At 49.0% G+C, this 57,671-nt stretch carries 56 protein-coding genes, 2 tRNA genes and 2 pseudogenes (1 of these 60 running past the window's edge); 40 read left to right on the forward strand and 20 right to left on the reverse strand.

From position 1 onward, the window contains the following. Window positions 1-149: 149 nt before the first annotated feature. From O3682_RS08875 to cyaY, 3 genes are all read right to left on the reverse strand, one after another. Window positions 150-1,493, reverse strand: a complete 1,344-nt coding sequence (locus O3682_RS08875; protein ID WP_371509672.1) for a hypothetical protein — start codon at window positions 1,491-1,493, stop codon at window positions 150-152. Between the two features lie 154 nt (window positions 1,494-1,647). After that, a complete protein-coding gene (luxS, locus tag O3682_RS08880) occupies window positions 1,648-2,154 on the reverse strand; it encodes an S-ribosylhomocysteine lyase (protein WP_004518928.1) in 507 nt (168 codons plus the stop codon). A gap of 54 nt (window positions 2,155-2,208) precedes the next feature. Continuing rightward, the gene (gene cyaY / locus O3682_RS08885; RefSeq protein ID WP_070585221.1) at window positions 2,209-2,532 is read right to left on the reverse strand and encodes an iron donor protein CyaY; all 324 of its coding nucleotides are present in this window, start codon (window positions 2,530-2,532) and stop codon (window positions 2,209-2,211) included. Window positions 2,533-2,582: 50 nt separating this feature from the next. On the opposite strand from cyaY, the gene lptM reads away from it, so the two are divergent. Next, entirely contained in the window at window positions 2,583-2,774 is a 192-nt protein-coding gene (gene lptM, locus O3682_RS08890; protein WP_003684659.1) for an LPS translocon maturation chaperone LptM, read from the forward strand. Window positions 2,775-2,790: 16 nt separating this feature from the next. Then, window positions 2,791-4,011, forward strand: coding sequence for a diaminopimelate decarboxylase (lysA, locus tag O3682_RS08895; protein WP_371509674.1), 1,221 nt, complete (start codon window positions 2,791-2,793; stop codon window positions 4,009-4,011). A 102-nt stretch (window positions 4,012-4,113) separates the two neighbouring features. On the opposite strand, the gene O3682_RS08900 is transcribed toward lysA, so the two are convergent. Both O3682_RS08900 and O3682_RS08905 read right to left on the reverse strand, forming a co-directional pair. After that, window positions 4,114-4,341 carry a SlyX family protein gene (locus O3682_RS08900; RefSeq protein WP_004518924.1) on the reverse strand — a complete coding sequence of 76 codons (228 nt, stop codon included), beginning with the start codon at window positions 4,339-4,341 and terminating at the stop codon, window positions 4,114-4,116. A 2-nt stretch (window positions 4,342-4,343) separates the two neighbouring features. Further along, window positions 4,344-5,717, reverse strand: coding sequence for a Na+/H+ antiporter family protein (locus tag O3682_RS08905; RefSeq protein ID WP_371509676.1), 1,374 nt, complete (start codon window positions 5,715-5,717; stop codon window positions 4,344-4,346). A gap of 350 nt (window positions 5,718-6,067) precedes the next feature. On the opposite strand from O3682_RS08905, the gene O3682_RS08910 reads away from it, so the two are divergent. The 4 genes from O3682_RS08910 (at window position 6,068) to O3682_RS11745 (ending at window position 11,037) form a co-directional block, all read left to right on the forward strand. Next, a complete protein-coding gene (locus tag O3682_RS08910; RefSeq protein ID WP_371509678.1) occupies window positions 6,068-7,387 on the forward strand; it encodes an MFS transporter in 1,320 nt (439 codons plus the stop codon). Window positions 7,388-7,705: 318 nt separating this feature from the next. Continuing rightward, entirely contained in the window at window positions 7,706-10,321 is a 2,616-nt protein-coding gene (gene adhE / locus O3682_RS08915) for a bifunctional acetaldehyde-CoA/alcohol dehydrogenase (RefSeq protein ID WP_371509680.1), read from the forward strand. A gap of 125 nt (window positions 10,322-10,446) precedes the next feature. Beyond that, a complete protein-coding gene (locus tag O3682_RS08920; protein WP_371509681.1) occupies window positions 10,447-10,878 on the forward strand; it encodes a helix-turn-helix domain-containing protein in 432 nt (143 codons plus the stop codon). Beyond that, window positions 10,879-11,037 (forward strand): PDDEXK family nuclease, encoded by a 159-nt coding sequence (locus tag O3682_RS11745; RefSeq protein ID WP_526023252.1) that lies wholly within the window; start codon window positions 10,879-10,881, stop codon window positions 11,035-11,037. It begins immediately after the preceding gene. 28 nt (window positions 11,038-11,065) lie between these two features. Here the strand turns inward: O3682_RS11745 and O3682_RS08925 are convergent. The 3 genes and pseudogenes from O3682_RS08925 to leuS all read right to left on the reverse strand — a co-directional run. After that, window positions 11,066-11,155, reverse strand: a pseudogene (locus tag O3682_RS08925) (DNA adenine methylase); the annotation flags it as partial. Further along, window positions 11,128-11,918, reverse strand: a pseudogene (locus O3682_RS08930) (DpnI domain-containing protein). The pseudogenes O3682_RS08925 and O3682_RS08930, both read right to left, overlap by 28 nt. A 139-nt stretch (window positions 11,919-12,057) precedes the next feature. Then, window positions 12,058-14,688, reverse strand: a complete 2,631-nt coding sequence (gene leuS, locus O3682_RS08935; protein ID WP_371509683.1) for a leucine--tRNA ligase — start codon at window positions 14,686-14,688, stop codon at window positions 12,058-12,060. 210 nt (window positions 14,689-14,898) lie between these two features. On the opposite strand from leuS, the gene dnaJ reads away from it, so the two are divergent. The 3 genes from dnaJ to O3682_RS08950 all read left to right on the forward strand — a co-directional run bounded on the left by dnaJ (window position 14,899) and on the right by O3682_RS08950 (window position 17,572). Then, on the forward strand, window positions 14,899-16,050 hold the full coding sequence (dnaJ, locus tag O3682_RS08940; RefSeq protein ID WP_371509684.1) for a molecular chaperone DnaJ: 1,152 nt from the start codon (window positions 14,899-14,901) through the stop codon (window positions 16,048-16,050). Window positions 16,051-16,341: 291 nt separating this feature from the next. Next, complete coding sequence (locus O3682_RS08945; protein ID WP_314765814.1) at window positions 16,342-16,920, forward strand: TMEM165/GDT1 family protein; 579 nt, start codon at window positions 16,342-16,344, stop codon at window positions 16,918-16,920. A gap of 1 nt (window position 16,921) precedes the next feature. Next, window positions 16,922-17,572: a TIGR01621 family pseudouridine synthase gene (locus tag O3682_RS08950; protein ID WP_371509685.1), complete on the forward strand. Its 651-nt coding sequence runs from the start codon at window positions 16,922-16,924 to the stop codon at window positions 17,570-17,572. A gap of 75 nt (window positions 17,573-17,647) precedes the next feature. On the opposite strand, the gene O3682_RS08955 is transcribed toward O3682_RS08950, so the two are convergent. Continuing rightward, entirely contained in the window at window positions 17,648-18,574 is a 927-nt protein-coding gene (locus tag O3682_RS08955; protein WP_003748251.1) for a LysR family transcriptional regulator, read from the reverse strand. Between the two features lie 175 nt (window positions 18,575-18,749). On the opposite strand from O3682_RS08955, the gene O3682_RS08960 reads away from it, so the two are divergent. From O3682_RS08960 to O3682_RS08985, 6 genes are all read left to right on the forward strand, one after another. Further along, window positions 18,750-19,499, forward strand: coding sequence for a Nif3-like dinuclear metal center hexameric protein (locus O3682_RS08960; protein WP_371509687.1), 750 nt, complete (start codon window positions 18,750-18,752; stop codon window positions 19,497-19,499). A 123-nt stretch (window positions 19,500-19,622) separates the two neighbouring features. Further along, window positions 19,623-20,204 carry a ubiquinol-cytochrome c reductase iron-sulfur subunit gene (gene petA / locus O3682_RS08965; protein ID WP_070459589.1) on the forward strand — a complete coding sequence of 194 codons (582 nt, stop codon included), beginning with the start codon at window positions 19,623-19,625 and terminating at the stop codon, window positions 20,202-20,204. An 18-nt stretch (window positions 20,205-20,222) separates the two neighbouring features. After that, the gene (locus tag O3682_RS08970; RefSeq protein WP_168162036.1) at window positions 20,223-21,746 is read left to right on the forward strand and encodes a cytochrome b; all 1,524 of its coding nucleotides are present in this window, start codon (window positions 20,223-20,225) and stop codon (window positions 21,744-21,746) included. A gap of 14 nt (window positions 21,747-21,760) precedes the next feature. Continuing rightward, a complete protein-coding gene (locus O3682_RS08975; RefSeq protein WP_003685846.1) occupies window positions 21,761-22,546 on the forward strand; it encodes a cytochrome c1 in 786 nt (261 codons plus the stop codon). Between the two features lie 213 nt (window positions 22,547-22,759). After that, a complete protein-coding gene (locus tag O3682_RS08980) occupies window positions 22,760-23,365 on the forward strand; it encodes a glutathione S-transferase N-terminal domain-containing protein (protein WP_039861850.1) in 606 nt (201 codons plus the stop codon). Window positions 23,366-23,376: 11 nt separating this feature from the next. Next, complete coding sequence (locus tag O3682_RS08985; RefSeq protein ID WP_371509689.1) at window positions 23,377-23,781, forward strand: ClpXP protease specificity-enhancing factor; 405 nt, start codon at window positions 23,377-23,379, stop codon at window positions 23,779-23,781. A gap of 140 nt (window positions 23,782-23,921) precedes the next feature. On the opposite strand, the gene O3682_RS08990 is transcribed toward O3682_RS08985, so the two are convergent. The 3 genes from O3682_RS08990 to O3682_RS09000 all read right to left on the reverse strand — a co-directional run bounded on the left by O3682_RS08990 (window position 23,922) and on the right by O3682_RS09000 (window position 25,338). Beyond that, window positions 23,922-23,997, reverse strand: a tRNA-Ala gene (locus tag O3682_RS08990). 6 nt (window positions 23,998-24,003) lie between these two features. Next, a tRNA-Met gene (locus O3682_RS08995) sits at window positions 24,004-24,080 on the reverse strand. A gap of 106 nt (window positions 24,081-24,186) precedes the next feature. Continuing rightward, window positions 24,187-25,338, reverse strand: a complete 1,152-nt coding sequence (locus O3682_RS09000; RefSeq protein ID WP_371509691.1) for a class I SAM-dependent methyltransferase — start codon at window positions 25,336-25,338, stop codon at window positions 24,187-24,189. A 401-nt stretch (window positions 25,339-25,739) separates the two neighbouring features. Here O3682_RS09000 and mraZ point away from each other — a divergent pair, with 401 nt between their 5' ends. From mraZ to ftsZ, 25 genes are all read left to right on the forward strand, one after another. Beyond that, complete coding sequence (gene mraZ / locus O3682_RS09005) at window positions 25,740-26,195, forward strand: division/cell wall cluster transcriptional repressor MraZ (RefSeq protein WP_371509693.1); 456 nt, start codon at window positions 25,740-25,742, stop codon at window positions 26,193-26,195. Then, on the forward strand, window positions 26,192-27,154 hold the full coding sequence (gene rsmH / locus O3682_RS09010) for a 16S rRNA (cytosine(1402)-N(4))-methyltransferase RsmH (protein WP_371509695.1): 963 nt from the start codon (window positions 26,192-26,194) through the stop codon (window positions 27,152-27,154). The genes mraZ and rsmH overlap by 4 nt, the downstream gene beginning before the upstream one ends. A gap of 63 nt (window positions 27,155-27,217) precedes the next feature. After that, a complete protein-coding gene (ftsL, locus tag O3682_RS09015) occupies window positions 27,218-27,481 on the forward strand; it encodes a cell division protein FtsL (protein WP_003681879.1) in 264 nt (87 codons plus the stop codon). A 78-nt stretch (window positions 27,482-27,559) separates the two neighbouring features. Continuing rightward, entirely contained in the window at window positions 27,560-29,308 is a 1,749-nt protein-coding gene (penA, locus tag O3682_RS09020) for a peptidoglycan D,D-transpeptidase PBP2 (RefSeq protein ID WP_004518895.1), read from the forward strand. A 26-nt stretch (window positions 29,309-29,334) separates the two neighbouring features. Continuing rightward, window positions 29,335-30,813: a UDP-N-acetylmuramoyl-L-alanyl-D-glutamate--2,6-diaminopimelate ligase gene (locus tag O3682_RS09025; protein WP_371509698.1), complete on the forward strand. Its 1,479-nt coding sequence runs from the start codon at window positions 29,335-29,337 to the stop codon at window positions 30,811-30,813. 180 nt (window positions 30,814-30,993) lie between these two features. Beyond that, window positions 30,994-31,515 (forward strand): M23 family metallopeptidase, encoded by a 522-nt coding sequence (locus O3682_RS09030; RefSeq protein ID WP_371509742.1) that lies wholly within the window; start codon window positions 30,994-30,996, stop codon window positions 31,513-31,515. A gap of 24 nt (window positions 31,516-31,539) precedes the next feature. Next, window positions 31,540-32,394, forward strand: a complete 855-nt coding sequence (locus O3682_RS09035) for a peptidase (RefSeq protein WP_371509700.1) — start codon at window positions 31,540-31,542, stop codon at window positions 32,392-32,394. 21 nt (window positions 32,395-32,415) lie between these two features. Continuing rightward, window positions 32,416-32,928, forward strand: a complete 513-nt coding sequence (locus O3682_RS09040; protein WP_371509701.1) for a hypothetical protein — start codon at window positions 32,416-32,418, stop codon at window positions 32,926-32,928. Continuing rightward, a complete protein-coding gene (locus O3682_RS09045; protein WP_371509703.1) occupies window positions 32,925-34,292 on the forward strand; it encodes a UDP-N-acetylmuramoyl-tripeptide--D-alanyl-D-alanine ligase in 1,368 nt (455 codons plus the stop codon). Before O3682_RS09040 ends, O3682_RS09045 begins: the two co-directional genes overlap by 4 nt. 2 nt (window positions 34,293-34,294) lie before the next feature. Beyond that, window positions 34,295-34,726, forward strand: coding sequence for a hypothetical protein (locus O3682_RS09050; protein ID WP_049331932.1), 432 nt, complete (start codon window positions 34,295-34,297; stop codon window positions 34,724-34,726). A gap of 16 nt (window positions 34,727-34,742) precedes the next feature. Beyond that, on the forward strand, window positions 34,743-34,892 hold the full coding sequence (locus O3682_RS09055) for a hypothetical protein (protein WP_049335337.1): 150 nt from the start codon (window positions 34,743-34,745) through the stop codon (window positions 34,890-34,892). A gap of 101 nt (window positions 34,893-34,993) precedes the next feature. Continuing rightward, window positions 34,994-36,076, forward strand: coding sequence for a phospho-N-acetylmuramoyl-pentapeptide-transferase (gene mraY / locus O3682_RS09060; RefSeq protein WP_371509705.1), 1,083 nt, complete (start codon window positions 34,994-34,996; stop codon window positions 36,074-36,076). Window positions 36,077-36,191: 115 nt separating this feature from the next. Further along, the gene (locus O3682_RS09065; protein WP_101756028.1) at window positions 36,192-36,680 is read left to right on the forward strand and encodes a group II truncated hemoglobin; all 489 of its coding nucleotides are present in this window, start codon (window positions 36,192-36,194) and stop codon (window positions 36,678-36,680) included. 52 nt (window positions 36,681-36,732) lie between these two features. Beyond that, window positions 36,733-37,638: an SEL1-like repeat protein gene (locus O3682_RS09070; RefSeq protein WP_371509706.1), complete on the forward strand. Its 906-nt coding sequence runs from the start codon at window positions 36,733-36,735 to the stop codon at window positions 37,636-37,638. 70 nt (window positions 37,639-37,708) lie between these two features. Next, a complete protein-coding gene (locus O3682_RS09075) occupies window positions 37,709-38,971 on the forward strand; it encodes a tetratricopeptide repeat protein (RefSeq protein WP_371509744.1) in 1,263 nt (420 codons plus the stop codon). Window positions 38,972-39,015: 44 nt separating this feature from the next. After that, on the forward strand, window positions 39,016-40,353 hold the full coding sequence (gene murD, locus O3682_RS09080) for a UDP-N-acetylmuramoyl-L-alanine--D-glutamate ligase (RefSeq protein WP_371509708.1): 1,338 nt from the start codon (window positions 39,016-39,018) through the stop codon (window positions 40,351-40,353). A gap of 13 nt (window positions 40,354-40,366) precedes the next feature. Continuing rightward, entirely contained in the window at window positions 40,367-40,927 is a 561-nt protein-coding gene (locus O3682_RS09085) for a L,D-transpeptidase family protein (protein WP_371509710.1), read from the forward strand. Between the two features lie 202 nt (window positions 40,928-41,129). Next, the gene (locus O3682_RS09090; protein ID WP_371509712.1) at window positions 41,130-42,626 is read left to right on the forward strand and encodes an amidase; all 1,497 of its coding nucleotides are present in this window, start codon (window positions 41,130-41,132) and stop codon (window positions 42,624-42,626) included. A 271-nt stretch (window positions 42,627-42,897) separates the two neighbouring features. Next, the gene (locus O3682_RS09095) at window positions 42,898-44,160 is read left to right on the forward strand and encodes an FtsW/RodA/SpoVE family cell cycle protein (protein WP_070712118.1); all 1,263 of its coding nucleotides are present in this window, start codon (window positions 42,898-42,900) and stop codon (window positions 44,158-44,160) included. A 4-nt stretch (window positions 44,161-44,164) separates the two neighbouring features. Beyond that, the gene (murG, locus tag O3682_RS09100) at window positions 44,165-45,232 is read left to right on the forward strand and encodes an undecaprenyldiphospho-muramoylpentapeptide beta-N-acetylglucosaminyltransferase (protein WP_070765628.1); all 1,068 of its coding nucleotides are present in this window, start codon (window positions 44,165-44,167) and stop codon (window positions 45,230-45,232) included. Window positions 45,233-45,398: 166 nt separating this feature from the next. Continuing rightward, a complete protein-coding gene (gene murC, locus O3682_RS09105) occupies window positions 45,399-46,808 on the forward strand; it encodes a UDP-N-acetylmuramate--L-alanine ligase (protein ID WP_371509714.1) in 1,410 nt (469 codons plus the stop codon). 87 nt (window positions 46,809-46,895) lie between these two features. Continuing rightward, window positions 46,896-47,810 carry a D-alanine--D-alanine ligase gene (locus O3682_RS09110; protein WP_371509715.1) on the forward strand — a complete coding sequence of 305 codons (915 nt, stop codon included), beginning with the start codon at window positions 46,896-46,898 and terminating at the stop codon, window positions 47,808-47,810. After that, on the forward strand, window positions 47,800-48,519 hold the full coding sequence (locus O3682_RS09115) for a cell division protein FtsQ/DivIB (RefSeq protein ID WP_371509717.1): 720 nt from the start codon (window positions 47,800-47,802) through the stop codon (window positions 48,517-48,519). The genes O3682_RS09110 and O3682_RS09115 overlap by 11 nt, the downstream gene beginning before the upstream one ends. 74 nt (window positions 48,520-48,593) lie before the next feature. After that, complete coding sequence (gene ftsA, locus O3682_RS09120; protein ID WP_003682483.1) at window positions 48,594-49,847, forward strand: cell division protein FtsA; 1,254 nt, start codon at window positions 48,594-48,596, stop codon at window positions 49,845-49,847. 252 nt (window positions 49,848-50,099) lie between these two features. Then, complete coding sequence (gene ftsZ, locus O3682_RS09125; RefSeq protein ID WP_003682480.1) at window positions 50,100-51,299, forward strand: cell division protein FtsZ; 1,200 nt, start codon at window positions 50,100-50,102, stop codon at window positions 51,297-51,299. A gap of 120 nt (window positions 51,300-51,419) precedes the next feature. Here ftsZ and ispH read toward each other — a convergent pair whose 3' ends face one another. From ispH to pilB, 8 genes are all read right to left on the reverse strand, one after another. Continuing rightward, entirely contained in the window at window positions 51,420-52,388 is a 969-nt protein-coding gene (ispH, locus tag O3682_RS09130) for a 4-hydroxy-3-methylbut-2-enyl diphosphate reductase (RefSeq protein ID WP_371509718.1), read from the reverse strand. A 13-nt stretch (window positions 52,389-52,401) separates the two neighbouring features. Beyond that, complete coding sequence (gene lspA / locus O3682_RS09135) at window positions 52,402-52,908, reverse strand: signal peptidase II (protein WP_371509720.1); 507 nt, start codon at window positions 52,906-52,908, stop codon at window positions 52,402-52,404. A 148-nt stretch (window positions 52,909-53,056) separates the two neighbouring features. Next, window positions 53,057-53,956, reverse strand: a complete 900-nt coding sequence (glyQ, locus tag O3682_RS09140) for a glycine--tRNA ligase subunit alpha (protein WP_003685919.1) — start codon at window positions 53,954-53,956, stop codon at window positions 53,057-53,059. 81 nt (window positions 53,957-54,037) lie between these two features. After that, window positions 54,038-54,220, reverse strand: coding sequence for a DNA gyrase inhibitor YacG (yacG, locus tag O3682_RS09145; RefSeq protein ID WP_371509721.1), 183 nt, complete (start codon window positions 54,218-54,220; stop codon window positions 54,038-54,040). Beyond that, a complete protein-coding gene (gene coaE / locus O3682_RS09150) occupies window positions 54,217-54,837 on the reverse strand; it encodes a dephospho-CoA kinase (RefSeq protein ID WP_371509722.1) in 621 nt (206 codons plus the stop codon). Before coaE ends, yacG begins: the two co-directional genes overlap by 4 nt. After that, window positions 54,837-55,724 carry a prepilin peptidase gene (locus O3682_RS09155; protein ID WP_371509724.1) on the reverse strand — a complete coding sequence of 296 codons (888 nt, stop codon included), beginning with the start codon at window positions 55,722-55,724 and terminating at the stop codon, window positions 54,837-54,839. Before O3682_RS09155 ends, coaE begins: the two co-directional genes overlap by 1 nt. Window position 55,725: 1 nt before the next feature. Further along, entirely contained in the window at window positions 55,726-56,967 is a 1,242-nt protein-coding gene (locus O3682_RS09160) for a type II secretion system F family protein (RefSeq protein WP_371509726.1), read from the reverse strand. A gap of 78 nt (window positions 56,968-57,045) precedes the next feature. Continuing rightward, window positions 57,046-57,671 carry the end of a type IV-A pilus assembly ATPase PilB gene (pilB, locus tag O3682_RS09165; protein WP_070824176.1) on the reverse strand. It continues 1,054 nt past the right edge of the window, so the window shows 626 of its 1,680 coding nt (coding positions 1,055-1,680); its start codon lies beyond the right edge, outside the window; the stop codon is at window positions 57,046-57,048.

Raw genomic sequence — 57,671 nt, forward strand, 5'->3', positions numbered from 1 at the left:
TTATCAGGTATCCAAGAGGGATTAAGGGGTATTTGAGTAGAATCAGGCTCAATTAGGGGCGAAAACAGCCGAAAATCTTTGTTTAGATTTTGGCTGTCGGGGGAAAAGGAATTTTGCAAAGGTCTCGGCCTTTTTGTATCAAACGCCAATCAACGAGACATCTCACCTTGAATAGCGCGGATATTCGCTTTGCGGTCGTTGATAGTACGGGTCAGCTGTTGGATTTTAATCTGGTCACCTTTTTGTTTGGCCGCATTCAGCTGGGTTTGAAGGCGGATGATAGCGGTCTGTTCGTTGCGAATTTCCCCTTGTAATACCTGTTTACGTGTTTCTTTAGGTTTGGGTTGTGGTGCAGCAATGGTTGCAGGAATGGTACGAATCGGTGCTTTGCGGCGGATGTCTTGCTGGCTATTTTGCTTGGCCTGGCGTTTCTGTATGCTGTTGCGTAGGAGGATATTCAGACGCGGATTAGCAGCTTCGGCAGTATTGGTAACGCCACCGATCGGACCATTTAGCAGAATTTTGATGTCGTTATCGACATCTTTATCGCTGAAGAGTGCATCAGTGGTTGGTCCATATGCTTTGGGCAATGGGGTTTTGGTAGGCTTCGTTGGAGTTGCTGCCGCTGGTATGGGTTCGGTCGGCTTGACCGAGTCTGTCAGTGCGAAAATCTCGGTTGTAGATCCTGTTAATATATTGGTTTTGTCGGACGATGCAGAAGAGTTTTCAGCATTAAGTGGTTTGGTTACTGTTTTTTTAATATTGGTTGTGCGGTTTATCGATGTTTTGGAAACAGTTTGTTCTGTGTGTGTAACTTCAGTTTTCGCCGGTTCTTCGGCTGTTGTACTTTTTGCTGTCTTGTTGTCCAATGGCTCCAAATCTAGAGAATGATTCAGGAATTGGGTGGTGGTAGCTTGGTCAGTGTGCACGTTCGGGGCGGCGAGAGTTTGGGTAGATATCTGCTCAGTATGAGGAGAGAAAAAGCTATCCGATCTATGACTTTCCTGAGGGGTAGTTTGTACCTGAGCGATAGGTGCAGAGGGGTATACTTGAACAACAGGTGTGGTATTGAATATGGCGAAAGTATTAACGGGATATTGCTTGGTTTCAACAGGAGCTATTGCCGTTTGTGTTTCTATAACAGGAACATAGTGATCCGCCGTTGATCTAGTAGTTTTTTGGTTTGTTACTCCTGTTTTATCGAAAATGTTCTGTGTTCCAACCAATTTCAGATCTGTTTGTTGCTCTGTAAGAGTCGAATTCAAATTTAGTTGCTCAGCGTTTGTTTGAAATACATTTGTTTCTACTGGACTGTACGAATCGGTAACGCGGCAGGTATTGTTGATCTGGTGTGAGGTATAAACGGTGATGCCTTCAACATTGCAAACATACTCGGCAGCATTAGCGGCGGCGGGGAGGGTCAGGCTGAGGGCAATGGCGGTTTTGCAGAAAAACGGTTTCATAAAGGCAATAGAATCAGGTTGTTTGTTCAAAGTGTAATTATACTATGTACACTGTCAGCATCCGCCAACTTATTTTTAGGCGGTGTAAAACTGTGGCTGAAAGGTTGAAAATTGGAATAAAAGGTTTTAGGCCGTCTGAAACTTGTTATATAGAGTTTCAGACGGCCTTTGCTGTTATAGCGTATTAAGCGTTCAACAGGCTTTCGTCCAATGTCAGCTCTTCGTTTTTATTGACGGCGACTTTGCGTGCCAAAACGTTTTGGGCGATTTCGTGTGCTTCGGCAAGCGAGTGCATCAGGTAAGTACCGCATTGGTATTCGTTCAGTTCGGGGATTTTGCTTTGGTCTTGAACGGTCAAAACATCCTGCATTGAAGCGAGCCATGCATCGGCCACTTTTTGCTCATCGGGCGTACCGATGAGGCTCATGTAGAAACCGGTACGACAGCCCATCGGAGAAATGTCGATAATTTCAACGCCGTTGCCGTTTAAGTGATCGCGCATAAAGCCTGCGAACAGGTGCTCCAGCGTGTGAATGCCTTTTTCAGGCAGGATTTCTTTGTTGGGAATGCAGAAACGCAGGTCAAACACGGTAATGGTGTCGCCTTTGGGCGTGGTCATGGTTTTTGCCACGCGTACGGCAGGGGCATGCATACGGGTGTGGTCGACTTTGAAACTGTCTAGTAGGGGCATTTGGGTGTCCTTTGAGGTAAATAGATTTTTAGCTAGGGATATTTGAACACTGAATCACAATTCCGCAATCTCAACTGCTTCGCCCGAAGCCGCGCTCAGTGCTTCGTTTAAAACGTCGTAGAAATCGCGGCTGTCGCGCGTTGCCAGCCATTTTCCGTTTTGCTCGGCAAAATGGTAGCCGCCGCTTTTAGCGGCAATCCACAATTCTTGGTTGGGCGTGTGGCGGTTGACGATGATTTGCGTGCCGTCTTCGGCTTCGATGGTCAGTACGTTTCCGGCAAACTGGCAGTCGAAATCCCAGCCGTTTTCGTCGATTTGGTCTTCGATGTGTTCGAACAATTCTTCGCTCATGCGGATGAATTCGCTTTCGGTCATCATGGCTTTTTGTGTGGTTTTTGTTTAAGATACCGAATCTTGCCACATTCGTAATGATGAAGAAAGTTTTACTGATGAAATACGGCGTATTTTTTGCAGCGGCAACGGCTCTGCTGCTCTCTGCCTGCGGCTACAAAGGCGATCTCTACCTGCCCAAAGAAGGCGACAAGGCGCGCTTCGGCGTGATTCAAACCGGCTTGAAATTCGATACGGCCAAAGAACCGACCACTCAAACCAACGATTAAAAAAGATTTCACAAACATGACGTTATTCTGCGAACAACTCCCTTATACACATCTTGCCGAAGAGTTTGGTACGCCGCTTTATGTGTACAGCAAATCTGCGCTGACCGAAGCGTTTGAAAACTACCAAACCGCATTTACCGCTTTAAATCCGCTTGTCTGCTATGCAGTTAAAGCGAATGGCAACCTGAGCATCATCAAGCACTTTGCTTCTTTGGGGAGCGGTTTTGACATTGTGTCCGGAGGTGAGTTGGCGCGTGTTTTGGCGGCAGGCGGCGATGCGGCGAAAACGATTTTTTCCGGTGTGGGCAAGAGTGAGGCAGAAATTGAATTTGCGCTGAATGCAGGCGTGAAATGCTTCAATATGGAAAGCATTCCTGAAATCGACCGCATTCAGAAAGTTGCCGCGCGCTTGGGTAAAGTCGCTCCGGTTTCCCTGCGCGTCAACCCCGATGTCGACGCCAAAACCCACCCTTATATCTCCACCGGTTTGAAAGCCAATAAATTCGGTATTGCCTATGCCGATGCGCTTGAGGCCTATCGTCATGCTTCCCGACAAAGCCATTTGAAAATCGTTGGTATCGACTGCCATATCGGCTCGCAACTGACCGACCTCAGCCCACTTGTCGAAGCCTGCGAACGTATCTTGGCCTTGGTCGACCAACTGGCAGACGAAGGCATTGTGTTGGAACACTTAGACTTGGGCGGCGGTGTCGGTATTGTTTACCAAGACGAAAATGTGCCTGATTTGGGCGCGTATGCCCAATCCGTTCAAAAACTGATGGGTACACGCCGTCTGAAATTGGTTCTCGAGCCAGGCCGCAGTTTGGTCGGCAATGCAGGTGCGTTGTTGACGCGCGTTGAATTTGTCAAACATGGCGAAGAGAAAAACTTTGTGATGGTCGATGCGGCGATGAACGATTTGATGCGTCCGGCGCTTTATGATGCCTATCATCACATCGAAGCGGTCGAAACCAAAGACATTGAGCCTCTGACGGCCAATATCGTCGGCCCGATTTGCGAAACCGGCGACTTTCTCGGCAAAGACCGCACCATCGCCTGCGAAGAAGGGGATTTGCTGCTTATCCGCAGCGCCGGTGCGTATGGCTCAAGCATGGCGAGTAACTACAACACGCGCAACCGTGCGGCGGAAGTGTTGGTTGATGGCAGTGAGTGCAAACTTATCCGTCAACGTGAAACCGTCGAGCAGCAAATGGCCAACGAATTGGCTTGTTTGTAAGGTTTGATTGTTTAAAAGGCCGTCTGAAAGCTTGATTGACTTTCAGACGGCCTTTGTTATGAAAGAAAAGGGCATGTATCAAACACGCCCTTTTTTAGGTTATCAATAATGCGGCGGAATTTCATCGCGCAGGCTGTACGGTTCGCGTTCGCCGTTTGCGCCTTTGTCCTGCATCCGTTGATACAGAAGCCGCAACTGGCCTTGTTGCAAATCCAAAGCCTGTTGCATCTTGGCGATGGTGTCGTTCAGGCTGCCGATTAAATCTTCCTGTAGGGCCGTCTGAATTTCCAGCTCCGTGACGCGGTGTTCCAATTCCTGAATATCGCTCATAATTACAGCACCATCGCGGCAATCCAGCCGGCAGCCATCAGCGGGATATTGTAGTGGATAAAAGTCGGGATAACCGAATCGCGGATGTGGTCGTGTTGACCGTCGGCGTTCAGACCCATGGTCGGGCCGAGTGTCGAGTCGGAAGCGGGGGAACCCGCATCGCCCAGCGCGCCTGCCGTGCCGACAATGGCCACGGTAGCCATTGGGGAGAAGCCCAAGCTGATGCACAAAGGCACATAAATCGCGGTAATAATCGGCAAGGTGGAGAAAGACGAGCCGATGCCCATGGTTACCAGCAGGCCGACAAATAGCATGGTAAAGGCGGCCATGCCTTTATTGCCGCCGAACAAAGCCATGCTGTGTTCGACCAAAGGCTGAATCTCGCCGGTTGCGTTCATTACAGCGGCGAAACCTTGTGCCGCAATCATAATAAAGCCGACCATCGCCATCATTTTAATGCCTTCGCCGAATACATCGCTGGCGGCGGAGCGGTTCATCACGCCCAACATCATAAACACGGCAAAGCCCAACATCGCGCCCAATACCAATGAGTTTTCATACATAAGCTGGATGGCAAAACACACGGCAATCGCCACGGCCGCTACCAAGCTGCGATAGGTTGAAGGCTCTTGTTGTTGAACTGCCGCACGGTTGTCTTCCGTGTCAGTAGTATTGTTTTGATAAATGCGTGGTTTGCGGTAGTGCAAAAAGGCCAGCAGCAAGCCGGAAACCATGCCCAAAGCCGGAATCGCCATTGCGTGCATCACATTGATGCCGCTGGTGTCCATGCCTGCCGAGCGGATATTGCCCAACATGATGTCGTTCAAGAAGATGGCGCCGAAACCGTAAGGCAGGAACATATAAGTCGTTACCAAGCCAAACGTAATCACGCAGGCCACCAAGCGGCGGTCGAGTTTCAAACGGTTGAACACCAACAGCAGCGGTGGAATAATCATCGGGATAAATGCAATATGAATCGGCACAACGTTTTGGCTCATCACGCCCATGCACAAAATAATCGCCAGCAGCAGCCATTTGACCGCGCCTTCGCCTTTCGCATTGCCTTCGCCGCCGTTTAGCTTGCGGATAATCACGCCGGCGAGCTGTTGCGGCAGGCCGGAATGCGTGATGGCCATGGCAAACGCGCCGAGCATGGCATAAGACAGCGCGATTTGCGCCCCGCCTTTCAGACCTTCATTAAAAACAGGAATAATCCCTTGCTGCACCACATCGCCGGCCGTGTTGGTTACATTCTCCAAAGGCATACCGGCCACCAAGCCACCGACAAACGCGCCGACAGCCAAGCTGAGCACCACATGCACGCGCGATAAAGACAGCACAAGCATGATGATGACCGCAATTACAACCGCATTCATATCGTTCTCCGTTGTTTCAGACGGCCTGTTATGTAAAAACAGGCAATCATCTGTTTACATATTACAAATAAACATCATAACCCAAGCATGAAGCCTTTGCAAAAGACGGCAGGCCGTCTGAAAAACAGACCATCGGTTTCAGACGGCCTGCCGTGAACCCTTATTTAGAGTTTTAATAGGGCGTGCGGTTCTGGCGATAAAAATATCTAAAAAAACACGCGCTTCCTATTCTTTGCATATGGTACCAATGTTAAAATCGACACAATGTCTCGGTTTCAGGTTTGTCACTGAAATTAAAGCATTTATTGCTAAAACCCAATTCAATCATACACAAACAAAGGAAAGAAGTGATGGATATTCTGACGCGGCTGCACAATCTGCCGCCTTCCCGTTTTCATTACAAACTTTTAGTGTTGGTCGGCATAGGTTGGCTGTTTGATGCCATGGATACAGGCTTGGTGTCGTTTGTATTGCCGGCTTTGGGCAAAGATTGGGCGCTGGCTCCGGCGCAGTTGGGCTGGATTGTCAGCATTGCCTTTGTCGGCATGGCTCTGGGCGCGGTATTCAGCGGCTGGCTGGCGGACAGGTTCGGACGGAAAACCGTTTTTGCCGGCACGATGGTGGTGTACAGCATTGCCACAGGTTTGTGTGCGTTTGCACCTAATTTGACGGTTTTGCTGGTGTGCCGCTTTTTTGTCGGCGTCGGTTTGGGCGGCCAACTGCCCGTTGCCGTGTCGCTGGTCAGCGAATATGCGCCGCCAAAAGTACGCGGCCGTTTTATTGTGTTGCTGGAAAGCTTTTGGGGCTTGGGCTGGCTCTCGGCCGCGCTGGTGTCTTATTTCTTTATTCCGCAAACCGGCTGGCACAGCGCGTTTTTATTCGGTGCCTTGCCCCTGTTTTATGTGCCGTTGGTGTTGAAGTTTGTTCCTGAATCCGTGCCTTACCTGCTTTCCCGCGGCAAAACCAACGAAGCGCACAGTTTGGTATCCGCGCTGGAAATTCAATCGGGCATCACGCCGCCGACACAAGCCGTTGCCGCCCCGGCCGCCCCGCGCGAACGCATCCGCTTCTTCCAGCTTTGGCAACATCCGTTTGCACGGCGTACGCTGATGCTGTGGCTGGTTTGGTTCGGCATCGTGTTTTCGTATTACGGCATTTTCACTTGGTTGCCCAAATTGCTGGTCGAGCAGGGCAATACCGTGGTCAAAACCTTTGAATATGTGCTGGTGATGATTGTTGCGCAACTGCCCGGCTATATAGCCGCCGCGGCTTTGGTGGAAAGAATCGGCCGCAAAGCAACGCTGGCAGGCTTTTTGGCCGCGTGCGCCGTGTGCGCATGGTTTTTCGGACAAAGCACCACTGCGGCCGAAGTCATGGTCTGGGGCAGCCTGATGTCCTTCTTCAACTTGGGCGCATGGGGCGTTTTGTACACCTACACCCCCGAGCTCTACCCCTTGCGCTTTCGTGCCTTCGCGTCCGGCTGGGCAGGCGCCATCGGCCGCGTCGGCGGCATACTCGCACCTATGGTAGTGGCGGCGATGGTGGGCAACAGCGGCGGTTTCGGCAATATCTTTATGATGTTTGCGCTGGTTATGCTGCTGATTGTGGCGGTAATCTTGGTATTGGGTGAGGAAACCAAAGGCCGTACGCTGGAAGACATCAGTCAATAAAAGGCATATATAAATAAAGGCCGTCTGAAAAATATTTTCAGACGGCCTTTTTCATTTATGTTTGTAATTTTAATACATTTATTTTCTGTTTTTATCTTAATTATCGAGGAAAGCGACGAAGAATAACCGTCTTTGTTTTTGTGTAGATAAAAATATTATACTTCAAAGAATTAAAATGAATAAACGATAAAATGGCCGTCTGAAAAGTTCAATCATGGTTTGTGATGTAGGTCAAAGCAAAATGTAACTAAATTACCTATAGTTATCGTAGTGAAAATTTATTGACCTTATTGCCACCTTTTATTAAGGAGATACACCATGAACGCATCAGCCGACAACGTCGTCAGCCCAGCCGTAGCCGAGGTAAACAGCCTGGTTGACAAGGGTTTACGGGCATTGGACGAGTTTCTTAAGCTCGATCAGGAGCAGATTGACTTTATTGTTGCCAAAGCCTCCATTGCCGCGCTGGACAAACATGGTGTGCTCGCCATGCACGCGGTGGAAGAAACGGGACGCGGCGTGTTTGAGGATAAGGCAACGAAAAACCTGTTTGCTTGCGAAAACGTCGTGCGCCGCCTGCGCGATCTGAAAACCGTGGGCGTCATCAGCGAAAACGATGTAACCGGCATTACTGAAATTGCCGATCCTGTCGGCGTGGTTTGCGGTATTGTGCCGACAACCAATCCGACTTCCACCACCATTTTCAAATCCCTCATTGCGCTGAAAACCCGCAATCCGATTATTTTCTCGTTCCACCCGTCCGCCCAGCAGTGTTCCGCCCATGCCGCGCGTATCGTGCGCGATGCAGCAATTGCGGCCGGTGCGCCGGAAAACTGTATCCAGTGGATTGAAAAGCCGTCTATGGAAGGCACTTCCGCGCTGATGAAGCATCCGGGCGTGGCAACGATTTTGGCGACCGGCGGCAATGCGATGGTGGAAGCCGCGTATTCTTGCGGCAAACCTGCGCTCGGCGTCGGGGCGGGCAACGTACCTGCTTATGTTGAAAAAACGGCGGACATCAAACAGGTGGCGCACGATATTGTGATGTCGAAATCTTTCGACAACGGTATGGTGTGCGCCAGCGAGCAAGCCGTCATTGCCGATAAAGAGATTTACAAAGAGTTGGCCGAAGAGTTCAAATCTTACGGCGTGTACTTTGCCAATAAAAAAGAAAAAGCCATGCTCGAAGAGTTTATCTTCGGCGTAACGGCGAATTGCGCCAGCTGCGGCGGGGCGAAACTTAATTCCGCCGTTGTGGGCAAACCGGCAACATGGATTGCCGAGCAGGCCGGGTTTAAAGTGCCTGAAAAAACCAACATCATCATCGCCGAATGCCGCGAAGTCGGCCCGAACGAGCCGCTGACCCGCGAGAAACTTTCGCCCGTTTTGGCCATGATTAAGGCGGATTCGACCGAACAAGGTTTGAAGTTCGCCGAAGAAATGGTTGCCTTTGACGGCTTGGGACACTCCGCCGCCATCCATACCGCCGACGAAGAATTGGTCAAAACGTTCGGATCCTGCGTCAAAGCCCTGCGCGTGATTTGGAATTCGCCTTCCACCTTCGGCGGCATCGGCGACGTGTACAACGCCTTCCTGCCTTCTCTGACCCTCGGTTGCGGCTCTTACGGTAAAAACGCCGTCGGCGGCAACGTCAGCGCAGTCAATCTGTTAAACATCAAAAAAGTAGGCCGTCGGAGAAACAACATGCAATGGTTCAAAGTGCCCGCCAAAATCTATTTTGAACGCGATTCCATCCAATATCTGCAAGACATGAAAGACTGCGAAAAAGTCATGATTGTGACCGACCGTTCGATGGTTGATCTGGGCTTTGTCGATAAAATCACCCACCAACTGCATCAACGCAAAAACAAAGTGACCATCCAGCTGTTTACTGATGTCGAAGCCGATCCGAGCGTCCAAACCGTCTATAAAGGCACCGATTTGATGCGCAGCTTTCAGCCCGACACCATCATCGCGCTGGGTGGCGGCTCGCCGATGGACGCGGCCAAAGCCATGTGGCTCTTCTACGAGCAGCCCCAAGTCGATTTTGAAGACTTGGTGCAAAAATTCATGGACATCCGCAAACGCGCGTTCCGCTTCCCTGAATTGGGCCGCAAAGCCAAATTTATCGGCATCCCCACCACATCAGGCACAGGCTCCGAAGTAACACCGTTTACCGTCATCAGCGACGGCGACAAAAAATATCCGATTGCCGACTACTCGCTGACACCGACCATTTCGATTGTCGATCCTGCGTTTACCATGACCGTTCCGGCAGGCGTAACCGCCGATACCGGTTTGGACGTACTGACCCACGCCGTAGAAGCATACGTTTCCGTACTGGCAAACGATTTTACAGACGGCCTCGCCCTGCAAGCCATCAAGCTCGTGTTCCAATACCTCGAACGCTCCTACAAACACGGTGCGGCCGATCCAGAAGCGCGCGAGCATATGCACAATGCCTCCACCATCGCAGGCATGGCGTTTGCCAATGCGTTCTTGGGCATCAACCACTCGATGGCACACAAAATCGGCGGCAAATATCACGTTCCGCACGGTCGTGCCAACGCCATCCTGCTGCCGCACGTCATCCGCTACAACGGCACGCGTCCGCAGAAAACCGCCACTTGGCCGAAGTACAACTACTACAAAGCCGACCTGAAATATCAGGAAATCGCCCGTACTTTAGGCCTGCCATGCAGCACACCGGCAGAAGGCGTCGAATCCTTCGCCCGCGCCTGCCATGAACTGGCGGTAAACGTCGGCATCAAAATGTCGTTGAAAGAGCAGGGCATCGATGAGAAAACCTTCCTCGACGGAAGAAAAGAGCTGGCCATGATGTCTTTTGAAGACCAATGCACCCCGGCCAACCCACGCCTCGCCATGGTGGCCGATATGGAAGAAATCCTGACCAAAGCCTACTACGGCGAATAAAATCGGGTAGATAAAAAGGCCGTCTGAAACCTGAATATAGGGTTTCAGACGGCCTTTTGTATTAGAACTAAAGTTGATACTTATTGTATGTGGAATTTAATTTGCAAACATTAAGAATAGTCATCATGAAATCAGAAATTTTAAAACAATTTGGCAAACATGTTCGTCATTTAAGACAACTCCAGGATTTAAGTCAGGAAGCATTGGCTGAAAAAGCGAATATGCACCGGACTTATATCGGAATGATAGAACATGGAGAGCGTAACCCCGCCCTATTAAATCTTATTCGTTTGGCTAGCGCATTAGATATTTCTTTACTTGAACTTTTAAGGACTCCGTTAATGACGGAAACTGTGATAATGAATCTAACTGATTCGTATGGTTTTTTTAGAGAAAATGCCGGAAGGATACTAGGAGATCTAAAACTTGAATATCAAACCAGATTTCCCAAGTTCACCTCTGAAATGAAGATAAATAAAGGCGGGGTAGGGCAGTTTATCGAGAAATTGATAGGACTTAAGAATACAAATTCTTTGACAGATTTTTCTGATGGCTAACTGAAAACCAATAAAGCAGATACAGATGGTGCGCCACTAGAGACTATGTTTATCTCGCAGATTTCCAGTAACTTTGATCAGTTAATCAGCGATCAGATAAGCTTTGAAGATAGTTGGATATACCAAAAAATAAAGAATTTGCTATATGTTCCTATGTAAAGTCGACAACAATCCTGACAAATGGTACAACCGTTTTCAGAATGGCAGAAGAATAAATATCCCTTGTGAATTCAGTATCATGATTTGAAATCAAAACGCCTTGGGAGTTAGGCGCAATTTATTGATTTTTTGTAAAGTTCGCGACCAATGAATTCGATCATATTTTGATCACGCAAAATTTGTAATTGTTGGCGGATTTTGTCTTTGATATGGTTGTTTTGGGGAAATTGGATGGATAGTTTGTTTTCAAATTCATACATTTGTGACAATGTGAATTCTTCGGGGAGTTGATCGATACATTTCATAATAGCCAAAAGCCAGCCTTTGCGTTCCGCATTTTGGTTGCGTAAAAATAGATTGGATTGCCATTTTTTCAGAACGATTTCGGGTTCGATAATGCGGGAATTGTCTATTAAGAATATTTTGCCGCTTTCAGGTAAAGGTACAAGATTAATGGAACACATGATGTGGTGCGGTCGGTTTTTAATACCTTTATTTCTAGGAATAATCATGTCCGGTGTTATGAAATGTTTAGGTACAAGCACCAATTGCTGTATGGAGTAATCCGCTTTTTTATATGCAAGAAAGAAAAAGTTGGGGTTGGTATCTGACTGGATGCGCTCCAACATGGTGTGATATGCACCGTCAGGCACACTGTTACCTATAGTTTTTTGATTTTTACTCTTTAATTCATATTGCTCGTGACAGTTTGGACAAAAGAGGTCTGCAACAGGTTTGTTATTGGTAAATCTCTGCATCGGCTTGCTTCCGCAACAGGGGCAGTAGCCGTTTTTTTCTAGCCAAGCCTCGCTCATTACGCGGATTTTGTGGGTTGCTTTATTTTGTTGCTTTCCCAATTCGGTATCGAAAAATAAATTCATGTTTTGGATTTTGAGATTTAAGTTATTTGAGGTCTGTAATGTAGACAACTCAATCTATCTTAAAAAGGTCGTCTGAAAACCCTGTTTCCAAGTTTTCAGACGACCTTTCCTAATTACAGCAATCAATGCCGAATCGGCTTTACACCACGATGTTCACCAGTCTGCCCGGTACGACGATGATTTTCTTCGCAGGCTTACCTTCCATGAATTTCACTGCGCCTTCGTTGGCAAGGGCGGCGGCTTCGAGGTCGGCTTTGGATGCGTCGGCGGCGACGGTGATTTTGCCGCGCAGTTTGCCGTTGACTTGAACCATCACTTCGATTTCGGATTTGACCAAGGCGGCTTCATCGACTGTCGGCCAGCCTGCTTCCCACAGTTTCGCGCCGTTCAATTCACTCCACAGGGTTTCGCAGATGTGCGGCACGATGGGCCACAACAGGCGTACGGCGGTTTCCAATACTTCTTGGGCGACGGCGCGGCCTTGTTCGCTGCCAGTGTCGGTTTTGTCGTATTGGTTGAGCAGTTCCATCACGGCGGCGATGGCGGTGTTGAACTGCTGGCGGCGGCCGTAGTCGTCGCTGACTTTGGCGGTGGTGGCGTGCAGTTTGTGGCGCAGGTCTTTGAGTTCTTTAGACAAACCGTCTTGGTTACCTGCAAATGCTTTGACCGCACCGCCTTGTTTCAGGTATTCGTAAACGGTGCGCCACAGACGACGCAGGAAGCGGTGCGCGCCTTCGACGCCGCTGTCGCTCCATTCGAGGGACTGTTCGGGCGGTGCGGCGAACATCATGAACAGGCGGGCGGTGTCCGCGCCGTAGGCGTTAATCAGCTCTTGCGGATCGACGCCGTTGTTTTTGGACTTGGACATTTTTTCCGTGCCGCTGATGACGACAGGCAGGCCGTCGGCTTTCAGAACGGCGGAAACAGGGCGGCCTTTGTCGTCGAAAGTCAGCTCGACATCGGCAGGGTTGATCCAGTCTTTGCTGCCGTTGGCGTTTTCGCGGTAGTAGGTTTCGCAGACGACCATGCCTTGAGTGAGCAGGCGTTCAAACGGTTCGTCAACATTGACCAAACCTTCGTCGCGCATCAGTTTGGTGAAGAAGCGCGCGTACAAGAGGTGCAGAATCGCGTGTTCGATACCGCCGATGTATTGGTCGACCGAGCCCCAGTATTTCGCGGCGGCAGGATCGACCATGCCGTCTGAAAATTTGGGCGACATGTAGCGGAAGAAATACCAGCTCGATTCCATGAAGGTATCCATGGTGTCGGTTTCGCGTTTTGCAGCGCCGCCGCAGCATGGGCAGGTGGTTTCGTAAAACTCGGGCATTTTTGCCAAAGGCGAACCCATGCCGTCGGGTACGACGTTTTCGGGCAGGACAACGGGCAGTTGGTCGGCAGGGACGGGTACGTCGCCGCATTTTTCGCAATGGACGATGGGAATCGGGCAGCCCCAGTAGCGTTGGCGCGAAATACCCCAGTCGCGCAGGCGGTATTGGGTTTTCGGTTCGCCTGCGTCTTGGCTTTGCAGCTTGGCGGCGATGGCGTCGAAGGCCGTCTGAAAATTCATGCCGTCCAAGTCGCCGCTGTTGACCAATACGCCGTTTTCTTTGTTGCCGTACCATTCTTGCCATTGGTCTGCGTCGAATGCGTTGTCGCCGACGGCAATGACTTGTTTTTTCGGCAGGCTGTATTTGGTAGCGAACTCAAAATCGCGTTCGTCGTGCGCCGGAACCGCCATTACCGCACCGTCGCCGTAGCCCCACAATACATAGTTGGCAATCCACACTTCCAGCTTGTCGCCGTTGAGCGGATTGACGACGTAGCGGCCGGTCGGCACGCCTTTTTTCTCCATCGTCGCCATATCAGCTTCGGCAACCGAGCCGGCTTTGCATTCGGCGATAAATGCCTGCAATTCGGGTTTGTCGGCGGCTGCGGCGGTTGCCAGCGGATGCTCGGCGGCAACGGCAACATAAGTCGCGCCCATCAGCGTGTCGGGACGGGTGGTATAAACTTGCAGGAACTTCGCGTAATCGCCTTCCAAACCTTGTTTGCTGTCGTCTGAAACAGCAAAGCGCACGGTCATGCCGCGCGATTTGCCGATCCAGTTGCGCTGCATGGTTTTGACTTGTTCCGGCCAGTGTTCCAGCTTGTCCAAATCGTTGAGCAGCTCTTCGGCGTAATCGGTGATTTTGAAGTAATACATTGGGATTTCGCGTTTTTCGATCAACGCGCCCGAACGCCAGCCGCGTCCGTCGATGACTTGCTCGTTTGCAAGGACGGTTTGGTCGACTGGGTCCCAGTTTACCGTGCCGTTTTTGCGATAGACGATACCTTTTTCAAACAGCTTGGTAAACAGCCATTGTTCCCAGCGGTAGTATTCGGATTTGCAGGTGGCGACTTCGCGTTCCCAGTCAATCGCAAAACCCAGGCTTTTGAGCTGGGTTTTCATGTATTCGATGTTGTCGTACGTCCAAGCGGCGGGGGCAACGTTGTTTTTCATCGCCGCGTTTTCCGCCGGCATACCGAACGCGTCCCAACCCATAGGCTGCATGACGTTGAAGCCGTTTAAGAGTTTGAAGCGGCTCAATACGTCGCCGATGGTGTAGTTGCGCACATGCCCCATGTGCAGCTTGCCGCTGGGGTAGGGGAACATGGACAGGCAGTAGTATTTGGGTTTGGAAGCGTCTTCGGAGACGTTGAAAATACGCTCGTCGTCCCATTTTTTCTGCGCCGCAGGCTCGATGGCGGCGGGTTGGTAATGTTCTTGCATGGTCATTCTGTTTTTCGCTTGAAAACGTTGGAAAAAATAAAGATGGGATTATAGCAGGTTGTCGGGCCTGTCGGTTTGACAAAGGCCGTCTGAATGTTTGGATGTCGGAAAAGCACAATTTCAGACGGCCTTGAAAATACTGACTTGAGTTTTTGATACTCGCCCACATATCCCACCCAGTTTGAATTCATTCTTAACACTATCAAAATTATGAGCAATAAAGATTTTTACGAAACACTTGGTGTTGCCCGCAGCGCTAGCGACGATGAAATCAAAAAAGCCTACCGCAAGCTGGCAATGAAATACCATCCCGACCGCAACCCTGACAACAAAGAAGCGGAAGAAAAATTTAAAGAAGTCCAAAAAGCTTACGACACTTTGTCTGACAAGGAAAAACGTACCATGTACGACCAATACGGCCATGCCGCGTTTGAACAGGGCGCAGGTGCGGGCGGATTCGGTGGCTTTGGCGGTTTCGGTGGCGCGCAAGGCTTCGATTTTTCCGATATTTTCAGCCAAATGTTCGGCGGTGGCGGCAGCGCAGGCGGCCGTCAGCCGGATTACAGCGGCGCGGACTTGCAGGTCGGCATAGAGATTTCGCTTGAAGAAGCCGCCAAAGGCGTGAAAAAACGCATCAACATTCCGACTTACGAAGAATGTGATGTCTGCCACGGCTCAGGTGCCAAACCGGGCACATCTGCATCGACTTGTTCGACCTGTCACGGTTCCGGCACGGTACACGTCCGCCAAGCCATTTTCCAAATGCAGCAGACTTGTCCGACTTGTCACGGTACAGGCAAAGAAATCAAAGATCCTTGTGTCAAATGCCGTGGCGAAGGCCGCACCAAAACCAGCAAAACGGTTGAAGTCAACATTCCGGCAGGCATCGACGATGGTCAACGCATCCGCTTGAGCGGCGAGGGCGAGCCGGGTCAACACGGCGCACCGGCAGGCGATTTGTACGTCAATGTCCGCGTAAGACAGCACAAAATCTTCGAGCGCAACGGCTTGGACCTGCATTGCGAACTGCCCATCAGTTTCGCTGTCGCAGCCTTGGGCGGCGAAGTCGAAGTGCCGACTTTGGACGGCAAAGTCAAACTGCACATTCCGAAAGAAACGCAAACCGGCCGCCGTATGCGCGTGAAAGGCAAGGGCATAAAATCTTTGCGCTCCAGCTCGACCGGCGATTTGTACTGCCACATTTTGGTTGAAACACCGGTCAACCTGACCGACCGTCAGAAAGAGTTGCTGGAAGAATTTGAAAAAATCTCCTCCGGCCTCAATCTCAGCCAAACCCCGCGCAAAAAATCGTTTTGGGAAAAAGTAGGCGAAAAAGTAGGCGATTTGTTCTCCGATAATTAATCGCTGTGAAAAAGGCCGTCTGAAACCTACTTGAATCAGGTTTCAGACGGCCTTTTGTTTTTCTTGCTTCAAACTTTTGTTTGCCGTAAAATCCGCGCTTCACTCTTACGGGAGTAGCCATTCGGCACAATGCCGAAACCGTTGTCAACATAATCGGCTTGTGCGGCCGTGGCAGCGGTATCTTCTCTGCTTTATCTGAAGACAGGCAAGACGTAAGCGTTGTCCATACCCTTGCGGGCGGTATGCACAGCGCTTTTTGTTTGCCCGCTTTTCGGTTGAATATCTTAAATCATGGAAGCTTTTTTCTCCTCGACGCTGGGCGTTGCCATTGCCGAAATTGGCGATAAAACGCAATTGCTGGCGCTCTTTTTGGCTGCACGTTTTGCCCACAAAAACGCGATTGTTGCCGGTATTTTTATTGCAACCCTGTTGAACCATCTTGTTTCAGCCGCACTCGGTGTCTGGCTGGCATCCGCTATTTCGCCCGAAGTCATGAAATGGGTGGTCGGCGGCAGTTTTATTGCGGTTGGATTGTGGCTGCTGTTGCCGGATAAAGACGAAGACCCTGATGGCAAATGGTTGAAATACGGCGCATTTACGGCGACGGTCGTCCTGTTTTTCTTGGCGGAAATCGGCGATAAAACGCAGATTGCGACGGTTCTTTTGGCAGCCAAATACCAATCTATCCTACTGGTCGTGTTCGGCAGTATTGCCGGTTTGATGATTGCTTCTGTGCCTGCCGTGTATTTGGGCGAAATGCTGATGCGCAAAATTCCGGCCAAAGCAGTGCGTATTGCTGCATGTATCTTGTTCTGCCTGCTGGGTATTTTGACCCTGCTTGGCGACGGTATTGTATTGAAGGCCGTCTGAAATGTGGGACATTGTTTTTGAACACAAAGACTTTGTGGTCATCAATAAGCCTTGTGGGGTGTCGGTGCACAGCGAATCGGAAGGGGATGTTTGTCTGACCGCATCGCTGGCGCAGCAGCTCGGTGTTGAACGCGTGTGGCTGGTTCACCGATTGGACAAAGCTACCAGCGGCCTGTTGCTGTTTGCGCTCAACCGCAACAGTGCGGCCGCTTTGTCGGCACAGTTTGCCGAGAAAACCATGCGTAAAACTTATTTGGCACTCGGTACGCACAAGCCGGCGAAAAAGCAGGGCTGGGTGAAAGGCGGTATGGCGCGTTCGCGGCGCGGTACATGGAAGCTGACGCGTGATGAGGATAATTTTGCCGTTACCCGTTTCAGCAGCCAAAGCCTGAAGCCCGGTTTGCGCCTGTTTGTCTTGCAACCGTTTACCGGCAAAACCCATCAGCTGCGCGTGGCCATGAAAAGCATAGGCAGCCCGATTTTGGGCGATACGCTGTATGGCGGCGATGAGGCGGGACATCTGTTTCTGCACGCTTGGCGTTTGGTTTTCGACTATCGCGGCGAGCATTTCGATATTCGGGTTGCGCCTGATAAAACATGGCCGTCTGAAATCGATTTGTCGGCGTGTTTGGGTTCGGATGAATCCGAATAGAAGCAGTGAAATTTTTGTGTATATTAAAAAAGGCCGTCTGAAAATTGTTCAGACGGCCTTTTGATTGTTTCAAGTTTACATTTCCAATTCGCTCAAGCCCGGCAAGTCGGCAAAACAGCGGTCATGCGTAATTTGGCAGAAGTTGTCCAGATAGCCTTTGTTGGCGTCTTCCGTACGAATGGCGGCATAAAGTTTGCTCTGCAGGCCGTCTGAAGTGATTTTGCGGTGGACGACGTAGCCTTTTTCCAGATACGGCATGACCGTCCAGTAGGGCAGTGCGGCGATGCCGCGTTTACTGGCAACTAGTTGAATAATGGCAATGGTCAACTCGCTGTGGCGGCGTGGCGGATTAATGCCTTTGGGCAGCAGCACTTTTTTGGGTAAATCCAGCATTTCATCGGGGACGGGATAAGTAATCAAGGTTTCGTCGATAAAGTCTTCCGCTTCCCAAACGTCTTTGTCGGCAAGCGGGTGGTCTTCTGCGCAGATGCCGACCATTTCATAGGCAAACAGGGGGCGGTAGCTGATGCCGTTGAGCGGCTCGGCTTCGGAAACGATGGCAAGGTCAGCGCGGTGTTGCAGCAGCAGCCCGACCGGATCGGCTTGGAAACCGGAAACGATGTCTAATTCAACTTGCGGCCATAAGGGGCGGAACTCGCCCATGGCAGGCATCAGCCAGTCGAAGCAGGTGTGGCATTCGACAGCAAGTCTGAGTTCGCCCGCTTCGCCTTCGATAATCCGCACCAGGTCACGTTCGGCGGCGGCAACCTGCGGCAACAGCTCGCGCGCCAGTTGCAATAGGCGCATACCGGCCGGAGTGAAGCGCAAAGGTGTGGATTTACGTTCAAACAACGGCGTTTCGTAATAATTTTCCAAGGCGCGGATTTGGTGCGATAGGGCGGATTGGGTCAGGAAAACCCGTTTGGCGGCAAGGGAAACGCTGCCGGTTTCTTCTAAAGCCAGCAAGGTTTTGAGATGACGCAATTCGATAATAGAGTCCATGTGTTTTCAGACGGCCTGTGGGTAAGGTGGGGTATATTAAAATAATTCATGATGATGTGCAAATGATTAATGTTGGGAATGATTGCTGAAATCGGAATGTAAGAATTTGAGGCATAAACAGATTTTGCGGTTAGAATGCGAGGCTGTTTTTGAAGATAGATATAAGGAGCGGAATATGGCTTTACGCCGCGAAATTCTGGCTTGGTGTGATGAGACTTTACAGATCGGGCTGTTTAAGGACTATGCGCCCAACGGTTTGCAGGTCGAAGGCAAAGAAGAAATTGCCAAAATCGCCACTTCGGTTACCGCCAGTAAAGCAGCAATCGATTTTGCCGTAGGGCAGGGGGCAGATATGCTTTTGGTTCACCACGGCATGTTTTGGAAAAGCGAGCCTGTCACGATTACCGGTTGGAAAAAAGCACGCATTGAAACCTTGCTGCAACACCAAATCAATATGGCGGGCTACCATCTGCCACTGGATGCGCACCCGCAATTGGGCAATAACGCGCAGTTGGCCGAGAAACTCGATTGGGTGCTCGAAAAACAATTCGGCGAGCAAAATCTGTTGAATACAGGCCGCCTGAAAACCACGCAAACGCTGGCGCAGTTATCTGAACGCATTGAGGCGGTATTCGGCCGCAAGCCGACCGTTATCGGCGATCTTGAACTCGAAATCAAACGTATTGCCTGGTGTAGCGGAGGTGCGCAGGGATTTTTTCAGACGGCCGCAGACGAAGGTGTCGATGCGTATCTGACCGGTGAAATTTCCGAAGCACAATATCATCTTGCCAACGAAACGGGTGTGGCATTTATCAGTGCCGGCCATCATGCGACAGAACGTTACGGCGTCCGCGCCTTAGGCGATGCCGTGGCAGAAAAATTCGGTATCGAAGTGGTTCACTTTGATGAAAACAACCCTGCCTGAGTATTGAGCAATATCATAAAAACTTTACCTTATTTTAAATAATGCTTTGAGTATTACAACAAACTAGGTAGAATTACGCTGTTTAATGGCTCGGTATTCCCAAAATTTTAGGACGACTGAATAATGGATAATCAAGAAATCAACAACGGTCGCCGCCGTTTCCTGACACTGGCTACATGCGGTGCAGGCGGTGTGGCGGCTCTGGGCGTAGCTACGCCTTTCGTGGCCAGCTTCTTCCCATCGGAGAAAGCTAAGGCTGCCGGTGCTGCTGTCGAAGTAGATGTCAGCAAAATCGAAGCAGGCCAAATGCTGACTGCCGAATGGCAGGGCAAACCGATTTGGCTGGTCAACCGCACAGATCAACAGCTCAAAGACTTGAAAAGTTTGGATGGCGCAGTTGTCGATCCCAATTCCGAAGTGGATCAGCAACCGGAATACGCTAAAAACGAGACCCGTTCGATCAAGCCGAACCTCCTCGTCGCTATCGGTATCTGTACCCACCTGGGTTGCTCTCCGACTTACCGTCCCGATATTGCTCCCGCCGACTTGGGTGCAGACTGGAAAGGCGGTTTCTTCTGCCCTTGCCACGGTTCGAAATTTGACATTGCAGGCCGAGTATACAAAGGTGTTCCTGCACCGACCAACTTGGTTGTACCGCCTTACAAATATCTGAGCGATACGACTGTTTTGGTGGGCGAAGACTAAAAATAAGGAACGATAATTATGGCAAACCAAACCAATAGCAAAGCAAAAGCATTGTTAGGCTGGATGGACGATCGCTTCCCTCTGTCTAAAATGTGGAATGAGCATTTGGCTCAATACTATGCGCCGAAGAACTTCAACTTCTGGTATTACTTCGGCTCTTTGGCTCTACTCGTCCTTGTAATTCAAATCGTCAGCGGTATTTTCCTGACCATGAACTACAAACCGGACGGCAACCTTAACGCTTACCATCTGCCTGCTGCCTTTACCGCAGTAGAGTACATCATGCGCGACGTGTCCGGCGGCTGGATTATCCGCTACATGCACTCCACCGGCGCATCTTTCTTCTTCATCGTCGTTTATCTGCATATGTTCCGTGGTCTGATTTACGGTTCGTACAAAAAACCTCGTGAATTGGTGTGGATTTTTGGTTCCCTGATTTTCTTGGCATTGATGGCAGAAGCCTTTATGGGTTACCTGTTGCCTTGGGGTCAAATGTCCTTCTGGGGTGCGCAGGTAATTATTAACCTGTTCTCCGCCATCCCTGTTATCGGTCCTGATTTGTCCACTTGGATCCGCGGTGACTTCAACGTTTCCGACGTTACTTTGAACCGCTTCTTCGCCCTGCACGTTATCGCTGTGCCTTTGGTATTGCTCGGCTTGGTTGTGGCTCACATCATCGCCCTGCACGAAGTGGGTTCTAACAACCCTGATGGCGTTGAAATCAAGAAAAACAAAGACGAAAACGGTATTCCACGCGATGGTATCCCATTCCATCCTTACTACACCGTTAAAGACATCTTGGGTGTTGTTGTATTCTTGATTGTCTTCTGTTCTGTGTTGTTCTTTGCACCTGAAGGCGGCGGCTACTTCTTGGAAGCGCCAAACTTCGATGCAGCAAACGCGTTGAAAACACCGCCGCACATTGCGCCGGTATGGTATTTCACCCCATTCTACGCTATTTTGCGTGCGATTCCTTCGATGGCAGGTACTCAGGTATGGGGTGTAATCGGCATGGGTGCAGCAGTTGTATTGATTGCCTTGTTGCCTTGGTTGGATAAGTCACCTGTAAAATCTGTTCGTTACCGCAGCAACTCGTTCAAAGTAATGTTGGCGTTGTTTGTTGTATCTTTTATCGGCTTGGGAATTTTGGGTGCATTGGTAGCAGATGATACACGTACAGCTTTTGCTCGTGCATTCAGTGCATTCTATTTCTTGTTCTTCATCGGTATGCCTTTGCATACAAATCCTAAATGGTTGGCTGAAAAAGCTGGTGGTATTAAATATTTAATCAGTCTGTTTGTTTATGCAGCTTTAATTATTTATAACCTGTATTTAGTTGCAGTCTTGCCAAATAACATCGTTAAGGCGTTCGTTCTGGCTTACACTGTTTTCTTTGCAGCTATTCCATTCCTGAATGCGTTTAATAGCGAAAAAGCTACGCCTGAACGCGTAACCATGAGCACTACTAAACAAAAAATTATGTTCTTTGTTTACGTCGGTATTACCGTTGTCGGTGCTTACTTGTTTGCAACCAATATCTGATGAGGGCAGCGAAAATGAAACAAACTCTGAAAAACTGGTTTGCTGCCTTATTGCTGGCAGTGCCTATGAGTGCAGCCGTCGCCAGCGGCGGCGGACACTACGAAAAAGTCGATATCGACCTGCGTGACCAAGTCAGTCTGCAGCACGGTGCGCAAATCTTTACAAACTACTGTTTGTCTTGCCACTCTGCAAGCGGTATGCGCTTCAACCGTCTGAAAGATATTGGTTTGACTGAAGATGAAATCAAGAAAAACCTGATGTTCACAACAGACAACGTTGGTGACGTCATGGTAGCGGCAATGGATCCGAAAGATGCCTCCAAATGGTTGGGTGCGCCTCCGCCGGATTTGACCCTGATTGCCCGTTCTAAGGGTGCAGACTACCTGTATGCCTATATGCGCGGCTTCTATAAAGACCCAACTCGTCCGACCGGTTGGAACAATACTGTTTTGGCCGGTGCGAGTATGCCCCACCCATTGTGGGAGCAACAAGGTGTTCAAGCCGTTGAGTTGGATGCCAAAGGTCAGCCCGTTATGATTAAAGACGAGCATGGCAACCTGACTCCTAAGCTGTATTGGGAATCTACCGGTCTGCAAAGCCGTCGCCTGCCTAACGGTAAAGTGATCCAAAAAGAGTACGATACTTATGTACGCGACTTGGTGAACTACTTGGTGTACATGGGTGAGCCTGCTCAGTTGCAACGCCACCGCATCGGCTACATGGTTCTGGCATTCCTGTTTGCGGTAATGCTGCCATTGGCTTACTTCCTGAAAAAAGAATTCTGGAAAGATGTTCATTAATTCTTTTGAATCAAAAAGGCAAACCTGTTTCAGGTTTGCCTTTTTTGTTTGTGAAATTGGTTTATGCAGAAGTAATGTAAATTTTAAAATTAATCAATATAAACAATGTGGTAGTTGAAATTTCTGGATTAAGTGTTTGAAACTATGTATAATTCTGTCTGAATTTTATAAGGCTTAAGGCCGTCTGAAAAGATTTATCAGGAGTAAAAGATTATGATGACATTGTATTCAGGTATTACTTGTCCATTCAGCCAACGTTGTCGTTTTGTGCTGTACGAAAAAGGCATGGATTTTGAAATAAAAGATGTGGACGTGTTCAATAAGCCTGAAGACTTGGCTTTGATGAATCCGTATAACCAAGTACCGGTCTTGGTTGAGCGTGATCTGATTTTGCACGAATCAAACATCATCAACGAATACATTGACGAGCGTTTCCCTCATCCTCAATTGATGCCGGGTGATCCTGTTATGCGCGGTCGCGGCCGTTTGGTGCTGTACCGTATGGAAAAAGAACTGTTCAGCTTGGTACAAGTGTTGGAAAACCCTGAATCTACCAATAAAGAACAAGCTAAAGCGCGTGAAGCCATTGGCAATGGATTGACCCTGCTGGCACCGTCTTTTACTAAAAACAAATACATCTTGGGCGACGACTTCTCTATGATTGATGTTGCCTTGTCTCCATTGTTGTGGCGTTTGGACTATTACGATATCAAACTGGGTAAATCTGCTGCGCCTTTGCTGAAGTACGCCGAGCGTATTTTCCAACGTGAAGCCTTTATTGAAGCATTAACGCCGGCTGAAAAAGCCATGCGTCGTTAAGGGACGGATCTATGGCAACTTCAACCAAACCGTATTTATTGCGTGCTTTGTATGAATGGTGTTTGGATAATAACCAAACACCGCACATCGTGGCTTGGGTAAATGAACATACCCGTGTGCCGATGCAGTATGTGCGTGATAATGAAATTGTTTTAAATATCGGTCCTACCGCCAGTCATAACTTGAATATCGACAACGAATGGGTCAATTTTTCTGCACGTTTTTCCGGCGTAGCGCACGAGATTTGGATTCCGGTCGGTCATATTGTCAGTATATTTGGCCGCGAAAGTGGAGAGGGTATGGGTTTTGAGGTAGAACCATATCAGCCTGCTTCTGTTGAAGCTGTGGCGGCTGAAGATAAAAAAGCTGAATCTGCGGAAGAGAAACCGAAAAAAGTATTGAAGCTTGTGAAGTAATTAAAAGATAAAAGGCCGTCTGAAATGTTTCAGACGGCCTTTATTGATTGGGTATTGAAATGGCTTAATGAATGAGCAATCAGTTATTAATCAAGCCAAACAAAAAAGCTCTTGCATTTAACAAGAGCTTTTTTGTTTAGTGGTGGAGGTAAGCGGGATCGAACCGCTGACCTCTTGCATGCCATGCAAGCGCTCTACCAACTGAGCTATACCCCCGAAATTTGGTGGCGAATCAGGGACTCGAACCCCGGACACAAGGATTATGATTCCTCTGCTCTAACCGACTGAGCTAATTCGCCGTTTCGTGAAGTCGCTATTATAGTTTTTTTTGAATATTTGGCAAGCGCTAATTTTGATTTTTTTTATTTCTTATTGTTTTTAAAAAATAAAAAGTAGGTTGTCAGGCTATAGCTTATGGCAAATATCGCCGTGGCTAAAGCCTATCCAATCGATATCGATGTCTTTGCCAAAAGCGATCACTTTAAAAAGTTCGCCCATTTCGTGCTGATGTATCAGTTTCTGTACTGCGGCAGCGGCTTGGATATATTCAACCGAATCCGGGCTGCCGATTTGTGCCAGTAGATCGGTGATGCCGAGATTGAGCAGGAAATAAGATTGGGGCAGGTAGCCGATTAAGTCTAAACCTGATTCCGTACCGGCGCGTGCAATATCAGTGAAATTGACGTGTGCAGTCAAATCGGTCAGACCGATATTGAAAAATGGATCATGGATAGTGTGGTGGCGATAGTGGCCGATAAATGTGCCTTCCTTGCGTTGCGGATGGTAATACTGAGCGGCATCGAAGCCGTAATCGATAAATATCATGCCGCCGCGCTGCAATTTTGCGGCCAGGGTTTGGATAAAGGCATATTGTGCCGGATGCAGCTCGCTTGTGTATGAAGGGAGGAGGGGGAAGTACAAGACGGCTGTTTGTATAAGTTCGGCTTGGGCCAATGGTCTGATGGCTTCGATTAGCCCGTCATTTTCTAAGCTGACGCCGATTTGTTGAAATCCTTCGTCTTGATAAATCAAACGTTCCACCGGCATGGCATCCAATACTTCGTTGCCGATGATGATGCCGTCAAAGTGTTCGGGCAATGTGGTGAGGTGGATGACTTTGGCGGCTGCTTCGGGGGAAGTATGTTCAAGAATATATTGGCGTTGTCTCTCTGCAAGCTCTGCTGATAGTTCGATAATATAGTAATGATTCAGGCCGTCTGAAAGGTTTTGCAAGAGTGTGGCAGCGAGATGACCTGTGCCTGCACCAAATTCGTAGATATTGCCTGCTGTTTGTGGCAGTAATTCGTCAAGTTGTTTGGCAAGGGTTTGTCCGAATAGGGGGGAGAGGGTGGGGGCAGTAATGAAGTCGCCGTCTGTGCCGATTTTATGGCTACCTCCACTGTAATAGCCATATTGAGGTGTGTAAAGGGAAAGCTCCATAAAACGGGAGAAGGGTATCCAGTTTTGATGTTGTCCAATTTCGTTTTTTATGAGCTTCGTCAGGTGTGCTGAAGAGGCTTGTGCATCAGGGGAGGGGAGGGGGAGTTGAGGCTTCATGACTGTTAGATAATGTAAAAAATTTGAATTTGTTTGTATATTATAGCCCCTTATGAGAGGGGTGGTAATTGAGTATAAAAATACTATATATAGTATTTTTATACTATAAATAATACTATATATAGTATTTACTGCTAAACGAGACACTTAATAAACTCATATGTCATGCATCATTATATATATAAGGTGTTGAATTTAAATAGTTTAGTGTTTTATTTCAGATAAGAAACCGATTTGACCTGATTGCCAAAATTTCTTATAGTGTCGGTTAGTGGGGCATAGTGGGTGAAAGTGGTTACTTTTTCCTAAAAAGTGTTCCGTGGAAGTGAAAACGAAATATTTTAGGAAGGTGGGATTTTTAATCCCACTCTGTTTTATTTTAATCGAATTTGGGGTGTGATGTGTTTGGCGGTGCTCATGAATTGAGTATGGACAGTAAAGGGCGGTTGGCGATTCCTGCCAAATTCCGCGATATTTTGCTGCGCCGTTATACGCCTGCAATTGTGGTCACACTGGATTCCCGAAAAAAATTATTAATGTACCCCGAGCCCGTTTGGGAAGAAAAAGCCGAGCAGATTTTGAAGTTGAAAGTAGCCGGCAATGAAGCTTTGCAACGGTATCAGAATTTGCTGCTGCACAATGCGGAGATTTTGGAGTGGGACAGAGCCGGACGTGTTTTGATCCCGGCCAATCTGCGCAAACGTGTGGATTTTGAAAAAGAAGTTACTTTGGTTGGCCGTGCAAACCGTATGGAGTTGTGGGGCCGTGAACATTGGGAAGAGGAAATGAATCAGGCTTTGGATATCGATCCTGACGAATTGGCTTTCCAATTGAGTCAAACGGATTTGCAATTGTGAGTAAAGTTGAAAATTATCAGCATGTTACTGTCTTGTTGCATGAGGCGGTGGATGCGTTGGCAATCCGTGAAGACGGGATTTATGTGGACGGTACGTTCGGTAGGGGAGGGCATTCCCGGCTGATTTTGTCACGTTTGGGTGAGCAGGGTCGTTTGGTTGTTTTTGACAAAGACCCTGAGGCGATTGCGGTAGCCAATGAGCTGGCGGCGCAAGATAAACGTGTCAGTGTCGTACACAATGGTTTTGAAACATTTCAGACGGCCTTGGATGAATTGGGCATCGATAAGATTGACGGTGCGCTTTTTGATTTGGGGATTTCGTCGCCGCAAATTGACGATGGCAGCCGCGGATTCAGTTTCCGCTTTGATGCGCCGTTGGATATGCGGATGGATCCGACCCGTGGGATGTCTGCGGCAGAATGGATTGCAACCGCATCCGAACAGGATTTACACGAGGTCATTAAGAATTATGGTGAAGAGCGGTTTAGTCGCCAGATTGCGCGCGCCATTGTTGCGCAACGGGAGGAAAGTCCCATCGATACAACCCGCAAGCTGGCGCAGCTTGTGGCGCAAAACGTCCGTACTCGTGAGCGCGGACAAGACCCTGCTACGCGCACCTTCCAAGCAGTTCGCATCTTTATTAACCGCGAGCTCGAAGAGGTAGAGGCAGTTTTGCCGCAGGTTGCAGGCCGTCTGAAAGAGGGTGGACGCTTGGCTGTCATTGCGTTCCATTCGCTGGAAGACAGAATTGTGAAGCAGTTTATTAAAAAATATTCGCAACATGCGCCTTTGCCCCGTTGGGCGGTGGTCAAGGAAGCGGATTTGCCTCAACCGCCTTTGAAGGCTGTGGGCAAAGCAATCAAACCGGGTTCGACAGAGACTGAAACCAATCCGCGTGCGCGCAGTGCAGTTTTGCGTGTGGCGGAGCGCAGTAGCGGCGAATTTTCGGTTATTGAGTAGGGGATGGCGTCTAAACGCTGTCGTAAGAGATAGTCCTGTTGACAGGCCGTCTGAAAGTTTGAGATGGGTAAGTTGAATATTTTATTGCTGGTTTTGGTGACGGTCTCAGCCTTTGCCGTAGTGTTTAAGCAAAACCAGTCCCGTTTGCATTTTATCGAGTTGGATAAGGCACAAAAACGGGAAATTCAGTTGGAACAGGATTACGCGCGCTTGAAATTGGAGCAGGCTAGGCTGGCAAACCACAAACTGATTAAAGTGGCGGCCGAAAAGCAACATCTGCTTCCGCCGGGTGCGCATAATACGGCTATGCTGGAACGCAAAAAATAAGAATATGGAGCCTTGCATTGGTGCAAGATTTACGGGATTTGATGGCTCACTGAGCAGCTAAGTCATGAGAAGTTCAACATGTTAATTAAGAACGAATATAAACCTCAAATGCTGTCTGGAACAACAAAAACGAAAAAGCCGCTGACAAGTAACGGGCGAATCGGTTTGGTGCTGGGCGCTGTTGCGCTGGCATTTACCGGTCTGTTGGTACGCGGGGTTTATCTGCAAACCAGTCAGCATGAATTTTTGAAAAATCAGGGCGACCAACGTTTTGTGCGCACACTTCCGCTGCCTGCATCACGCGGTATGATTACCGACCGCAATGGTGCTACATTGGCGTTGAGTGCGCCTACCGAATCATTGTATGCCATGCCTTCCGGTATGGAGGAAATGCCGACTGACGAGCAGTTAGAAAAACTGTCGGCCATTGCCGATGTGCCTGTTGAAGTTTTGAAAAATAAATTGTCTAAAAAAGACAAAGGCTTTATCTATCTGAAACGTCAACTCAGCTACGAGAAAGCAGAAGAAATCAAAGCATTGGGCATTAAAGGCATCGCATTCCAAAAAGAATTGAAACGCCATTACCCGATGGGCAATCTGTTTGCGCATGTTATCGGTTTTACCAATATCGACGGCAAAGGTCAGGAGGGCTTGGAACTTTCCCGTGAAGACAGCCTGCGTGGTGAAGATGGTGCGAAAGTCGTATTGCGCGACAACAAAGGCAATATCGTTGACAGCCTCGACTCTCCACGCAACAGCGTGCCTAAAAACGGCCAAGACATGATTTTGTCTTTGGATCAGCGTATTCAAACGCTGGCGTATGACGAGTTAAACAAAGCTGTGGCTTATCACAAAGCCAAAGCGGGTACAGTTGTGGTATTGGATGCACAAACTGGCGAGATTTTGGCTTTGGTCAACAGCCCGGCTTACGATCCGAATCAACCGGGTCAGGCCAATAGCGAACAACGCCGCAACCGCGCCGTAACCGACATGATTGAACCAGGTTCTGCCATGAAGCCGTTTACCATTGCCAAAGCATTGGATTCAGGCAAAGTGGATGCAACCGATACGTTCAATACCCTGCCTTACAAAATCGGTCCGGCTACCGTGCAGGATACCCACGTTTATCCTACTTTGGATGTGCGCGGCATTATGCAAAAATCTTCCAACGTCGGTACCAGTAAACTTTCTGCCATGTTTACGCCTAAAGAAATGTACGATTTCTATCACGATTTAGGTGTGGGCGTGCGTATGCATTCAGGCTTTCCTGGCGAGACTGCAGGTTTGTTGAGAAGCTGGCGCAGATGGCAAAAAATCGAACAGGCAACCATGTCTTTCGGTTATGGCCTGCAATTGAGCCTGTTGCAATTGGCGCGTGCCTATACTGTCTTGACCCATGACGGCGAATTGTTGCCGGTCAGCTTTGAAAAGCAAGCGGTTGCCCCTAAAGGCAAGCGCGTCATCAAAGCCTCTACTGCAAAAAAAGTGCGCGAGTTGATGGTTTCCGTTACTGAAGCCGGCGGTACCGGTACTGCCGGTGCTGTGGATGGTTTCGACGTAGGTGCGAAAACCGGTACGGCGCGTAAACTGGTCAATGGTCGCTATGTAGACAACAAACACGTCGGTACGTTCATCGGTTTTGCTCCGGCTAAAAATCCACGCGTGATTGTGGCCGTTACCATCGACGAACCGACTGCCAACGGCTATTACGGCGGCGTGGTTGCCGGTCCCGTATTCAAAGAAGTCATGAGCGGAAGCTTGAACATCTTGGGCGTTTCCCCGACTAAGCCTTTAAGTAATACCGCTACTGTCAAAGTACCGTCATAATCCAAACAATCAAAGAGATATTGTTTATGTTCAGCAAGTTAACCACCTTGGCTGAAACCAACTTTCCGCCTCTGCTGTGTGAAAACGCAGCAGGGCGTTTGTTGCATTCAGACAGCCGACAAATTAAACAGGGTGACATTTTCGTTGCCTGCCAGGGCGAATATACAGACGGCCGTAGCTATATTCCTGCCGCCATCGCCAACGGAGCAACCTTTGTTTTTTGGGATGATGACGGCAAATTCACATGGAATCCTGAATGGAACGTTCCCAATCAAGGCATTAAAGATCTGAAACATCGCGCCGGTATGTTGGCGGCGCAGGTTTACGGCAATGTTTCAGACGGCCTTAAAGTTTGGGGCGTAACCGGTACCAACGGCAAAACTTCTATCACACAATGGCTGGCGCAAGCTGCCGATCTTCTGGGCGAAAAAACCACCATTATCGGCACAGTCGGCAACGGCTTTTGGGGCGCATTGGAAGAGACCACGCATACCACGCCAGCTCCCGTTGATGTTCAAACCCTGCTCTACCGCTTCCGCCAGCAAGGCGCAACAGCCGCCGCGATGGAAGTTTCCAGCCACGGCCTTGACCAATCGCGCGTCAACGGCGTGCCGTTTCGCAGTGCAATCTTCACCAATCTCACTCGCGACCACCTTGATTATCATGGCACCATGGAAGCCTACGGTGCCATCAAATCGCGCCTGTTCTACTGGCATGGTCTGCAACACGCTATCATCAATGTCGATGATGAATACGGCGCAGAACTGGTAGGCCGTCTGAAAAAAGACTGTCCCGATTTAGCCGTTTACGGCTATGGTTTCAGCGAACAAGCCAATATCCGCATTACCGATTTCACCGCTTCTTCAGACGGCATGGAAGCCGTATTCCAAACCCCGTGGGGCGAAGGAAAATGCCGTACCCGTCTGCTCGGACGATTCAACGCGCAAAACCTCGCCGCCTGCGTTGCTTTGCTGTGTGCCAACGGTTATCCACTCAATAACGTTTTGGATGTATTGGCAAAAATCCGTCCTGCTTCAGGCCGCATGGATTGCATTATGAACAGCGGCAAGCCCCTAGTCGTCGTCGATTACGCCCACACACCTGACGCATTGGAAAAAGCACTCTCCACCTTGCAGGAAATCAAACCGCAGGGTGCGGCTTTATGGTGCGTATTCGGCTGCGGCGGCAACCGCGACCGTGGTAAACGTCCATTGATGGGCGCAGCAGCCGTACAGGGCGCGGATAAAGTTGTTGTAACCAGCGATAACCCACGCTTGGAAAATCCACAAGACATCATCAACGATATTTTGCCTGCCGTCCCTAATCCTGAACGCGTCGAAGTTGATCGCGCCGTTGCCATTCGTTATGCGGTTGAGCAGGCTGCTACGAACGACATCATTCTAATTGCCGGTAAAGGGCATGAAAACTATCAGGATGTACAAGGCGTGAAGCACCATTTCTCCGATTTTGAAATTGCAGAAAAAGCATTGGCAGAGCGCGGTTAAGCCATATCGCAAATGTTCAGACGGCCCGAAACCTTAAGGCCGTCTGAAAAAGATTTAAACATATACAATAAAAGCAATACGACACACGCATTACGGCACGTCAGCCATTAAACCCATCACAGTTGTTTGTTTCAGAAGACTTTTGAGAAAGGCCGTCTGGACAACAAGGAGACCGATTTGATGCTGAAAATGCCGATAAAAACCTTATTAATCAGTGCAGCCGTAGTTTTATTTGCAGGCTGTACAACCAAACAACTTCCGCGTCCTACTGCCGAAATCGAGCAGTTGAGGGCACAACAGCCTCCTGCCGAGCAAAGCCTGCCCAATCCTGTTAAAGGCAAACGTTTTGACGACACTTGGGGCGCGGCGCGCAGTCAGGGGCGCAGGCATGAAGGTGTGGATATTTTTGCTAAGAAAAATACGCCAATACGCAGTACGACGCCCGGTATCGTGACCAAAATTGGGCGCAACCGATTGGGTGGTAAAGTTATCGGTATTCAAGGGCCGGGTGCGTGGCATTACTATGCCCATCTGAATAAATTTGCCCGTATCCGCCTGTATGAGCGAGTCAAAGAAGGGCAGGTCATCGGCTATGTCGGTAAAACCGGCAACGCTAGAACCACACCGGCCCACCTGCATTACGGTGTGTATCTGCCGAGTGGCGCGATTAATCCGTATCCGCTGATTAATCAGAGCAGATAAGCCGTCTGAACAAGATTTGAGAGTATGAACGCAAAGAAATTGGTTAAGGCAACGAATATCGTCGGTATGGTGGCAGTCGTGCTGCTGGTGTATTGGGTATTTGTTCTGATTTTATCCAATGTTTTCGGGCTTAAGGTATTCCGCGAATACATTACGGAAATTTTCCTGATGAGTATTTTGGGGATTTTTGCTGTGATGGCGGGTGCCTTGATACTGAACATCATGCTGAATTTGACCCGTATTGCCGAGCGAGGACAAGAGGAAGAAAGCAAAGGTGGCCGGAAAATCTTATATTTGTTGTTGGCAGTATTTCCCGTTTTAGCAGCCCTGTTATTTGGCGGAAATTATCTGACTGTTCAGAAAAAACGTCAGATTTTGACTCAATCTCTAGAGCGTATCGTCAAGGATAGTCCATCGCAAATCAACGCGTTGGCAGATTATCGTTTTGACTTGGCGTACATCAAAAAAGCGGCGTTAATCCTTGAGCTGATGTCGAAGGAAGATTCTGCCTTTAAAGCTGCTACGGTGATTGTGCCGGATACGATCGGTAATAAACAGGTTTATTTGGCTTTCTCAGCTGATTCCCAGTTAAGTGGGATTGATGAGCAGGCACCCAATGCTCAGGGAGTAGGCAATGATAATGGTTTTGTCGTTACTCGGAATGGCGATAAAGAAACAATCAGCAAAACGCAATATCTTTATGCCCCAAATCTGAGCGAGCGTGAATACTTGCAGAGGGTATTTGCCGGACAAACAAATGAAATACGTTATGAGGCAAAAGATGGCAATTACAGCCTTTGCCGCCCCTACCTCCAAAACGGTAAAACCATTGTATTGTGTTTTTCCGATTACCAGCAGTACGGGAAAATTGGCAGTTGATAAGAGAAAGTGATTTGTAGTATGAAAAGTTGGTTTTCCAATACATTTCCTGAATATAAAAAATTGCCCAAAAGCGGCAAATTTATGGCATGGCTGACTTTTGTGCAGGGCGTGGTTTGGTTGATTCTGGCATCAATTCAGAGTGTGCAAGGACTGATTAACAACATAGCATGGGCTGTGTTTTTTGGGATTTTACTTTTCATTTTGGGTGTATTGGCGCTGTCTGCAGCATGGAATGCGTTTAAATTCCGTGAAATAGGTTTTAATAGAATGATATATGTGTACACGCCATGCTTGTTGCAAATAGTCTTTGTAGGAGAGGCATTTTCTTTTACGTATTATATAGAAAGTGTACTGCAATTATCATTTAGCCTTACGGTACATAAGCTTACTGTCGGTGTAAATTTTGCCGCTATTCTTTTTATTGTGCTGGCAGGACGTAATTATCGTCATTTAAAAATGGTTTCCCAAAATACGGATAAAAATGTGGAACCGTTAGAACAAGTAGAACAAGGACAAGAAACACAATCATGAAACCACTAGATCTAAATTTCATCTGTCAAACCCTCTGCCTTCCGATGCCGTCTGAAAATCAACCTGTTTCGCGTATCGTTACAGACAGCCGCGATATTCAGGACGGCGACGTATTTTTTGCGCTTGCAGGTGAGCGCTTTGATGCACATGACTTTGTTGAAGATGTGTTGGCAGCGGGAGCAACGGCAGTTGTGGTTTCGCGCGAAGATTGTGCGGCTTTGAAAGGCGCGTTGAAGGTTGACGATACGCTTGCGGCTTTGCAAAAACTGGCGAAGGCGTGGCGTGAAAATGTGAATCCGTTTGTCTTTGGCATTACCGGCTCTTCTGGTAAAACGACGGTTAAAGAGATGTTGGCCGGCGTATTGCGTCATCGATTCGGTAATGAAGCTGTGTTGGCGACTGCCGGCAATTTCAACAATCATATCGGCCTGCCGCTGACTTTGTTGAAACTGAACGAAAAACACCGCTATGCCGTCATTGAAATGGGTATGAACCATTTTGGCGAATTGTCTTTGTTGACCCGAATCGCCGGTCCGAATGTTGCTTTAGTTAATAACGCTTTGCGCGCGCATGTCGGTTGCGGTTTTGATGGGGTTGGCGATATTGCCAAAGCCAAAAGCGAAATCTACGAAGGTTTGCTTTCAGACGGCATTGCGCTGATTCCGTGCGAAGATGCCAATATCGCTACATTTAAAGCTGCTACTGCGCAATTGAACGCTCAGACTTTCGGCGCTGCCAGTGGCGATGTCCATGCAGAAAATATTGAGTTGAAACCGTTGTTCTGCGAATTTGATTTGGTGCGTGGCAATGAACGTGTTGCCGTGGTGTTGCCAGTCCCCGGCCGACACAATGTGCATAATGCCGTAGCAGCGGCGGCTCTGGCTTTGGCGGCAGGTTTGAGCCTTGCCGAAGTTTCAGACGGCCTGAAAAATTTCAGCAATATCAAAGGCCGTCTGAATATCAAGCAAGGCATTAAAGGCGCGACTTTGATTGACGATACTTATAATGCCAACCCTGACAGCATGAAGGCCGCCATTGATGTGCTTGCCGCTATGCCTGTGCCGCGTATTTTTGTGATGGGCGACATGGGCGAATTGGGTGAGGATGAAGCCGCAGCCATGCACGCCGAAGTTGGTGCGTATGCACGGGATAAAGGCATCGAGGCCGCATATTTTGTCGGCGACAACAGCGTTGAAGCGGCAGAGACGTTTGGTGCGGAAGGGTTGTGGTTTGCAGACAAAGATCCGTTGATTCAAGTGTTGAGCCACGATTTGCCTGAACGCGCTACTGTATTGGTCAAGGGATCACGCTTTATGAAGATGGAAGAAGTGGTCGAGGCACTGACGGATAAAGAGGTTGTCTGAAAATGGAACAGAAAAGGAAACGGCCTATACTGTTGCAGGTTATCGTTGGGATGATGGTAGTGGCAGCAGTTTTATGGCCGGTTGTAGTGTGGCAGTACATCAAAGATGTAGGATTTGAGACAATAAGCGAAGCATACGAAAGCACAAGAGGACGTTGGGGTTGGTTTGAATTTTGGTTAGGAAATTTTCATTTGCTTGTGCAAGTGATATTGATGCTGGTTAGTGCTGTTGGATTATGGAGAGGTAAGGATTGGGCGCGTAGATTGTGGCTGTATGGCTGTATACTGTATATCGTCTACAATATGGTCGGTTATTTGGTTTCCCCTAGAATCGGGTTTCCATTGTTGGATGTCATTATTCGCGCTGCAATTTGTTACAGCTTGTTTTGCTTACATCCCAAGGATTATTTTCAGACTCAAGAAAATAAAACTTAAGAAGGCCGTCTGAAATATGAAAAAGATTTTACTATTGACTGGTTTGCTGATTGCCGCGTTTTATGCCGGAATGAAAGTACAGGCATTTATCTATGAAGATACCTGTTTGGACTTAGGAGGCGGAAAGAATCCTGGAAACTATCCGATTTGCGTGGTAGAGAAATAATCTTACTCAATAAGGCCGTCTGAAATTTCAGACGGCATACCGATTGATTTTTAATTGGGCAATAAGCCCGCTGTAACAACAAAAACAAAAAAGGAAGCCCCATGTTTTTATGGCTCGCACATTTTAGCAACTGGTTAACCGGTCTGAATATTTTTCAATACACCACATTCCGCGCCGTTATGGCGGCTTTGACTGCTTTGGCGTTTTCCCTATTGCTTGGCCCGTGGACCATCCGAAAACTGACTGCACTTAAAGTAGGTCAAGCCGTCCGTACTGACGGCCCTCAAACTCACCTGATCAAAAACGGTACGCCAACCATGGGCGGCTCGCTGATTTTGACCGCCATTACCGTGTCCACAATCTTGTGGGGCAACTGGGCAAATCCTTATATCTGGATTCTCTTAGGCGTCTTGCTTGCTACCGGCGCACTCGGTTTTTACGACGACTGGCGCAAAGTGGTTTATAAAGACCCTAACGGCGTGTCTGCCAAATTTAAAATGGTGTGGCAGTCCAGCGTTGCCATTATTGCCGGTTTGGCATTGTTCTACCTTGCGACAAACTCTGCCAACAATATCCTGATTGTTCCCTTCTTCAAACAAGTTGCCTTGCCGCTTGGTGTAGTCGGCTTCTTGGTATTGTCCTACCTGACCATCGTCGGCACATCCAATGCCGTTAACCTGACTGACGGATTGGACGGCTTGGCCGCATTCCCCGTTGTACTTGTCGCAGCCGGTCTTGCCATCTTTGCTTATGCCAGCGGCCACTCCCAATTTGCCCAATATCTGCAATTGCCTTACGTTGCCGGCGCAAACGAAGTCGTGATTTTCTGTACCGCCACGTGTGGCGCGTGTCTCGGCTTTTTGTGGTTTAACGCCTATCCGGCACAAGTCTTTATGGGCGACGTCGGCGCGCTCGCGCTCGGTGCGGCACTCGGTACCGTTGCCGTCATCATCCGCCAAGAATTTGTCCTCGTCATTATGGGAGGCCTGTTTGTTGTTGAAGCCATTTCCGTTATGTTGCAGGTCGGTTGGTACAAACGCACCAAAAAACGCATCTTCCTGATGGCGCCGATTCATCACCATTACGAACAAAAAGGCTGGAAAGAAACCCAAGTCGTCGTCCGTTTCTGGATTATCACCATCGTCTTGGTGCTGATTGGTTTGAGTACCCTTAAAATCCGCTAAATCTCCAAAGGCCGTCTGAAAGTTTCAGACGGCCATTATGTAAGGTAAGCATGCTTGCCTGAATCCTACATCTCAAAATAAATCCCGCAATAATCCACACAGAAAGTCCCCAAACATGTACCAATCTTTTGGCGGCGCAACCGGCATCCGCACCCTGACCGACCGTTTCTACGACTTGATGGAACTTGAGCCGCAATACCAAGCCTTGCGCCAAATGCACGGCGAAGACATGACCCTGATACGCGAAAAGCTCTACGAATTTTTCAGCGGCTGGCTCGGCGGCCCGCAACTCTTTGTCGAAAAATACGGCCATCCCCAACTGCGTGCCCGCCATATGCCTTTTGCCGTCAACGTACAAGTCCGCAACGAATGGATCGCCTGCTTTGCCCAAGCCATGAGTGAACTGGACATCGACAAAGCACTTGCCGAGCCGGTTTTAATCCAAGTTTTTGCCATGGCAGATTGGTGTCGTAACCAAAACGAAGACGGTATCGAACCGCCTATACCGCCAATGGCGGTTGACCCATGGGTGCGCACACCGGAATTGCAGCAGATTTTGAGTAGCTACGGTGTAAACGGATTTTTTGAGGAATTTTCAGATTAAGTCTGTTTGAAAATGCTGCTATGACATTAAAGAATATAAGAGAGAATGTAAAATGAAAAATTGGTTAAGAAGAATAGCAGTTGCTTTGTTTGGATTCGGACAGATGGCTAATGCAAGTGATATCCCAAATTTTGCAGAAACAGAGCAAGAAGCCAAACAAGGGAATGCTGCATCCCAATTTAATTTAGGTTTGATGTATTACTTGGGGAAAGGGGCTACCAAAGATTATAAACAGGCAGAACATTGGTTCCGTAGAGCGGCAGAACAGGGGGATGTTGAAGCGCAGAGCAATCTAGGGGGATTATATTATAAGGGACAAGGTGTTGCTCAAGATTATGAGCAAGCCAAATATTGGTTTCAAAAAGCTGCTGCACAAGGCTTTGCTAAAGCTCAGTATGATTTAGGAACAATCTATTTTTTTGGTAAAGGCATTGAACAAGATTATGATCAAGCAGCTCAATGGTATGAAAAGGCGGCAGAACAAGGGTATCTTGATGCCCAATACAATTTAGCCATTATGTATGATAACGGATTAGGTGTCGGTAAAGCTCCTGAGAAGGCGTTCCGATGGTATCGAAAGGCGGCGGAGCAGGGAGATAATCAAGCACAATATACTGTGGCTACAAGGTATATGCATGGTTTAGGCGTGCAAAAAGATTTTAAACAGGCGGTGCTATGGCTACATCGTGCAGCAGATCAAGAAAATATCAAAGCTCAATCAGATCTTGGCGTGGCTTATCATAATGGATTCGGTGTTCGTCAAGATGATAAGCAGGCCTTATATTGGTATCGTAAAGCAGCCGAGCAAGGAAGTTCTGAGGCCCAATATAATTTAGGTGTTATGTATCATTACGGACAAGGTGTTCCTCAAAATCAATCTGTTGCTAAAGAATGGTTTAAGAAGGCTTGTGCTAATGGAGACAAGCAAAGTTGTGATGCTTATCAAAAATTGGATTAGGCAGGATATTAAATTTTGCTAAGGGCCGTCTGAAAAACTAGGATAAAACAGAAATAATAATTTGAATGTAATGGATTTTAAAATGAAGATTTCGGTGAAAAAAATAATAATGGGTGTGATGGCTTGCTTTGGGTTAGGGCAGGCAGCTTTAGCTGAAAGTATTCCGGATTTTAAGAATATGCTGAGAGCTGCGGAGCAAGGAGATCCAGAAGCTCAATTAAGTATTGGAGCAATGTATGCGAATGGACAGGGTATTAGTCAAGACAACAGGCTAGCAGTGCAGTGGTTTCGTAAGGCAGCAGAGCAAGAGAATGCTAAAGCTCAATTTAACTTGGGTGTAATGTATCAGCTGGGGCAAGGTGTTGGTCAAGATTATGTACAGGCGGCAGAATGGTATCGTAAGGCTGCCGAACAGGGTGATACTGGAGCTCAAAATAATTTGGGTATGTTGTATCAAAATGGGCAAGGTGTTAGTCAAGACTATGCTCAGGCTGCGGAATGGTTTTATAGGGCTGCGAATCAGGAAAATACAGATGCTCAGTTAAATTTGGGTATGCTGTATGCTAATGGGCAAGGTGTTGGCAAAGACTATGAGAAGGCGTTGAAATGGTTTCGTAGAGCGGCTGGTCATGGAGATGCCATAGGTCAGTATAATTTAGGTGTGGCATATGCTAACGGGGAAGGAGTGCATCAGGATTACATACAGGCTATAGGATGGTATCGTAAAGCTGCGGAACAAGGGAATGTAGATGCACAATATAATTTAGGCGATATGTATGCGAGTGGGGAAGGTGTACGTCAAGATTATGTAGAGGCGATTAAGTGGTACAGAAAGGCAGCAGAGCAGGGAGATGCTCAAGCTCAATTTAATTTGGGCATGATGTACCTTCAAGGGCAAGGAGTCCGTCAAGACAATGCACAGGCAGTGCAGTGGTTTGGCAGGGCGGCAGAACAAGGGCATGCTAAAGCCCAATATAATTTGGGTGTAATGTATGCCAATGGGCAAGGAATTCGTCAAGATGATGTACAGGCGGTGAGGTGGTATCACAAGGCTGCAGAACAAGGTGTTGCTCAAGCGCAATTCAATTTGGGTATAATGTATGATCAAGGGCAAGGAGTTCGTCAAGATGATGCACAGGCAGTGCATTGGTATCGTAAGGCGGCAGAGCAAGGATATGCAGAAGCCCAATATAATTTTGGTGTGATGTATGCCAACGGAGAAGGTGTTCGTCAGAATTATAAGATTGCCAAAGATTGGTTTGGTAAGGCTTGTGATAATGGATTGCAACGAGGTTGCGATGCTTACCGAGAATTGAATCAGAAAGGATATTGAATCCTTATTCAAAGGCCGTCTGAAAAACTTAGGACAAAACCAAAATGACTTTTCAAAATAAAAAAATCCTCGTCGCCGGACTAGGCGGCACGGGTATTTCTATGATTGCCTACCTGCGCAAAAACGGCGCGGAGGTTGCCGCGTATGATGCGGAGCTGAAACCGGAGCGCGTGTCGCAAATCGGTAAGATGTTTGACGGGCTGGTGTTTTATATGGGTCGTCTGAAAGATGCGCTCTCCAACGGTTTCGATATTCTGGCGCTCAGTCCCGGCATCAGCGAGCGGCAGCCGGATATCGAGGCGTTCAAGCAAAACGGCGGGCGTGTGTTGGGCGATATCGAATTGTTGGCAGATGTTGTGAACCGCCGCGGTGACAAGGTGATTGCGATTACCGGCAGCAACGGCAAAACCACGGTAACGAGCCTGGTCGGCTATCTCTGCATCAAGTGTGGTCTGGATACCGTTATCGCAGGCAATATCGGCACGCCGGTTTTGGAGGCGGAATTGCAGCGCGAAGGCAAAAAGGCGGACGTGTGGGTGTTGGAGCTTTCCAGCTTCCAACTGGAAAACACCGAAAGCCTGCGCCCGACTGCGGCGACGGTGCTGAACATTTCCGAAGACCACCTCGACCGCTACGACGACCTGCTTGATTACGCGCATACCAAGGATAAGATTTTCCGTGGCGATGGCGTGCAGGTTTTAAATTCAGACGACGTGTTCTGCCGCGCCATGAAACGCGCTGGGCGCGAGGTGAAATGGTTTTCGTTGGAACACGAAGCTGATTTTTGGTTGGAACTCGAGACAGGCCAACTGAAACAAGGCAATGAAGATTTGATTGCCACGCAAGACATTCCGTTACAAGGCTTGCACAACGCCGCCAATGTTATGGCTGCCGTGGCTTTGTGTGAGGCTATCGGTTTGCCGCGCGAAGCATTGCTCGAACACGTCAAAACCTTCCAAGGCCTGCCGCACCGAGTGGAAAAAATCGGCGAGAAAAACGGCGTGGTGTTTATCGACGACAGCAAAGGCACGAATGTCGGCGCAACCGCCGCTGCGATTGCCGGTTTACAAAATCCGCTCTTCGTGATTTTAGGCGGTATGGGCAAAGGGCAGGACTTCATGCCCCTGCGCGACGCGCTTGTCGGCAAGGCAAAAGGTGTGTTCTTGATTGGTGTCGATGCGCCGCAAATCCGCCGCGATTTGGACGGCTGCGGTCTGAATATGACCGACTGCGCCACTTTGGAAGAAGCGGTTCAGACGGCATACGCCCAAGCCGAAACTGGCGATATTGTATTGCTTAGCCCCGCCTGCGCGAGCTTCGATATGTTCAAAGGCTATGCGCACCGTTCGGAAGTGTTTATCGAAGCGTTCAAAGCTTTGTAAGGCCGTCTGAAAGATGAAAGTCGGGTTGAAAATCGGCTTGTTGGCAATCGTGCTTTCGGCTGTCGCCGCTTTGGTGTTTTGGTTTGCCACGCCGATTCGTTCCACGATAACCGTTGCCACGCCAAGCGAAACGCCGTTGCCTGAAGATGCGGTTATCGACAGATTGGTCGTGCATAAAAGCAAACGCACCATGTCGGCATACTCGCAAGGCAGGCTGCTGAAAACCTATCCCATTTCGTTGGGCAAGCAACCGGTCGGGCATAAACAGTTTGAAGGCGACGGCAAAACGCCCGAAGGGAAATACCGCATTAATGAACGTAATCCCAATAGCGGCTACCATAAAAACCTCGGCGTTTCCTATCCCAATGAAGCCGATAAAGCCTACGCGGTGGCACAAGGCAAAAGCCCGGGCGGGCTGATTAAAATCCACGGCATGAAAAACGGCTGGGGTTTTATCGGTAAAAAACACCTGCAAAAAGACTGGACCAACGGCTGCATCGCGGTAACGGACGAAGAAGTCGACGAACTCTACCGCAGTGTAAAACACAACGCGGAAATTGAGATTCTGCCGTAAACCTTGTGCGCTATTGCCTCAAAGGTCGTCTGAAAACGTCAAGGCGGTTTCAGACGACCTTTTTGCAGCAACGGTAAACTTGTTCCTTGCCTTTATCCGGTGTTACTGTTTCTTAAAATTTGCCTATGCGGGCAAACGGCGAGGCGGCGGGCAACTATGCCTGACCGAAAAAACGCGTGTTATCAATCCGAAAGGAAAACCCATGAATTTTCAAGACTACATCCGTTACGATGCCGTCGGTTTGGCAGAGCTGATCCGTAAAAAAGAAGTCTCCGCCGATGAAGTGTTGCAGGCTGCTTTAAACCGCTTGGACGAAGTCAATCCTAAGCTCAATCTGTTGGCGCACGATTTGCGCGAACGTGCGGCGGCGTGGCAGGGGTCGTCTGAAAATGCCGATACGCCGCTGGCGGGCGTACCGTTTTTGCTCAAAGACTTGCTGGCGGATTGGGAAGGCGCGCCGACATGGTCGGGTTCGCGTATGATGCAGCATTACATTGCCAAACAAAACAGCGATTTGACCCAAGCCTATCTCGATGCGGGGCTGCGCGTGTTCGGCAAAACCACTACGCCCGAATGGGGCGCGTATCCCGTTACCGAAACCGAAATTTACGGCATCACGCGCAATCCGTGGCATTTGGATTACACCGCGGGCGGCAGCAGCGGAGGCGCGGCGGCGGCAGTGGCTTCGGGCGTCGTACCCGCAGCGCACGGCAGCGACGGTGGCGGCTCCATTCGCTTACCCGCGCACAACTGCGGCGTGTTCGGGCTGAAACCCACGCGCGGCCGCAGCAGTTACGCGCCGAACGCATCGGAGGCATGGCAAGGTTTGGTATGCGACCATGTGTTGACCCGCAGCGTGCGCGACAGCGCGGTTTTGCTGGACATCGCCGCCCAAACCCAAGCCCGCGCCCTGTATGCCTGCCCGCCGCCGCCCGAAAACGGTTTTGCAGACAGCCTGAAACTAGAAACAGGTCGTCTGAAAATCGCTTTTTGGAAACAGACATGGTTTGGCGGCGGTAACGACGAAGGCACGGAAGCCGCGTTCGCCCATAGTTTGAAACTGATGCAAGACGCGGGACACGAATTGGAAGAAGCCACGCCCGATTTCGCGCCGCCCGAACAGCTCAACCGCGCCGCCCGCATCATCGTCATGGGCGAAACGGCAAAACTGTTCTACCAATATCAATACGAAACCGGACAAAAACTGCCGCACTGCCTGCTTGAACCGACAACGTGGGCAATGATTGTGCAGGGGCGGCAAATCAGTGCGGGCGAAATGGCATGGGCGCGCGACGTGATGCTGGCGCAGGAACGTGCCGCCAAAGCATTTTTCACACGCTACGACGTGTTAATGACGCCCGTCTGCCCGCGCACCACGCCGAAAATCGGCGAGATGATGCCGCCGCCCGCCGCACAAAAAGCCATGCGCCTGCTGTTTGGCACGCTGCGCTTGGGTTTTCTGTTGAAAAACAACCCGTTTTTAGAAAAAGAAGCCGCCGCCGCGCTGCAATACGTCGGTTATACGTCGCCGCTGAACATGAGCGGCAACCCCGCCATGAGCGTGCCGCTTTACCGGCATAACGAGCTGCCCGTCGGTACTCAGTTTGCCGCCGCTCACGGACGCGAAGACACGCTGCTCCGCCTTGCAGCGCAGTTGGAACAGATACAGCCGTGGGTGGAAATACCGCAGTTGGCTTAGGGTTTGTATTGGATAAAAAGTAGCCTATTTTTCTGAAGAAAAAATTTATACAAGGCCGTCTGAGAACATAAAAGCGTTTTCAGACGGCCTTTTGCCGGTATCAAAGGGTAGGGGAGGGCGCAAAGAACGTCGGAATCCGGCATCTTTAAAGATTCTGAATTGTTGGTTTGGAAATAAACCTTTAAAATAACGTTAATTCATTTTTTCAGACGGCCTCTTGCCCATTAGCAGGCCGTCTGAATATTTTATTCAAGCCGTTACGGATGTTTTCATGATTAGTCTTTCCAAAATGCTTGACCGGCCGATTGCGCGCGATGGTCGGAAGTTTGATGTTTCTCTCTTGTGGATGGTCGTCTTAATGACGGTCTTCAGCCTGATTATGATTTATTCGGCTTCTATTGCGTATGCGGCATCGGAAGGGGGCAGCCAGTTTTCTTTTGTGTCTAAGCAGGCAATGTTTATCCTGTTTACGGTGGCCATATGTTTGCCGCTTTTTCTGCTGAAGATGAGCTTCTGGCGGCGGATTATTCCATTTTATTTTGCTGTTTCAGGTTTGCTGTTGTTGCTGGTATTGTTTGTCGGTCGTGAGATTAACGGTGCGACGCGCTGGATTCATATCGGACCGCTCAACTTGCAACCGACTGAATTTTTCAAATTGGCGACGGTCTTGTATTTGTCCAGCCTGTTTACGCGTCGTGAAGAAATGTTGCGTGATTTGGATTCTTTGGGTTGGTCGTCTTTGTTTACCGGTATTGGCGATTTGGTGTGCAGCCCTTTTAAAAGTGAAGCTTGGGTAAGGGTAAAGGAACGCTTCCGCAAGTTTAAGACCTTGATTCTGCCGATTATGTTGGTGGCGGTCGGTTTGGTTTTGATTATGGGTCAGCCGGACTTTGGCTCGTTTGTCGTGATTGTCGTGATTACCATGGGTATGCTGTTTTTGGCAGGCTTTCCGTGGAAGTATTTTGCCGTATTGGTGGCGACCGTTGTGAGCGGTATGGGCTTGCTAATTTTGGCCGCGCCTTACCGTATGGCACGTGTGGCGGCGTTTTTGGACCCTTGGAGCGATCCTTTGGGTAAAGGCTATCAGCTGACACATTCCTTGATGGCGATTGCGCGCGGCGGCTGGTTTGGCGAGGGTTTGGGCGCGAGTTTGGAAAAACGTTTCTACCTGCCTGAAGCGCATACGGACTTTATTTTTGCCGTCATCGGCGAGGAATTCGGCTTTTTCGGGATGCTGGTTTTGGTGTTCTGCTACGGCTGGCTGGTGTGGCGTGCGTTTTCCATCGGCAAGCAGGCGCGTGATTCGGGCTTGATGTTTAGCGCGTATATTGCCAACGGTATCGGTATTTGGATTGGTATTCAAAGTTTCTTCAATATCGGTGTAAACATCGGTATCCTGCCCACTAAAGGCCTGACTTTGCCGTTTATGTCTTACGGCGGTTCGGCTGTCTTTATCATGCTGGTGTGCATTACTTTGTTATTGCGCATTGATTATGAAAACCGCCAAAAAATGCGCGGTTATTCGGTGGAGTAAAACCATGAGCGGTAAAACTTTTATGCTGATGGCCGGCGGTACGGGCGGTCATATTTTCCCTGCATTGGCGGTTGCCGAGTCGCTGCAAAAGCGCGGCCATCATGTGATTTGGCTGGGTAGTCAGGATTCGATGGAAGAGCGTATCGTGCCGCAATACGGCATCCGCTTGGAAACGCTGGCCATTAAAGGTATTCGTGGCAACGGCATCAAGCGCAAGCTGATGTTGCCGTTTACGCTGTATAAAACCGTCCGTGCGGCTCAGCAGATTATTAAGAAACATCGTGTCGAGTGTGTTATCGGTTTTGGCGGTTTTGTTACTTTCCCCGGTGGCTTGGCGGCAAAAATTTCCGGTGTGCCGATTGTGATTCACGAGCAAAACGCCGTAGCCGGTTTGTCCAACCGCCAATTGTCGCGTTGGGCAAAACGTGTTCTGTACGCTTTCCCCAAAGCCTTTCAACATGAAGGCGGCTTGGTGGGTAATCCTGTCCGTGCCGATATTGCGGCATTGCCTGTTCCCGAAGAACGCTTTGAAAACCGTCAAGGCCGTCTGAAAGTTTTGGTGGTGGGCGGCAGTTTGGGTGCGGATGTGTTGAACAAAACCGTTCCGCAAGCTTTGGCATTATTGCCTGAGGAGGCCCGTCCGCAAATGTATCATCAGTCCGGCCGCAATAAATTGGGCAACCTGCAGGCGGATTATGATGCATTGGGTGTGCAAGCCGAGTGCGTCGAATTTATTACCGATATGGTATCCGCCTACCGTGATGCCGATTTGGTGATTTGCCGTGCTGGCGCGCTGACGATTGCTGAGTTAACAGCTGCCGGTTTGGGTGCATTGCTGGTGCCGTATCCGCACGCAGTGGACGACCACCAAACAGCCAATGCGCGTTTTATGGTGCAGGCCGAAGCTGGTTTGCTGCTGCCGCAAACTCAACTGACGGCAGAAAAACTGGCCGAAATCCTTGGCGGCTTGAACCGTGAAAAATGCCTGAAATGGGCGAAAAATGCCCGTACCTTGGCGTTGCCGCACAGTGCGGACGATGTGGCGGAAATTGCCATCTCTTGTACCGAATAAGCAGGCAGACTTCGATTAAAGGCCGTCTGAAAAGTTGATTAACGGCGTTTCAGACGGCCTTCATTGCTTTTGTTAAAATTCCTTTACAATAAAAGCATAGCGCAGAAGCGGATAGCCCTTTAAAATAACGCCTTTACGCACTAAAAACCAACCGGAACGCAACGTTATGATGAAAAATCGAGTGACCAACATCCATTTTGTCGGAATCGGCGGCGTCGGCATGAGCGGTATTGCCGAAGTTTTACACAATTTGGGCTTTAAAGTTTCCGGTTCGGATCAGGCGCGTAATGCCGTTACTGAGCATTTGAGCGCTCTCGGCATCCAAGTTTACCCCGGCCATACTGCCGAACACGTCAATGGTGCCGACGTGGTTGTTACCTCTACTGCTGTCAAAAAAGACAATCCTGAAGTTGTTGCCGCGTTGGAGCAGCAGATTCCCGTCATTCCGCGCGCGTTGATGTTGGCGGAACTGATGCGCTTCCGCGATGGTATCGCTATTGCCGGTACACACGGTAAAACCACAACCACCAGCCTGACCGCTTCCATCCTCGGCGCGGCAGGACTCGACCCGACTTTCGTTATCGGCGGCAAACTCAATGCCGCAGGTACCAACGCTCGTTTGGGTAAAGGCGAATACATTGTTGCAGAAGCCGACGAATCCGATGCCTCTTTCCTGCACCTGACCCCGATTATGTCCGTCGTGACCAATATCGACGAAGACCACATGGACACTTACGGTCACAGTGTTGAGAAGCTGCATCAGGCGTTTGTCGATTTTATTCACCGTATGCCGTTTTACGGTAAAGCCTTCTTGTGTATCGACAGCGAACACGTCCGCGCGATTTTGCCCAAAGTGAGCAAGCCTTACGCGACTTACGGCTTGGACGATACTGCCGATATCTACGCAACCGATATTGAAAACATCGGCGCGCAAATGAAATTTACTGTTCATGTCCAAATGAAAGGACATGAGCAAGAGCCGTTTGAAGTTGTTTTGAATATGCCCGGCCGCCACAACGTCCTCAATGCCTTGGCGGCTATCGGCGTTGCGCTGGAAGTTGGCGCATCGGTTGAAGCGATCCAAAAAGGCTTGCTCGGCTTTGAAGGTGTCGGTCGCCGCTTCCAAAAATATGGCGACATCAAATTGCCAAACGGCGGAACCGCGCTGCTGGTGGACGATTATGGTCACCATCCTGTCGAAATGGCGGCAACCCTTTCCGCTGCACGCGGTGCATACCCTGAAAAACGCTTGGTCTTGGCTTTCCAACCGCACCGCTATACCCGTACACGCGATTTGTTTGAAGACTTTACCAAAGTCCTCAATACCGTTGATGCGCTGGTGTTGACCGAAGTTTATGCCGCAGGCGAAGAGTCGATTGCCGCGGCCGACTCCCGCGCCTTGGCGCGCGCCATCCGCGTATTGGGCAAACTTGAGCCTATTTACTGCGAAAACGTTGCCGACCTGCCGCAAATGCTGCTGAATGTTTTGCAGGACGGTGATGTTGTATTGAATATGGGTGCAGGCAGCATCAACCGCGTTCCGTCTGCATTGGTGGAATTGTCGAAACAATCATAATAAACAGGCATATTGGCCTTTGAGGACAGATAGGTCGTCTGAACAATATTCAGACGGCCTGTATCAGTATTTAAGAAAGTGGAAATTATGCAGAATTTTGGCAAAGTGGCCGTGTTGATGGGTGGCTTCTCCAGCGAGCGCGAAGTGTCGCTGGACAGCGGCGCCGCTATTTTGGCTGCCTTGAAAAGCAAAGGCGTCGATGCCCATGCGTTCGACCCCAAAGAAACCCCGTTGTCTGAATTGAAAACACAAGGTTTTCAGACGGCCTTCAATATTCTGCACGGCACTTTCGGCGAAGATGGCGCGATTCAAGGCGCGTTGGAACTGATGGGTATTCCTTACACCGGCAGCGGTGTGGCCGCTTCCGCGCTGGGTATGGACAAATACCGCTGCAAACTGATTTGGCAGGCTGTGGGTTTGCCTGTTCCTGAGTTTGCTGTATTGCATGACGACAGCGACTTTGATGCTGTTGAAGAAAAATTGGGCCTGCCGATGTTTGTGAAACCCGCCGCAGAAGGCAGCAGCGTCGGCGTGGTAAAAGTAAAAGAAAAAGGCTGTCTGAAAAGCGTTTATGAAGAATTGAAACACTTGCAGGGCGAAATTATTGCCGAACGCTTTATCGGCGGTGGCGAGTATTCTTGCCCGGTATTGAACGGCAAAGGCCTGCCGAGCATTCATATTATTCCAGCTACTGAGTTTTACGACTACGAGGCTAAATACAACCGCGACGATACGGTTTATCAATGCCCGTCGGAAGATTTGAGCGAGGCGGAGGAAAACCTGATGCGCGAACTGGCCGTGCGTGGCGCGCAGGCGATTGGTGCGGACGGTTGTTCGCGCGTGGACTTCCTGAAAGATACGGACGGTAAGCTGTATCTTTTGGAAATCAATACCTTGCCCGGTATGACCAGCCACAGTTTGGTGCCAAAATCTGCAGCCCATACCGGCGTAGATTTTGCTGATTTATGTATTGAGATTTTGAAGACCGCTCATGTGGGATGATGCAGGCGCACTGGGTCGGCTGACCCGCCGGCTATTGTTGCTGATGGCCTTTCTACTGATAGGTTCGGGCATAGCTTGGCTTTACAATTCCAAATATTTTCCTGTGAAACAGATTGCCATTCAGGGCAAGCTGAAATATGCTTCCAGCAAAGAATTGCAAACCGTTGCACGAGAGCATATCAGGGGTAATATGTTCCGCGCCGATATTGATTCGGCGCAGGCCGCTTTTCAGGAGTTGCCTTGGATTGACTCGGCAATGGTACGCCGCCGTTTTCCGGAAACAGTGGAAATTATCCTGACCGAGCGCGTGCCGGTTGCACACTGGCGCGCTGGCGGCTTGGTGGACAGTAAGGGCAATGTGTTTGCCGCAAATCTGAAACAGGACCTGCCTATATTTGAAGGGCAGCAGGGGACAGGTAAAGACATGGTCAAACATTATGCGGACTTTTCCGGTATTTTGAGTCCGTTGAAGCTGACCATCAAAGAATTGATCTACACGCCGCGTTCGGCATGGCTGCTTGTATTGGACAACGGCATTACCGTGCGCTTGGGGCGTGAAAACGAAATTAAACGTTTGCAGCAGTTTGCCCAGATTTGGCCGTCGCTGCTGCGTAAAAAACAAAGTCGTATCGAGTATGTCGATATGCGTTATAAGGATGGTTTTTCAGTCCGTTACAGGCCGTCTGAAAACCCTTTCGAGAGTGAATAGCCGATTAGACGTGAAGCAATCTTGTTTCAAAAATAATCAAACCGTCAGTCAGACAACATAGCGAACGAGCAATTATGGAACAACAACAAAATAAATATATCAGTGCCTTAGACATTGGTACGTCCAAGGTCATCGCCTTAATCGGCGAGATTCGGGAAGATAATGAAATCCACATTGTCGGCTTGGGCCAAAGCCCTTCACGCGGCCTGCGTGCAGGTATGGTGACCAATATTGACGCTACCGCGCAAGCCATTCGTCAGGCGGTAGAAGATGCCGAGCTGATGGCAGATACCAAAATTTCCCACGTTGTCACCGGTATTGCCGGTAACCATATCCGCAGCCTGAATTCACAAGGCGTAGTCAAAATTAAAGATGGCGAAGTATCGCAAGCCGACATCGATCGTGCCATCGAAACAGCCAAAGCCATCAATATTCCGCCTGATCACAATATCTTACATACCGTGGTTCAAGAGTACATCATCGACAACCAACCCGGTGTGAAAGAGCCTATCGGCATGAGCGGCGTGCGTTTGGATACCCGTGTACACATCATCACCGGTGCGAACACTGCTTTACAAAATATCCAAAAATGTATCCAACGTTGCGGCCTGCAAATGGATCAAATCATGCTTCAGCCTTTGGCAAGCGGTCACGCCGTTTTGACTGAAGACGAAAAAGATTTGGGTGTGTGCGTCATCGATATTGGCGGCGGTACAACCGACATCGCGGTTTATACCAATGGCGCCATCCGTCATACTGCGGTTATTCCCGTTGCCGGTGATTTGATTACCAAAGACTTGGCACAAGCCTTGCGTACGCCGCACAGTGCAGCCGAGTACATCAAAATCCATTACGGCGCCGCGATTCCGACTATGGACGGCTTGGATGAAATGATTGAAGTTCCTAGCGTAGGCGACCGTCAATCACGTCAAATTTCGCGCCGTGTATTGGCTGAAATCATCGGCCCGCGTGTAGAAGAGATTTTGGAATTGACGCTGAACGAATTGCGCCGTTCCGGTTTCCCAGAAGAAGTGCTGACTTCCGGTATCGTTTTGACCGGCGGTGCTTCTATGTTGACCGGTATTGTTGAGTTGGCGGAAGAAGTCTTCAACCTGCCGGCGCGTATTGGTGTTCCACAAGAAATGGGCGGCGTATCTGAGCGTATCCGCAATCCACGCTATTCAACAGCGATCGGCCTGCTTCAGACGGCCTATGCCGCAGAAGAGGGTGAACAAACCAGCCGAACCGGCGCGATTGCCCTGAATGATTCAGGAAAAAAAATGGGTCTGTGGGAAAAAATCCAAAGATTCTTCAGAGATAATTTCTGATAAAAGCGTTCAGGGCAGGCGGTGTAAAATCCGTTTGTCCTGAATATTTAAATGGAATTAAACGGTTTTAAATAATTGCTAAGTGAATAATTTAGAACTTGTATATTTTCTGTTAAAAATTGTAGTAAAAATATAACGCCGACAGTCGGATGATAAGAAGATTTTTGCCAGTATCTGAATACTTCTTATATAATACGGATAATGAGTTATTTTTGAACCGTCCTTATAAAGCGGGGCGCGGAGGATTATTGAATGGAATTTGTTTACGACGTAGCAGAATCAGCAACGAGCCCTGCTGTTATTAAAGTTATCGGTTTGGGTGGCGGCGGCTGTAATGCCATCAACAACATGGTTGCCAACACTATTCATGGTGTTGAGTTCATCAGTGCCAATACCGATGCGCAATCATTGGCTAAAAACAATGCGGCTAAACGCATTCAATTGGGTACAAACCTGACTCGTGGTTTGGGTGCCGGTGCAAATCCTGAAATTGGTCGCGCCGCTGCTCAAGAAGATCGCGAAGCCATCGAAGATGCCATCCGTGGTGCAAACATGCTGTTCATCACTACCGGTATGGGTGGTGGTACTGGTACCGGCTCTGCTCCTGTTGTGGCTGAAATTGCTAAAGAAATGGGTATTCTGACCGTTGCAGTTGTGACCCGTCCGTTTGCTTATGAAGGTAAACGCGTACATATCGCTCAAGCAGGTTTGGATCAGCTCAAAGAGCGTGTCGATTCCCTGATTATTATCCCGAACGATAAATTGATGACTGCCTTGGGCGAAGACGTGACCATGCGCGAAGCTTTCCGTGCGGCCGACAATGTACTGCGTGATGCAGTTGCCGGTATTTCCGAAGTGGTAACTTGCCCTAGCGACATGATCAACTTGGACTTCGCCGACGTGAAAACCGTGATGAGTAATCGTGGTATCGCCATGATGGGTTCAGGTTTTGCGCAAGGTATCGACCGCGCCCGTTTGGCTACCGATCAAGCTATCTCCAGCCCGCTCTTGGATAACGTTACTTTGGATGGCGCACGTGGTGTATTGGTAAACATTACCACTGCTCCTGGTTGCCTGAAAATGTCTGAGTTCAACGAGATTATGCGTATCGTCAACCAAAATGCACACCCTGAAGTGGAATGCAAATTTGGTGCTGCCGAAGACGAGAGCATGAGCGAAGACGCTATCCGTATTACCATTATTGCTACCGGCTTGAAAGAAAACGGTACTGACAACCAACTGCGCGCTGCTGCCCGTACCCAACAATTGGTACGCGGTGCAGAAGAAGCGCCTCAAGCTCAAAGCCAAAGCAGTGCTGAAAGCCTGGTTCGTACCAACCGCAATATTCGTTCTATGAATCTGACTGCGGCTGATTTCAGCAACCAGTCTGTACTGGATGACTTTGAAATTCCGGCTATCTTGCGCCGTCAGCAACATACTTCTGAGAAATAATCAGGATCATGCATGAAAAGACCTGCCTTAAAGGCGGGTCTTTTTATTAGTAAAATAAACTTAAGGCCGTCTGAAAATTTTCAGACGGTCTTAAGTTTTCAAATAAAGCAAATAACAAACTTACCCTTTATTTAGGATCTGCTTGTTTTCTCCCTCACGACGCAATTCTTTGGGCAAGACAAATACAATGCTTTCTTCTGCACCTTCTCCTTCGCGTATGGTCTCGTGCCCCCAATCTTGAATGGTTTGTAAGACTTCTCGAACCAAAACTTCGGGTGCAGATGCTCCGGCAGTGACACCAACCTTGGTTTTGTTTGCAAACCATTCTTTTTTCAGATAGGAAGCATTATCGACCATATAGGCATCAACTCCGCGTAATGCGGCTACTTCACGTAAACGGTTGCTGTTAGAAGAATTGGGCGAGCCGACAACAATCACGAGATCGCATTCTTCGGCCAATTCTTTAACGGCAGTTTGGCGGTTGGTTGTGGCGTAGCAGATGTCTTCTTTGTGCGGATTGCGGATATTGGGAAAGCGTTGATTCAAAGCTGCAATAATGTCTTTGGTTTCGTCTACCGATAAAGTGGTTTGGCTGACGTAGGCAAGTTTGTCAGGATTTTTGACGTTCAGTCCGGCCACATCTTCCACTGTCTCAACCAAAAACATTTTACCCGGGGGCAACTGTCCCATCGTGCCTTCTACTTCGACATGACCTTTGTGGCCGATCATGATGATTTCGTAATCTTGCTCATCGAGGCGGGCTACCTCTTTATGGACTTTGGTTACCAAAGGGCAGGTGGCATCAAAAACGCGGAAACCACGTTGTGCCGCTTCTTCCTGTACGGCTTTGGATACGCCGTGAGCAGAGTAAATCAGTGTGGCACCCTTTGGGACATCCGCTAAGTCATCGACAAAGACGGCACCTTTTGCCCGCAGATTGTCGACGACGAATTTGTTGTGAACAACCTCATGGCGGACGTAAATAGGCGCGCCAAATTCTTCGAGTGCACGTTCAACAATACTGATGGCACGGTCAACGCCGGCACAGAAGCCGCGGGGATTGGCAAGGATAATGGTTTTTTGAGTCATGTGTGTTCCGTTTTCAGACGGCCTTTGTGTCGTTTGAAGGTGTTTTTTTGTGCAGCAAACCATCTATTACCAAGCAAACTGCGCCAACGCAGATAAAGCTGTCGGCAATGTTAAATGCAGGGTAGAACCAGTTTTGCCAATAGAAAAGCAGAAAATCGACAACGTGGCCGTGAATCAGACGGTCAACCACATTGCCAATCGCGCCGCCGATAATCATGGCCGCCCCCAGTTTGCCCCAGAGGCCAAACTCATCACGCAAAATGGCACGGGCCAAATATAGGCTGATAACGACGGCCAGACCTAAAAAGAAGAATTTCTGCCAGCCGCCTTGGTCGGCCAAAAAGCTGAATGCCGCGCCTGGATTATAGGCAAGGGTCAGGTCAAAAAAGTCTGGAATGATATTGAGGCGTTCGCCTTTGGTAAAGTGTTTCAAGATTTCCCATTTGCTCAGTTGGTCAAGAATGATGGCAACGAGGGAAAGTAAGAAAAAGGGCGTTTTTGCAGAAGAGGATGAACTCATGTTTTCAGACGGTTTATGTAATAAAGGGCTTATTTTACCTGAAAGCAGGCTGGAAGTGTTTGCGATGGCATCGGCGTCAAGGCCGTCTGAAAATAGAAACGCCGCCACTTGAATGTATCAAAGGGCGGCGTGGTAAGTATATACGGGCTTATTGGTTTTTAAGTAACGGGAAGCCCAGTTTCTCGCGGCTTTCAACGAATTTTTGAGCAACGATACGGCTCAGTGCACGAATACGGCCGATGTAGGTTGCGCGTTCGGTAACGGAAATGGCACCGCGTGCATCCAAGAGGTTGAACGTATGGCCGGCTTTGAGTACAAGCTCGTAAGCAGGCAGGGCAAGACTGGTATCTTCAACTGCAAGCAGGCGTTTGGCTTGTTCTTCATAGTCGTTGAATTGGCGCAAGAGCCAATCGGCATCGCTGTATTCGAAGTTGTAGGTGGATTGTTCGACTTCGTTTTGATGATAAACGTCGCCGTAAGTCACGATGTTGCCATCAAGGGTTTTTGCCCAAACGAGGTCGTACACATTTTCCACGCCTTGCAGATACATGGCGAGACGCTCGATACCATAGGTGATTTCACCAAGTACAGGGGAGCAGTCGATACCGCCGACTTGTTGGAAGTAGGTGAATTGGGTTACTTCCATGCCGTTGAGCCAAACTTCCCAACCCAAGCCCCAAGCGCCGAGAGTAGGGTTTTCCCAGTCGTCTTCGACAAAACGGATGTCGTGTACTTTAGGGTCGATACCCAATTCGCGCAGTGAGTCGAGGTAGAGGTCTTGAATATTGGCCGGTGCAGGTTTGAGCGCAACTTGGAATTGATAGTAGTGTTGCAGGCGGTTGGGGTTGTCGCCATAGCGGCCGTCTTTGGGGCGGCGGCTGGGTTGAACGTAAGCGGCAAACCAAGGCTCCGGGCCTAACGCGCGCAGGCAGGTGGCTGGATGCGAAGTACCGGCACCGACTTCCATATCGAAAGGTTGGATAACGGTGCAGCCTTTGTCTGCCCAGTAGTTTTGTAATTTGAAAATAATTTGTTGGAAGGTGAGCATGGTGGATGGAATAGATTGGAATAAAGAGGGTATTTTACTGTTTTGAGCCTGTTTTGGATAGGCTGAAGGAAGCGGCGCAGTTTATTTGCCGTCCAACAGGTCTGAAAAGGGGTCGTCTTCCGAAGAAACGGTGTAATTTTCTTGTGCCCATTCGCCTAAATCAATGAGTTTGCACCGTTTGCTGCAGAAAGGGCGGTAGGGGCTGTCGGTATTCCAAACGACTTCTTTGTGGCAGGTTGGACATTTTACAACAGGAGAGGTCATGCAGTTTCTTTCAGAGTTTTTGCAATGGATTGATAGTATTGATGCAAACGGGCAACCTTGATTTTTGCTTCTTCCATGCTATGGGTATTGTCCAATACATCGTCGGCATGAAGCAGTCTGTCAGAGCGAGAAGCTTGGGTGGCCATGATTTGACGCGTTTGTTCATCTGAAAAACCATTGCGTTGGTGTACGCGTTCGATTTGGACGGACTCTGGAACATCTACAACCAAAATGCGGTCGGTATCCGCTTTAAATGCCGGATTTTCAATCAAAAGCGGGACATCGATAATGGCGTAAGTAGAGGAAGCAAGTTGTTGTTTATGCTGTTGAATTTTGTTTAAAATCAATGGCAGAAGCAGGTTTTCCAGTTGTTTCTTGGATTGAGGCCGTCTGAAAACTTCTTCCCGTAAAGCCATACGATTCAGACGGCCTTCACTGTCAAAAACCTCATCGCCGAAAAGCTGGCGGATAGAAGGAAGGGCCTCGCCATTTTCAGCAGTCAGTGAACGGCTGATGGCATCGGCATCAATAATGGGTACGCCAAGTTCGGCAAACATTTGGGCAATAGATGATTTGCCGCTGCCGATACCGCCGGTCAAGCCTATCCATAATGTCATTATCGGAATCCTGATTGTACGAGCCACCATTGTACCAGTTGGGTAATAGGTGCATTGGCAACCAAAATAATCCATCCTGCCACAGCAAGGCTGGGACCAAAAGCAAAATATTGGCCTTTGCCGACGCGGGCAATGAGTGCACCCACCAGTCCGACCAAGGCAGCCATGAAGATCAGAACAGGCAAGATACCTACGCCCAGCCATGCACCGAGCGCGGCCAAAAGTTTGAAGTCGCCATTGCCCATGCCGATTTTACCGGTCAGAAGTTTATAGACGGCGCATAAAGTATAAAGGCTCATATAGCCTGCGATTGCGCCTAAAACGGCTGAATGCAGGGGCATGAATGTATCATTCAGATTAAACAGCAGCCCGATCCAAATTAGGGGCTGAGTCAGGCTGTCGGGTAAATATTGAGTATCGGCATCGATAAAGGTCAGCGCAATCAATATGGCAGTCAGAATGAATCCGCCAATAGTCGCCCATGACCAGCCGTATTGCCACGCGACAATACCGAATAAGATGCCTGTAAGCAGCTCAATCAGCGGATAGCGTATGCCGATCGCAGTTTTGCAGGAGTGGCATTTTCCTCTCAGGAAAACATAGCTGAGGATAGGGATGTTTTGCCAAAGTTTGATTGGGCTTTTGCATTTGGGGCAGCGTGAATCCGGTTTACGCAGATTAAATGGCTGTTTTTCTTCGTCTGTCAGCTCGATGCCCAAATGCTCTTTGGAAAATTGTGTCCATTCGCGTTCCATCATTATCGGCGTGCGATAAATAACAACGTTTAGAAAGCTGCCAATCAGCAATCCCAAAATAACGGCTAAAGGAATGGCGAATGGTGCAAGAACGGAGAGGGCGTCGATGGCAGAGTAAATACTATCAAGCATATCAACCTACGACATTACCCAAGTTAAACAACGGCAGATACATGGCAATCAGCAAGATACCGATGAGCGAACCCAATACCACCATGATGATAGGCTCCATCAAGTGAGACAATCGGGAGACGGAGTTGTCTACTTCATCTTCGTAGAATTCGGCTGCTTTGTTCAGCATATCATCCAAAGAGCCAGACTCTTCGCCGATGGCTGCCATTTGGATCACCATGTTGGGGAACATATCCGTACTTTGCATACTGGATGTCAGCGACAGACCTTGGGTTACCTTGGCGCGGATGTCTTGAGTAGCTTCTTCATAGAGAATATTGCCGGATGCGCCTGCAACTGAATCTAATACTTCCACCAAAGGAACGCCGGCTGCGAAGAGGGTAGAGGTCGTACGCGCCCAACGGGCGATGGTTGCTTTTCGGACAATAGTGCCAAAAACAGGCAGTCTCAAAATCAGAGCATCGATTCGTTTTTGGAAGGTAGGCGATTTTTCATGGAGTTTGTACAGACCGAAGGCAGAAACAATCAAAAGGATGATCATAATCCAGCCGTAGTCGACGAATAAATCGGACAAGTTCATGACAAGTTGGGTAAGGCTTGGCAACTCTGCACCCATATTGGCATAAACTTCTTTAAAGGCAGGCAGTACAAACATCATCATGATGAAGATAAGCGCAATCGCCACCACGATAATGGCAATCGGGTAGGTCAGCGCGGTTTTAACCTTTTTCTTAATGGCTTGGGTTTTTTCTTTATAGACAGCCAGTTTGTCCAATAAGCTTTCCAGTACGCCGCCGGACTCGCCTGCGCTGACCAGATTGCAATAGAAGCGGTCGAAATATTTTGGATATTTGGAGAATGATTTACCCAATGCGCTACCTTGTTCGACATCGGAGCGAACCTGCATCAGCATTTCGGTCATGCTCGGATTGGAGTGGCCGCGCGCAACGATTTCAAAAGCTTGCATCAGCGGCAAGCCTGCCTTCATCATTGTTGCCAGTTGGCGGGTGAACACTGTAATGTCTTCTTGGGTAATACGGCGTTTGCGTGCGGTTTTGACTTTGCTGATACGCAAAGGACGAATGTCTCTGCGTTGGAGTTTTTTGCGTGCTTCTTCTTCGTCTTTGGCAACTACTTCACCACGGACAAGACGTTCGGTCTCGATGTTTTTTCCTTCAAATGTAAAACGTTTACCTTTGCTTCTTGAACCGAACAGACTTCTTTTTTGCTCTGCTTGAGCCATGAGTTATCCCTTGTTAGTAAGAAATAAAGCGGACTGTTTCCCCGTGCCGCTTTATTGTAATTTTGAAAATATGGCAGTTTAGTCATTGGTATGAGCAGTCACTTCTTCCAACGAGGTCAGGCCTTGCATGACTTTCATGAGACCGGCGCGACGCAAGTCTACCATGCCTTCCTGATAGGCCATGTTCATGATATCAACTTCTGTACCGTTGTTCATAATGACTTTTTGCATTTCATCGCTGACCGGCATGACTTCATAAATGCCGACGCGGCCTTTAAAGCCTTTGCCGCGGCAGCTGTCGCAACCAACCGGGCGGTAGAGTTTCCAATCTTGAGCCAAGTCCGCATCGGTAAAGCCGGCCTTTTTCAATGCCGGAACCGGCGGGCGCTCAACTTCGCGTTTGCAGTTTGGACACAGTCTGCGCAACAGCCTTTGCGCCATAATCAGGCTGACCGAGCTGGCGATGTTGAAAGGCGCGACACCCATGTTCAAAAGGCGGGACAGCGTGGCCGGTGCATTATTGGTATGCAGGGTAGAGAAAACCATGTGGCCGGTTTGGGCGGCTTTAATGGCGATGTCGGCAGTTTCCAAGTCACGAATCTCACCGACCATAATAATATCAGGATCTTGGCGCAAGAAGGATCGGAGTGCGGCAGCAAATGTCAGGCCTTGTTTCTCATTGACGTTGACTTGGTTGACGCCCG

It is taken from the genome of Neisseria sp. 27098_8_112 (assembly GCF_041433235.1).
Taxonomy (GTDB): Bacteria; Pseudomonadota; Gammaproteobacteria; order Burkholderiales; family Neisseriaceae; genus Neisseria.

Coding starts and splice junctions, on each gene's coding strand:
- luxS (WP_004518928.1), bottom strand. CDS start 2,154: ATGCCCCTACTAGACAGTTTCAAAGTCGACCACACCCGTATGCATGCC.
- cyaY (WP_070585221.1), bottom strand. CDS start 2,532: ATGATGACCGAAAGCGAATTCATCCGCATGAGCGAAGAATTGTTCGAA.
- lptM (WP_003684659.1), top strand. CDS start 2,583: ATGATGAAGAAAGTTTTACTGATGAAATACGGCGTATTTTTTGCAGCG.
- lysA (WP_371509674.1), top strand. CDS start 2,791: ATGACGTTATTCTGCGAACAACTCCCTTATACACATCTTGCCGAAGAG.
- O3682_RS08900 (WP_004518924.1), bottom strand. CDS start 4,341: ATGAGCGATATTCAGGAATTGGAACACCGCGTCACGGAGCTGGAAATT.
- O3682_RS08905 (WP_371509676.1), bottom strand. CDS start 5,717: ATGAATGCGGTTGTAATTGCGGTCATCATCATGCTTGTGCTGTCTTTA.
- O3682_RS08910 (WP_371509678.1), top strand. CDS start 6,068: ATGGATATTCTGACGCGGCTGCACAATCTGCCGCCTTCCCGTTTTCAT.
- adhE (WP_371509680.1), top strand. CDS start 7,706: ATGAACGCATCAGCCGACAACGTCGTCAGCCCAGCCGTAGCCGAGGTA.
- O3682_RS08920 (WP_371509681.1), top strand. CDS start 10,447: ATGAAATCAGAAATTTTAAAACAATTTGGCAAACATGTTCGTCATTTA.
- leuS (WP_371509683.1), bottom strand. CDS start 14,688: ATGCAAGAACATTACCAACCCGCCGCCATCGAGCCTGCGGCGCAGAAA.
- dnaJ (WP_371509684.1), top strand. CDS start 14,899: ATGAGCAATAAAGATTTTTACGAAACACTTGGTGTTGCCCGCAGCGCT.
- O3682_RS08945 (WP_314765814.1), top strand. CDS start 16,342: ATGGAAGCTTTTTTCTCCTCGACGCTGGGCGTTGCCATTGCCGAAATT.
- O3682_RS08950 (WP_371509685.1), top strand. CDS start 16,922: ATGTGGGACATTGTTTTTGAACACAAAGACTTTGTGGTCATCAATAAG.
- O3682_RS08955 (WP_003748251.1), bottom strand. CDS start 18,574: ATGGACTCTATTATCGAATTGCGTCATCTCAAAACCTTGCTGGCTTTA.
- O3682_RS08960 (WP_371509687.1), top strand. CDS start 18,750: ATGGCTTTACGCCGCGAAATTCTGGCTTGGTGTGATGAGACTTTACAG.
- petA (WP_070459589.1), top strand. CDS start 19,623: ATGGATAATCAAGAAATCAACAACGGTCGCCGCCGTTTCCTGACACTG.
- O3682_RS08970 (WP_168162036.1), top strand. CDS start 20,223: ATGGCAAACCAAACCAATAGCAAAGCAAAAGCATTGTTAGGCTGGATG.
- O3682_RS08975 (WP_003685846.1), top strand. CDS start 21,761: ATGAAACAAACTCTGAAAAACTGGTTTGCTGCCTTATTGCTGGCAGTG.
- O3682_RS08980 (WP_039861850.1), top strand. CDS start 22,760: ATGATGACATTGTATTCAGGTATTACTTGTCCATTCAGCCAACGTTGT.
- O3682_RS08985 (WP_371509689.1), top strand. CDS start 23,377: ATGGCAACTTCAACCAAACCGTATTTATTGCGTGCTTTGTATGAATGG.
- O3682_RS09000 (WP_371509691.1), bottom strand. CDS start 25,338: ATGAAGCCTCAACTCCCCCTCCCCTCCCCTGATGCACAAGCCTCTTCA.
- ftsL (WP_003681879.1), top strand. CDS start 27,218: ATGGGTAAGTTGAATATTTTATTGCTGGTTTTGGTGACGGTCTCAGCC.
- penA (WP_004518895.1), top strand. CDS start 27,560: ATGTTAATTAAGAACGAATATAAACCTCAAATGCTGTCTGGAACAACA.
- O3682_RS09025 (WP_371509698.1), top strand. CDS start 29,335: ATGTTCAGCAAGTTAACCACCTTGGCTGAAACCAACTTTCCGCCTCTG.
- O3682_RS09030 (WP_371509742.1), top strand. CDS start 30,994: ATGCTGAAAATGCCGATAAAAACCTTATTAATCAGTGCAGCCGTAGTT.
- O3682_RS09035 (WP_371509700.1), top strand. CDS start 31,540: ATGAACGCAAAGAAATTGGTTAAGGCAACGAATATCGTCGGTATGGTG.
- O3682_RS09040 (WP_371509701.1), top strand. CDS start 32,416: ATGAAAAGTTGGTTTTCCAATACATTTCCTGAATATAAAAAATTGCCC.
- O3682_RS09045 (WP_371509703.1), top strand. CDS start 32,925: ATGAAACCACTAGATCTAAATTTCATCTGTCAAACCCTCTGCCTTCCG.
- O3682_RS09050 (WP_049331932.1), top strand. CDS start 34,295: ATGGAACAGAAAAGGAAACGGCCTATACTGTTGCAGGTTATCGTTGGG.
- O3682_RS09055 (WP_049335337.1), top strand. CDS start 34,743: ATGAAAAAGATTTTACTATTGACTGGTTTGCTGATTGCCGCGTTTTAT.
- mraY (WP_371509705.1), top strand. CDS start 34,994: ATGTTTTTATGGCTCGCACATTTTAGCAACTGGTTAACCGGTCTGAAT.
- O3682_RS09065 (WP_101756028.1), top strand. CDS start 36,192: ATGTACCAATCTTTTGGCGGCGCAACCGGCATCCGCACCCTGACCGAC.
- O3682_RS09070 (WP_371509706.1), top strand. CDS start 36,733: ATGAAAAATTGGTTAAGAAGAATAGCAGTTGCTTTGTTTGGATTCGGA.
- O3682_RS09075 (WP_371509744.1), top strand. CDS start 37,709: ATGGATTTTAAAATGAAGATTTCGGTGAAAAAAATAATAATGGGTGTG.
- murD (WP_371509708.1), top strand. CDS start 39,016: ATGACTTTTCAAAATAAAAAAATCCTCGTCGCCGGACTAGGCGGCACG.
- O3682_RS09085 (WP_371509710.1), top strand. CDS start 40,367: ATGAAAGTCGGGTTGAAAATCGGCTTGTTGGCAATCGTGCTTTCGGCT.
- O3682_RS09090 (WP_371509712.1), top strand. CDS start 41,130: ATGAATTTTCAAGACTACATCCGTTACGATGCCGTCGGTTTGGCAGAG.
- O3682_RS09095 (WP_070712118.1), top strand. CDS start 42,898: ATGATTAGTCTTTCCAAAATGCTTGACCGGCCGATTGCGCGCGATGGT.
- murG (WP_070765628.1), top strand. CDS start 44,165: ATGAGCGGTAAAACTTTTATGCTGATGGCCGGCGGTACGGGCGGTCAT.
- murC (WP_371509714.1), top strand. CDS start 45,399: ATGATGAAAAATCGAGTGACCAACATCCATTTTGTCGGAATCGGCGGC.
- O3682_RS09110 (WP_371509715.1), top strand. CDS start 46,896: ATGCAGAATTTTGGCAAAGTGGCCGTGTTGATGGGTGGCTTCTCCAGC.
- O3682_RS09115 (WP_371509717.1), top strand. CDS start 47,800: ATGTGGGATGATGCAGGCGCACTGGGTCGGCTGACCCGCCGGCTATTG.
- ftsA (WP_003682483.1), top strand. CDS start 48,594: ATGGAACAACAACAAAATAAATATATCAGTGCCTTAGACATTGGTACG.
- ftsZ (WP_003682480.1), top strand. CDS start 50,100: ATGGAATTTGTTTACGACGTAGCAGAATCAGCAACGAGCCCTGCTGTT.
- ispH (WP_371509718.1), bottom strand. CDS start 52,388: ATGACTCAAAAAACCATTATCCTTGCCAATCCCCGCGGCTTCTGTGCC.
- lspA (WP_371509720.1), bottom strand. CDS start 52,908: ATGAGTTCATCCTCTTCTGCAAAAACGCCCTTTTTCTTACTTTCCCTC.
- glyQ (WP_003685919.1), bottom strand. CDS start 53,956: ATGCTCACCTTCCAACAAATTATTTTCAAATTACAAAACTACTGGGCA.
- yacG (WP_371509721.1), bottom strand. CDS start 54,220: ATGACCTCTCCTGTTGTAAAATGTCCAACCTGCCACAAAGAAGTCGTT.
- coaE (WP_371509722.1), bottom strand. CDS start 54,837: ATGACATTATGGATAGGCTTGACCGGCGGTATCGGCAGCGGCAAATCA.
- O3682_RS09155 (WP_371509724.1), bottom strand. CDS start 55,724: ATGCTTGATAGTATTTACTCTGCCATCGACGCCCTCTCCGTTCTTGCA.
- O3682_RS09160 (WP_371509726.1), bottom strand. CDS start 56,967: ATGGCTCAAGCAGAGCAAAAAAGAAGTCTGTTCGGTTCAAGAAGCAAA.